A 53,514-nucleotide genomic window follows, 5' to 3' on the forward strand; every position below is an offset into this window, starting at 1 on the left:
CCTTGTTCACAGCTCGTGCTTGGAGGTCTTTGAGCAGCCAGCCGTCGCCCTTGTCACTTCCATCCATCCCAAACCAGATAGTATCATTGGAAAATATGTTGTGATCCGGCATGGCGCCAAGAGTTTTGCCATCAATTGCGAAAACGATTTTGCCATTTTCCCGTTTAAAGTTTACGATGACATCATTTTTTAAATTGACGTTGTAACTTCGTATATCCATTGGTGATGACGAGTTACCATCCCAGATACGTGCTTCAATGCGACTGGCGGATACATCAATTCGTAAACTTGGTCTTTCTTGGCGCCACTCATCGTAAATAACGGGCACCTGTCCATAAAGTTGCAAAGACGCACCATCTTCCATACCTTGCATTATTGCCTTTATTTCAAAGTCCCCGGAAATTTCCAAGTGCGGACCGCGCACGTATACTGGTGGGTTAAGCTGAGCGGCAGACCCATCCTGGTGGATAATACTTTGGTTGAGCGGTGTTATCTGTACGCCATTCGTTTTAACCGTTGCGCCAGATAAATGCGACCAGTCATAGTCAGATAACAAACTTCCAAAGCCATTACCTTTATTTGATTGACTGAAGGAAAATGCCAATACGGATAGAAGAGCTATAGTAATTAAGAATCCTAGCTTCCTCATACAAGCAGTTTCTTCCAATCATGAAAAGATGGCAAATTTTGCAGAGGTGGCGAATATGAAAAAGGACTCTGTTAGAGTCCAAAACTTTTGCTTGGTAGCGGGGGCAGGATTCGAACCTGCGACCTTGTGGTTATGAGCCACACGAGCTGCCACTGCTCCACCCCGCGCCGATACCCCAAAAATCCGCTTGACTGGGATTTGATGAGGGCCCTCAAGGAGCAAAGAAACTAATTGCTTTTTTCCTTAAAACATAACTGCTCTTTAGCAGAAATTAGGCATGTATCACGGTAGCAACCACTACATCTGTTGTCAACCGTAACCAATAAAGTCAATTGATTGGTTTATGTAGAGTGGCTGAGGTTTTTAAAGCGGTGGGTCTTAGGTGTTATGTTTTTCTAAGATTTCATATATATTTAGCATCATAGTGAGTGAAGCCTTACCGGTATTTGATAACCCAACGATAGAATCGCATAGGCGATTACCCCAAGACCTGCCAATCATGGCACTTCCTGAATATGCTACCAACTCGATCGAGTCTGGCTTTGATGGCCGTTAATAATGCGCCAGTTGTATGAACAAGGAAGGGCCGACAGCCAAACTGAGGTTTATTTAGTGGTGTTTCGTTCCAGACTGTTAGCTGGTGCCGATATACATAAGTTGCTAAAAGACGACGAGGCGGCCCATTTTGAAGCCTCGCAAGCACCAGGCTACATCACTTACTTTAAAGGCGCGGCAGACACTGACGGCAATAATCTATCCTTTTGTTTATGGCAGAGTCAGAATTCAGCCAGGGAAGCCGCTTTTGGTGAGAAACATAAGTTGGCAGCCGGAAACGTCAGCGAGGCGTATGCATATTTCAGTTTACAAAGGTACTTTGTCAGTCAAGCCCAGGACGGAGACGTTGTCTTTATTCCCGCTTAAGTTAAATAATCGGTCAAGGCTATTTTTTAGAGTTTTGCACACAAGGTATAATTAGATTGCTAAAAAGCAGGGGAGTAGTATGGCTAAGAAAATCATAGGACTGCTATTGGTAATATTGATCGCTGGCGGTGCGGCCATTTGGGTCATGGGTGATGACGATAGCGATAATAACGCAGGTGATTTATTAGACAACACTAGCCAGTCCTCACAACCTGAACCCGATGAGCAAGTAACTGAGGATGAAACTCAAGATGAATCACAGCTGGCAAATAACACCACCGAATTTATAGTCAATGCCGACGACAACGGCGCAGATGTCATGAGGGTCAAGATTACCAGGGGCAAGACCATAAAAATTACCTTTAACGTTAGTCAAAACGGTACTTATCATGGCGGGCTACAGTTTAAGAGCGATGTCGTCTCGACCGGAGCGATTGCACCCGGTGATTCCGAAACCGTTACCTTTACGGCCGACCAATCTTTTGATTTTGTCCCTTATTGGTACGCGGGGCAAGTCAAAAAAGACTACGTGATATCGATTGAGGTGGAGTAGATTTAAAATTGAGCACCCTACCTTGCCGGGAGAAGCTGCCTTTTAAAACAAAGTCGGAGGCCGAAGGGGCGGCGGTTACCGCCAGGCATCGCTACGGCGGTGACAAGGCCAAAGTTTATCATTGCCAGCATTGTAGTTATTGGCACTTGGCGAAGAACCACGATTAGCTGGTAATTGAATTAAGTCAAAAAAGCGGGTTAAATCAGGACCGATAACTATCAGGCAATTTTGGCGCAGGCCACACGGACAGCTTCCGACCAGGTCGGAAAAGCGTGGACGGTGTCAACGATAGCTTGGGCCGTTAAACCGTGCTGAATCGCTAATGCTAGCTCATGTATCATCTCTCCGGCACGGGGCGAGACAATAGCGGCGCCGAGCAAAATCCCCTGTTTGTCTGCCAAAACCTTAACGAAGCCGATATCGTTATCGGCTGTGTTGGCTCGTCCAATGACTGATACAGCAGCGGCACCGACTTGGTAATTAATTTTCCTCGACTTGAGTTCGTCTTCGGTTGCCCCCACTCCAGCTGCTTCCGGCGCGACGAACGTAACGCGCGGTATGGCGTGGTATAGGGCCTTGATCCACTCACGTTTGGGTCGAAACATGTTATAAGCCGCAATTCGGCTTTGGTAAGAAGCTACGTGGGTAAACATCATTTTGCCGGTCACATCACCGGCGGCGTAAATATGCGGCGAGCTAGTTTGCATGAAATCATTGACCTTTATACCGTGCTTATCGTATTCGACCCCGGCATTTTCCAGGCCTAGATCGGTATGGGGTACCTTACCAGTAGCGACTAAGACTTCATCGACCTTTACTGATTGGATTTTGCCACTTGTCCGAAAATAAACAGTCTTCTTGCCGGCCTTAGCCTCAATCTTTACGACTTCGGTCGAGATGTGAACGTTAATGCCGTTTTGGTGCTCAAATACCGCCTGAATCAACTCGCCCACTGCGGCGTCCTCCTTCGTGAGTAGACGCGGCGCGAAATCGGCAATAGTCACTTTGGTACCGAATGTGGCAAATAGCTCGGCAAATTCACAACCAATAGCGCCTCCGCCGATAATAAAAACACTTTTTAACGGCTTGGTCAGATCAATCGCATCGCGGTAAGTTATAAAGCCCGATTCGGACAAACCTTCGATTGGCGGAATAAAATTGCTGGTGCCAGTTGCCACTAAGAATTTTTTGGCCGTGAAGCGGCGCTGGCCAGTGCTGATCTCGTGCGGAGATATGAAATGAGCATGACCACTAATAACAGCAATTCCATCGGCGCTGTAGGCTCGTTCACCGTCGGCCGTGCCAGTTCGTTTAACGGCTAAGTCTTTCCATTTTTTTATAGCCGGATAATTAAAATTGAGAGCCGATACTTTTATGCCAAACTTTTTAGCCTCAGTGGCACTACGGTAGAGCTCGGCGGCTTGGAGCAATGCCTTGGTTGGTACACAGCCAAAATTCGGACATTCACCGCCGACGGTATCGTCCTCAACAATCGCAACTTTATGACCCGCGCGGGCAGATAAATGCGCGGCGACACCGCCGCCGGCGCCAGATCCGATGGCAATTAGATCATAGTCGTGCACCCGTTGGGCCTTGGGCATTAGCGATGCCACTCCCGGTGATTTAGGTACATATAGGCAGCGTTGGCGTTATACGGCCGGAAATGTTTAGCGGCGATTCGTCGAATATCGTGGGCCGTGACCTCGTGTTTATTTTTTAGCCAGTCATCGACATGCGCCACGACTTTTTCTGCTACTAACTCAGCTTCGCCAGTCGTAGCCCTAACCGATAAACAGGCGGCATAGACACTGGCATAAAGCTTGCGAGAATCGTACTCTTCAGTGTGGCCTTGTCTTTTGACGACGTGTTTCATAACCTACCCAAAATTAATAGTGCCGTTAGCAATTAGTATTAGTATCCAGCCGAGCGAGGCCAGCAACAGGCCCATAAACAAGCGCATCGTGCCTTTGCTTTCTTCCTTCCACTTGGCTACAGAACTGATCTTTGAGCCGCCAGCCACCATGACCAGAATTACTATTAGCGGCGCGATGAATATTAAGTTGTAAAGCACCATCAGCATTAAAGCCTGGAAATCGAAATTGATTCTTAAGATAGTGATAATGGCTAAATATGGCGCTCCGGTGCACGGCAGTTCGACCGCCGCTACGAAAGCGCCCAAAAACATGACGCCCACAATTGATTGTTTGGATTTTGAATACTCATGAATCTTATTGGCGAAATAGGTGGGAATTTGCAGCGAAAATCCTTTTCCGTACCAAAAATAATCCTTTATCTCCAACACGCCGGCCAACATCACCAGCCCGCCGACGAAAATTGACAAGTATTCCGCCCAGACAATTGGAATCTCACTAAAGAAATAAACCAACCCCAAGCCAGCCGCCAGGTAGGTGATAAAGATCGCTGTGACATAAGCTCCGCCCAACGCCAATAACCGCTTGGTTGATCCCCCGCCGCCCAGCACCACCGATATCATCAAAATCAGGACTCCAATTGCACACGGATTGATCGAGTCAATGGCGGCCGAGCCGATTACGAGACCCAGCGTTGGCAGGTCTAGCATCTAGAGTTCCTCCGAGGGTTCGACTAAGTTGGAATTCGGGTCGGTTAGCGGATAGTTTAACTGGCGGGCTTGGCAAATTGAACGTTCGTGAGGCAAAACCCCAAATTGTTCGCAGCGGTCAACATCCCTGATCCCGTATTGTTCGCAAAGTTTGTCAGTTTGATCATTGACCGGTCCGAACTCGACGATAATACAGTCGCCTGGCGGCACATTTGGCTCGCGGGCAATCGTGTAGTTCTGCGGCTCGGCCAGTTTTTGTTGAGCGTAGGTATCGGTTTCCTCGTCGTACTTATAAACATATACCTGGACTTCAGACGGAGCATCGCCGCAGGTTTGACCGTTGATAAAACGAGCGAATCGACCGTCGTTAGTGTTAAGCATAAACCTTTCGAGTTGACTTGCATTAAGGTCTGACGGGCCGTCTCCATCGGTTTCGTCTTCGTAAATCCCACCTTCATCATTTAGCGGAACTACCAAAGCCGAGCCGGTCACGGTGCCATCGATGACATGGAAGAATTTACCCAAGCTGGCATCGTTTGTTTCGTCAACTACCACGCCTTCAAGATGAACCCGCCGATCGTTATGCTCGTGCAGCGTCGACGTACCAACTTTGTTGGACAGAAACTTGTAAGGATTCTTAAGCTCAAGCTCGTTGCCACAGGCCCAAATTTCAAAATCAGCATGCCAGTGAACCGGCCCGCCGGAATCTGAGGATGCGTTAAGATAAATCGTGGCGGCTCCTAAAAAGCTGATTGAACCGATCATAATCGTGGCCATGGCGATGAAAATGGGCAACTTAAACTTTTTTTGGCGGTCTTTTATAAAGGACGCTATGACAGTGAGAACTATCAATCCCACAGCGGAATACAGCACAAGGTTGATGGAGACCGAGCCAATGCGGCCTTCCAAGTCGTCTTCTGGTACGAACAAGTTATCAATTCCCTCACGGGCAGATTGCGCGAACAAAACCAATCCACTAACTAGGTTACCCACGGCCGGTCATTCTTTTCTTAGCATTCACGTTCAATTTATCATATACTAAACATAAGCGTCAAAACAGAGGAAAATGGTGGGAAAAGTCGAATACTATCGTCAGCCAGTGCCTGATATTGCCAATGAACTTGAGGTGGATACAACCCAAGGGCTCTCACTAGCTGAAACTCGGACTCGGCTGGCGAAATTTGGCCCCAATCGACTAGAAGCAGCCAAAAAAATAAACCCACTTAGATTGTTTTTAAGCCAGTTTAACGATGTGTTAATCATCGTTTTAATAATCGCGGCGGCGGTCTCGTTCGGTCTGAGTTTTGTCGAAGACGAGGGCGGTGTGACCGAGTCGCTGTTGATTGTATTTATAGTTTTAGCGATCGCTGTAGTCGGCTTTCTAAATGAATATAAAGCCGAGCGAACGGTCGAAGCATTGATGAAATTAGTTGGTCATAAGGCCAAGGTTCGGCGTGGCGGCCAGGTTGAAGAAGTCGATTCGGCCGAGCTCGTACCGGGCGATATCGTCTTGCTGGAAGAAGGCATGAAGGTCCCGGCTGACATCCGGTTGGCACAAGTTAAAAACCTGATGGTTAACGAAGCCAGTCTGACCGGCGAATCGGTACCAGTCAGTAAAAATACTTTCGCGATTGATAAGGCCGCTACGCTAGGCGATCAAAAAGGCATGGTATTTTCCGGTACGATTATCGCGTCGGGTACGGCCGAGGGCATTGTAGTAGCCACTGGACAATCAACCGAAATTGGCAAAATCGCCGGGTTAGTCAGCGAGGTTGAAGAAGAACTAACCCCGATGCAGAAAAAACTTGATGATCTTGGCCGCAAAATCGGCGCCGTCATATTAGCAATTAGCATACTGGTTTTTATTATTATCTTCTTTTTAGATAAGGACATAGTTGATGCAAACCTGCTGCAACGATTAATACTAGCCTTTACGGCGGCAGTGGCGCTGGCGGTGGCCGCTATTCCAGAGGGCTTGGCATTTGTAGTTAGAATCTCATTGGCTTTTGGCGCTCGTCGGATGGCGTCAAAAAACGCCCTCGTCAGGAAACTCAGCGCGGTTGAAGCGCTGGGCAGCACCGATGTTATTTGTTCGGACAAGACCGGGACACTAACGCGCGGCGAAATGACAGTTCGCTCTATCTGGTTTGAAAACATGTCTTATGAAGCCGAAGGGTCGGGCTACGAGACTGAGGGCGGGTTTACGTTTAACGGCAAACCGGTCGAGCCGAAGGCGATTTTACCACTGTTAAGAATTGGTGTTCTTAATAATAATGCGCGACTTAAGGACAAAGCCATTCTGGGTGATCCGACTGAAGGGTCGTTAATCGTATCGGCCGCCAAAGCCGGACTGGATCAAGCCGAGCAAAATGCCAAGTTTCCGCGCGTTGACGAGATACCGTTCAATAGTTCTCGGAAAATTATGAGCACTATTCATAAAACCGCTCGGGGTTATTTAGTGACTACCAAAGGCGCCGTGGACGTCTTGCTTAATAAGTGCGATCGAATTTATCACGGTGGCAAAATCAAAAAGTTAGATAAAGCCATGAGAGCCGAGATCTTAGCCGCCAACTCAGATATGGCTAAGCAGGCTTTGAGGGTCTTGGGCTTTGCTTATAAAGAACAAACGGCTCAACCAAACGCAAAATCGGCCGAGACAAAATTGGTTTTTGTCGGTTTGCAGGGCATGATGGACCCGCCCCGGCTGGAGGTCAAAGAGGTTATGCACCGGGTGCATGCCGAAGCCGGTATGAGGGTAATCATGATTACCGGTGATTTTATTGATACTGCCCAAGCCGTGGCGGAAGAAATCGGTATCACAGGAGACGCTATTTCCGGTACCGAACTAGACGAGCTGACCCAGCCGGAATTTGAAACACGGGTGGAAAAAATAGCCGTCTACGCCCGAGTTAATCCGGAGCATAAGATTCGGATTATCCAGGCGCTAAAAAAACATGGCCACCAGGTTGCAATGACCGGCGATGGCGTTAATGATGCGCCAGCGATCAAGGCGGCCGATATCGGCATAGCCATGGGGATTACCGGTACTGATGCCTCGAAAGAGGCCGCCGATTTAATATTGCTCGACGATCAGTTCTTAACAATTATCAACGCTATTGAAGAAGGCCGCGGGATCTTTGACAACGTGCGGAAGTTTGTCAATTACCTGCTCAGCGCCAATATCGCCGAAGTACTGACCATCTTAGGCGGCGTTGTCTTTTTAGGCCACTTAGCCTTAACAGCCGCGCAGCTGCTGTTTATTAACATTGTGACTGATGGACTGCCGGCAATCGCCCTGGGTTCGGACCCGGCCGAACGAGGCATTATGCGGTTTAAGCCCCACCGGTTCCAAGAAGCCATTATTACTAAGCGGGTCTGGGTGGAAATGCTGGTTTTCGGAGCGCTGATGACGGTGATTTTGTTAGGCCATTTTTGGTGGATTGGCGGGCATCAGCACGAACTTGTGCGCGGCACTGCGGTAGCTTTTACGGCTATGGTTATCTACGAAATGGTCAGGCTTATTGGCATCCGATCAGATTATAAGATCCGCTGGTTTTCCAATCCTTGGTTAAGTGTCGCAATCCTTGCCTCTTTTGGACTACAGCTAGTCGTGCTGTATTTCTCGCCGCTGGCCCAAGTCTTTAAGGTTCAGCCGATTCATGGCATTGACTGGTTGATTATCGGTTTGGGATCGGTTTTTCTGATTGTGGTTATGAAACTATTAACGCCGTTGCTCAATAAAACATTTACCGAAACAAAGCCCCAGTATTCAGTCGAGCATTATGAACTGGCCTAAGATCAGTATATTGACAAATATCTAATAAAATGCTAATATTTAATAGTCAAATAAATTAAAACAAACAGGAGCAACCCTTATTATGGCCTTAGGAATAGGCAGCCTGAAGAAAAAGACTGATGCTAAAGACAAGAAGTCGTCTAAGAAAAGCTCAGCCAACGACGAAGCCGCTGATCTCTTGAAGAAAATGGATGAGAAAGCCGCTGCTGGCGATTGTCCTTTTTGCTAAATTTGAAAACCCAGGCAACCTTCCAATCAAACAAGGACATCGAATCCGGGTTTAGTCGGTTGTAAATAGCAATTCGGATAAAAGTCCGATTAGTTTAAGAGCGGGACAAAGACGAAACCGTAGTGTTCTTCGCTCTTTATTCGCCCAAATGGATCTTTGACAATTTTAAATAGACTGTTTTTTACTGGCACGACCATTTGGCCCGGCGATTTTAACTGCTTTATGAGTTCGTCAGGTATACTATCGGCCGACGCCGAAACCAAAATCCTGTCGTACGGCGCGGCTTTGACATAACCGAGGCGGCCGGGAGTATAGTGAATGGTAGCTTGTCTAAGTTTCATTTTTTCAAGGCGGTTTTGGCCCAATCTGACCAAACCGGATTTAATTTCTGTACCGACAATCCGACCATCGACACCAACGACTGTCGCTAAAAGCGCCGTTGTCCAACCCGAGCCGCTGCCGACATCCAATATATTTTGGCCGGCTTTGGGCTGAAGCAGTTCCAGCATGATGGCCACGGTTGTCGGCTGTGAAATAGTTTGACCGTGTCCAATATCGAGCGGAAAATTGCCGTATGCTTGATCTATTAGGGCTGGCGGTACGAACTGGATTCTGTCAATTGATTTGAAGGCCTTAATCAAGTGAGGGGATTTGAGTGTCCCGGCACGGACTAAGCCATCAACTAAGTCGGGATAAGATGAGTAGTGATTGGTCCAAAACGCCATAACTATATTTTAATACTCGCGTCCAGCCGGTTGCCGGTTTGTGCCGAATAACTTAAGCGTTATAATTAAAACCGACGTGGAAGAATCAAACATTCCCCCGCAACCAATTAAGCCGGAATCAATTCCGCCCGCTAAAAAGCCCCGTCCGGCAAAGCAAACGCTACTGCTGTGGCTATTAATTGTTCTGCTGGCCAGTAGCAGCGGAGTTTTTGCCTATCTTTACTTCACTAACTCTGACTCAACCGCCAATCCGGCTGATCAACCCACGGCGGAATCAGATCAACCCGGCGCGGAAATGACATCAACTGGCAGCCCTAGTCTCTACCAGGCCGAGGTCGGCAAGTTTTCACTAACTCTGCCGGTTGGGTATTACGTGATAGAGAAAATTGACGGCGGTTTTGAGGGCGGACCGGTGACCTCGATCGTTATTGGCCAGGTGGATGAAGAGGTTAATAATCTTATTCATTCCAGTGCGGCTCAAGAGTTTGAAATTATCGCTTTGCCTTTAACCTCAACCGGTGCTACTACTTTGGCTGAATATGGCGCCTCGACCAGTTTTGGCAGCAGCGAACTATCAACCCAGCTTGAGAATACGACGTTTAGCGGGGTAGACGCGTTGGTGTACCGACAGGATGGCTTATTTACTACGACCCACTTGGCCTTTATCAATGCCGCTGTGGCCTACAGCGTGTCATTTGTCGGTTCGTCACCCGCCGACAACGATCTCTACGCCGTGGTCGAGGAGGCATTTAGCTTCGACTAACGGTCTTTATTGCAATTTCTTATAAAGCGAGCCGGTAAGAATTAGTGTTATAACGCCTGTGCCAAGCAGTATGAATGGGTTGTCGGCCAGTACGTCAGCTCGGTCGATTAGGTGTTCAAAACCATAAAATGTGGCGACCAAACCGAAAGTGCCAAGCAGGGTGAAGAGCAACGGAAAACGGGTAAACGCCGCTTGGCGTTTGGTGTCAATTTTTTGAACCAATTGTTTTTCTTTGTTAAGAAAGGCCTTTTCTTTGTCGATCAGAGGATGGTTTTTAATGGGTTCCATGAATATAATTATAGCCTGAATACCGGCCAGCTTAAGCCAATTATGATTTGGTAGCAGGGGCGAGGATTGAACTCGCGACCTCAGGCTTATGAGTCCTGCGCTCTAACCAGCTGAGCTACCCTGCCTTAGCCGCGAGGTAACTATAACAAACAATCCACCCCTTTTAAATCGGTTGGGCTGCCGGGGATTGATTAGCGGCGGTTTCTACTGCAAAATAGCTGATAGTATGTCCGAGGCTAGCCCAAAACCAGACCGGCCTAATGCCCATGACAATTTCCGTGCCAGGCGGATAGACGATGAGATGCGTCGTGTGATTGGTTTTGTCGGCCCGGAGAAACTCGAAGCGTGGTTAAACGGATCGAACGATGGGGATTCGCGTGAAATAATCCGCCAGATTACACCCTCGATCCAGATTCTTAATGAGGATGGTTTTCTGGGCCCGCTGCTTTGGCACATTGACAGAACCAGATTCTACGTACTTGGTCATCATGACGACGGCAGCTGGACTTATGGTTTGGAGCCGGAGCCAGGTGAGCCGCACGAGCCAATACCGCTTCATGGCAAGCAAAAGCCTGTCGATGACTGGACGGAACGTGAAATTGCGTTATTTAAGGATTTAATCAGGAGTCTGCAAGCGTACGGAAATCAGGTACCGGCCGGAGCCGTCCACCGATCAATTGGGCCAATGCCAAAAGGCCCGGCCACTAAAGACGTTAGCTCAGATTTAGTGTGATTGTTCTACTTGGCGGCCGGGCTGATACAATCTCGTAGAATGAGATCGATAGACCTAAAGGCTAACATATACATCGTTGCCGTTTCCGGCGGCGTGGACTCGGTAGTACTGTTGGACCTTTTGAGCCGCCAAACCGAACTTGAATTAATAGTGGCTCATTTTGACCATGGTATCCGGGTCGATTCGGGCCGAGATCGGCAATTTGTGTCCAGCCTGGCGAAGAAATACAAACATAAATTTGAATCAGCCGAAGGTCAGCTTGGTCCCGACGCTTCCGAAGCCAAGGCCAGGGCGGTGCGCTATAAGTTTTTAAAACAAGTAAAGTCCAAACACCGCGCCGTCGGAATTGTTACCGCACATCACCAGGATGACATCATTGAGACCGCCATTATTAACTTGATAAGAGGAACCGGGCCGAAAGGCCTGAGTGCCTTAAAGTCTTCGCCGGCTCTTATCCGCCCGTTGCTTAATTGGACTAAGGCCGACATCATCAAATATGCTCGCCGAGGGCAACTGTCGTGGCGAGAAGACCCAACCAATCAAGACACTAGTTATTTGAGAAATTACATTAGACGGATATTGATACCCAAATTAACCCAGGCCGATGCGAATTGGCGGCCAAAATTTCTGTCGGCAATTGAGATCAACCGGGACTTAGGCCGGGAAATTGAACCGCTTATTAAAAGTATTGCGGCCGATAATATCAGGCTGGGCGCCAATCAGGCCAAGATGGCTAGATCTTGGCTAGTGGGGCTGCCAGGGCTGGTAGGACGAGAAATGATTGCTCATATGATACGCGCCGTCGATAAAAAAGTCAGAATTGATCGGCGCTCGATTACCGCCGCTTGGCAGTTTGCTAAAACGGCGCGGAGCGGCAAAACCAAACTGCTTGGCAAAACCACCGTCATGACGATTAATAATGGCGAGGTTTTAGTCGGAACCAAGGCACCGTCTTAAAAACGATGGGCTTTTTAAGTATAATTGCCTGGTCATGAATCCAATGAGCAGCGGCCGTAACGGTGGTCCGAAACGAATGAGGAATTTTGGTTTCATCGCTTTAATAGCGGTGTTTGCCCTAATAGTGATTGCGCTGGGCAACCCCAGTACGCAACTCGAACAGATTCCCTTTACGGAAGTTATCTCCAAAGCCAACAACGGTGAAATCGAGTTGATTACTCTTAAGGGCGATGAATTGACTATCACGCCTAAAGGTTCGGAAGAGCCAAAGTTCAAATCGATCAAGGAATCCGGTACCAGTTTGAATGAGCAGGGTCTGGATATCACTAAAACCAACGTCAGCATTGAACAACCCTCCGATGCCGGTTCGTTTGTTTTTCAGCTGCTGATATCATTCTTGCCGGTGTTGATTATTGTCGGCGCCTTGCTGTTCATGATGCGTCAGGCCCAGGGGCAGGGCAACCAAGCATTGTCGTTTGGAAAAAGCCGGGCCAGAATATTTGGCGGTAACGAGAAGGAGAAAATTGACTTTAATGATATCGCCGGCAACCTGGAAGCCAAGGAGGATTTGCAGGAAGTCGTGCAGTTTTTGAAATTTCCAAAAAAATTCCGTGACGTCGGCGCCAAAATCCCCAAAGGTGTGTTGTTGATTGGCCCGCCGGGAACCGGAAAAACCATGTTGGCTCGGGCGGTTGCTGGCGAGGCCCAAGTGCCGTTTTTTAGTATTTCCGGTTCAGAATTTGTAGAAATGTTTGTCGGCGTCGGTGCTAGTCGGGTGCGAGACTTATTTGCCAAAGCCAAGAAAAATGCGCCGTGCATTGTATTTATCGACGAGATTGACGCTGTCGGTCGCCGCCGTGGTTCGGGCATGGGCGGCGGACACGACGAGCGGGAGCAGACTCTAAATCAGATTCTGGTCGAGATGGATGGCTTTGAAACCGGCACGAATGTAATAGTGCTGGCCGCCACCAACCGCTCAGACGTGCTTGATCCGGCGTTGCTCCGTCCCGGACGGTTTGATCGTCGAGTAAATATCAGTTTGCCAGATAGAAAGGACCGACAGGCAATCTTGGAGGTTCATTTTAAAGACAAGCCGACTCAAAAAGACGTTAACTTAGACTCACTGGCCGGTAAAACGGCTGGCAGTAGCGGCGCGGACCTTGCTAATATCGCCAATGAAGCCGCAATCGTGGCTGCTCGGGACGACCGTAAATCGATTACTAACAAAGACGTGACGGCCGCGTTTGAAAAGGTCGCCATCGGGCCGGAGAGAAAAAACAAAGTTATGAGCGAAAAAGAAAAAGAAATCACCGCTTACCACGAAGCCGGCCATGCGATCGTTGGTCACGTGTTGCCGGACAGTGATCTGGTGCACAAGGTGACGATCATCCCCCGCGGCGGAACCGGCGGAGTCACCTGGTTTATCCCTCCGGCAGATAAAAGTTATCATTCGGTAGTTGAATACAAGGATATCTTGGCTCGGATGCTGGGTGGCCGGGTAGCGGAAAAATTGGTCTACGGCATCGATCACGTTACGACCGGAGCCGGTAATGACCTGCAAAAAGCCACCGAACTGGCGCGAGAAATGGTGATCGAGCAGGGGATGGGCAACCGACTGAGGGATCAGGTTTTTCACGACACCAACGATGGGATGATGTTTGATCGGATGGTGCACCAGCGGCCATATTCGGAGGATACCGCCAGGGAAATCGACAAAGAAGTCGAACAGATAATTAAAGAAGCGGCCCACCGGGCGGAAGAGACAATCAAGGCCAACATGGACCCGCTGAAGCGCCTAATGAGTGAACTGCTGGAAAAAGAAACCCTAGAGGATGATGAAGTTAAAAAAATATTAGTGGACACCAAACTGCCAGCCAGTGTCAAACTGTATTAAATATCTTGTCTTGAAAATTTAAGCTGGCCCTTAGCCGGCTTTGTTAGCAGCCAAGCATTTATTGCTGATAGTTTAATTATATAATTTAGGCGATTTCTCCCCAGTACTGGGCAGTAACAAGCTATTTCAAAAGGCGTTTACTCTCGTATACTAGCTTTAGGAATATGCAAACGAAAAATCCAGTTAAAAGACTACTTAACCGGGCTAACTCACAATTTTCGGTAGCTACGGCGGCGACAATCCTGGCGGCTTCGACCTTGGTCTCGAGCTTGCTTGGATTACTGAGAGAGCGCTTGTTGTTGACCAATTTCGGTATTAGTTCGGAAGTCGACGCCTATAAAGCGGCTTTTACCGTGCCGGACTTTATGTTCATGCTACTAGTGTCCGGCGCATTGAGCGTGACTTTTATCCCGGTTTTTGCCCGACGAGCAGCGGCGGGTAATTGGCGATCAGCCTGGCAGCTATCAAATAGTCTGCTTAACTTGATGGCGATTATTACCGGCTTTACCAGCATATTTATTATTATCTTTGCTGATGGGCTAGTCCGCTATGTCGTTGCGCCAGGACTCGATCCGTCGACCCAAGCCTTAGCGGTGGACATGATGCGCTTAATTGCCTTAAACCCGTTGTTGTTTGCTGTCTCCAGCGTGTTGACGAGTATCCAGCAGGCCGTTGGCCGGTTCTTTTTCTACGCGCTGGCACCATCGCTATATAACATCGGTATTATCTTTGGAATTTTATTTATTGCTCCCAACGTTGGAATTATCGGTGTAGCTATCGGCGTTTTAATCGGCTCATTCATCCAGCTGATCACAAGCATAGTTGGTATGGTTGGATCGGGTTATAGCTACTCACCGACAATAAACTGGAAGAACCTCGGATTTAAGAAAGTGCTGTCGCTTCTACCGGCTCGCTCGCTGGATCAAGGTGTCGACTATATCAACATCATGGTCGAGACTAACCTAGCTTCCCGTCTCAAGGAGGGAGCTATCACGGCCTACCAAACGGCCTTTACGCTCCACATGGTGCCGATAACCTTAATCGGCGTGGCAATTTCAACCGCTGCCTTTCCGCGCTTGAGTGAGCGACTGGCCCAAAACCGCACTGATTTATTTAAAAAAGATCTCACGGCTGTGCTTCGGGCGATAGTTTGGCTGGTGTTACCGACGGCCGTGATTGCATACTTCGGGCGGGGTTATCTCGTGAGGCTGCTGGTAGCCGATGGTAACCCGACGATTTCCGCGCTGTTAGGTATTTTGGTTATCGCCATCGCATTTAGAAGCATTTTCCACCTTTTTACCCGTAGTTACTACGCCCAGCAAGACACAAAAACTCCGCTGTATATTTCTTTAGTGGCCATCGGGCTGAATATTGCCCTAGCTATTTTCTTAGCGCGGCCTTCGGCCTACGGTATTTTTGGGTTGGCCCTAGCCCAGTCAATCGCCGCTGCTTTTGAGGCCATTCTGCTGATCGTCGTCCAGGTTCGACGGGTCAAAGGCCTGATAACCAGCGATCTGGTCGACGGTTTACTAAGGATGATATCGGCCAGTGGTCTGACGGCTTTTATTACCTACCTGACGATCGCGTACGTATTACCGCTTCGGGCCAGCGATGTCGGTTTCTTCGCCTTGGGGCCGAAGTTCGGACTTATCGTGCTGGTATCATTTAGCTTTTATGTCCTGTTTAGTCACCTGTTCGGCATCAAAGAGTCTAGGCCGGTAATTAGTCGGATTAAAGACTTTTTATTCAAACCTGTCAGAACCATTTGAGTCCTCTGATACAATTTGTCGAATGGATCAAAGGCAGATTCGCAATTTTTGTATCATCGCCCACATAGATCACGGCAAAAGTACGCTGGCGGATCGGCTACTTGAATTAACCGGGACGGTCGAACGACGGCTAATGAAAGACCAGTTGCTTGACCAGATGGACTTAGAGCGGGAAAAAGGCATCACCATCAAGCTCCAGCCGGTCCGGATGCAGCATATGGGCTACGAGCTTAATCTGATCGATACACCCGGTCACGTTGACTTTAGTTATGAGGTTTCGCGTAGTTTAGCGGCTTGCGAGGGGGCCTTGCTGGTAGTAGACGCAACCCAGGGGATCCAAGCTCAAACCTTGGCTAACGTTTATCTGGCGCTGGCGGCCGATTTGGTCATCATCCCGGTGATCAACAAAATCGATCTGCCGGCGGCGGAAAGCGCACGGGTAACGGCTGAACTTATGACATTACTTAATTGCCGTAAAGAAGATGTTTTAGAAGTTTCAGCTAAGACGGGAGCCGGTGTAGATCAGATTCTGGAAGCAGTCATTAAACGAGTGCCGCCGCCAACTGGCCAGCCGTCCCAGCCGACCCGCGGCTTGATTTTTGATTCTCAGTTTAACGAATATCGCGGTGTGATCTTGTACGTTCGGCTGGTTGACGGCGCAGTATCAAAAAATGACGAATTGAAAATGCTGGCGACTGGCGCTTTGGCCCAGGCGTTGGAAGTTGGCCGGCTAACTCCGGAATTGAGAGCGGAAGCGAAACTTTCAAGTGGTGAAATCGGCTACATCGTGACTAATTTAAGAAGCGTTGATCAAGCCAGGGTTGGCGATACCGTGACACGCAAAGCCCAACCGGCCGAGTTGGCCCTACCGGGCTATCAAGAAGTTAGGCCATTTGTCTACGCCGGACTTTTTCCTGCCAGCAGCGCTGACTACCAAGCGCTAAAAGACGCGCTGGAAAAACTGGCCCTAAACGACGCGGCCTTACAATTCTCGCTTGAAAACTCTCAAGTCTTGGGCTCTGGTTTTAGGGTCGGCTTTTTGGGTTTGTTGCACATGGAGATCGTGCAGGCGCGCCTGGAGCGAGAGTATGGTTTGGAACTGGTAATTACCAATCCATCGACCGATTATCAGTTAAAGTTGACGACTGGTGCGGAAATAACAATAAAAAACGCCGCCGACTTGCCCGATACCAGCGCCATCGAATTTATCAAGGAACCTTGGATTGAAGGCGAGATCGTTACGCCGAAAGACTACATAGGACAGGTTATCCAACTGGTTGTAAACGCCCGCGGGCAACAAAACCATATCGATTATATCGATGACCGATTGGCAATAATTAAATTTGAATCACCACTAACCGGCGTGCTAACGGATTTTTTCGATAACTTGAAGAGTGCGACTAGCGGATACGGATCATTTAGTTATGAATTAAAGGATTATCGGCGAGAGGATCTAGTCAGGCTAGACGTGTTGATAGCCGGTGAGCGCGTTGATGCGCTCAGTGTCATGGCTCACCGGTCCGAGGCCGATGCTATCGGCAAAAACATGGTCAAGCGACTCAAGGATATTATTCCGCGTCAACTATTTGAGGTTAGCTTACAAATTGCCATCGGCGGCAAAATTATTGCGAGAGAGGACATTTCGCCGTTAAAGAAAAATGTCACGGGCCACCTCTACGGCGGTGACGTCTCACGCAAGAAAAAATTGTGGGCCAAACAAGCCAAGGGTAAAGCCAGGATGAAAAAATTCGGTAAAGTCGACATTCCCCCCGAAACTTTCATGGTTATGCTCAAAAAAGACTAGTATTATATTGCAAGGGTATAAGGAACAGCCAATGTTATCCGATGAGCTGATACGAAAGGCAAAAGAATATCTACCGACTGACACGGCTAGGCAGGTCACGTCCGGCACTAAATTGTTGCTGGTAGCCGGTCCGGCTGGCTCTGGCAAAGACGCGATTATCAAAGAACTGGTCAAAGATCCCAGCTATACCTACATCGTTTCTCATACTACGAGACAACCCCGGACTGGCGAGGTTAACGGCCGTGACTACTACTTCATCGGACTTAAAGAGATGGAGAAAATGATTGATGAGCAACGTTTTGTTGAAGCTGAGGCGATTTATGGCGAGTATATATCGGCCACCAGCCTGGCTGAACTTAAGCGGATACAGGAAGAGGGCAGCATAGGCGTAACCGATATCGATGTTTACGGCGTGAAGACGTATATTGATTTAAATTCCAACACAAAAGCTGTGTTTATTTTGCCACCCAGTTATGAAGAGTGGATGCGGCGGCTGGCAGAACGTGGTTCGGGCGAAGACCAGGAAGCCTTGCACCGGCGACTAGAAGATGCCCAAACCTGGCTGGAAAAGGCGCTTAGTGCCGGCTATTTTCGATTCGTTATAAATACCGATATCAAGCAGGCCAGCGCCGACGTTAGGGATTACGCTGAATCAGATCGGATTCAGCAGGGTGGCGCCGACGACACCAGGCTGGAACACGCCTGGCATGTATTGGGCGAATTAAAACAGCAGCTGAATTCATAAGCGGTTGAAGGCGGACCAAAAAGTCGCCAGAGAGAATTGTTTAGCACTCTTGACTTGTGAGTGCCAAACCGGCTATAATTACAGTTATTAGCACTTAAGCTAGGAGAGTGATAGTTTAGTGACCGAGCGCCAAGCCGCCATCCTTGCGGCCATCGTTGAGCAGTATGCCGAAGTTATGTCTCCAGTCGGGTCCGTGACCCTGGCTAAGCTCTTTAACGCCTCTTCCGCTACAATTCGGGCCGAAATGGCCAAGCTGGAGGAAATGGGCTATGTTACCCATCCGCATACTAGCGCTGGCCGTATTCCGACCGACCAAGGCTACCGCTGGTTTGTTAACAGTTTAGGCGAACAAGACAAGGTTGGTGCCCCGACCATCAATCGCAGTGCGAGAGCGATTGATACCAGAGTTAGAAATGCTGGTGAACCGGATCAAGCTATTAGATCGGCTGTCCGTTCACTGGTTGAACTGACACAAAACGTTGGCCTGGCGACCATTGGGCCGTCGCTTTATGTTAGAGGTTTTGCCAGCTTGTTTGACCAGCCTGAACTGATGAACTTCACTTCGGCTCGAGAGGTCGCCAGCTTGCTAGATAACCTTGAGCCCTGGCTGAAAGAAGCCGGACTTAACCAGCCCCTAAGCGTTTATATCGGGCGGGAAAACCCGATTGGTAAAAACAGCGGCTGTACGCTAATCATCTCTCGGTTTAGATCACCTTACTCTGATGAAAGTTATATCGGGGTTCTAGGCCCGACCAGACAGGATTACCGGACAGTTATTAACCTGGTTAGACACACCGGTCGGATGTTAGAAACCGTTCTCAATTAGAATGAAGAAATCGACCAAACTCACCAGATCCAGTCCCGTCGCCCAGCTTGAAGCCAAGGTTGCGGAATTGACTGACGATCTCCAGCGAGCCCGCGCTGACTTCATCAACTATAAGCAAAGGGCCGAGGTCGACAAGCATCGCTCAGTTCAGTTTGGCCGGGAGTCAGCTGTCATGTCGTTATTACCGATAATTGATAATATCGAACGCGCTCTTTCGCATCTTCCACCAGAGCTTAAAAGTAACGAGTGGGCTCAGGGTGTTAAGTCGATCGCCAAGCAGTTGCAGGATTCGCTTAAGGGTGTGGGTGTTGAAAAGATTAACTCGATTGCCCAACCGTTTGATCCCAACTTGCACGAGGCCATTGAGCTAGAAGACGGTACTGGCCATAAAGAAACAGTGGTGGAGGAGCTTCAACCCGGCTATACCATGGACGGCGAGGTCATTCGTCACGCGATAGTTAAAGTTAAGAGGGGTAAGTAATGGAAAGCGCCGACCCAAGGTACTATGAGGCTATCGAGGATGTTCGCCAGACACTAGATCAACCGGTGATTGACAGATTATCAGAGCGACCAACTGATCCAGCCGATGCCCTTGAAGACACTGGTGAACTAGAAAAAATTATCATTAACGCAGCTCGTAAGAAATACGAAGGCAAGGAGAATTAGGCAATGGGTAAAGTTCTAGGAATCGATTTAGGTACGACAAACTCGGCCATGGCCGTTATGGAAGGCGGCAAGCCGGAAATCATTACCAATAAAGAAGGCAACCGCACTACCCCGAGCGTCGTCGCCATTAATAAAGGCAAGGAGCGCTTAGTGGGCGAGGTGGCCAAGCGCCAACGGGTGACCAATCCCGAAAATACTATCTTTGGGGTCAAGCGGTTGATCGGGCGCCGGTTTGAAGACAAGGAAGTTCAAAAGGATATCGATTTGATGCCGTATAAGATCGTTAAGAGCGGTAAAAGCGGCGTTAAAGTCAGACTAGGCGATAAAGACTACAGCTCGGAAGAGATCTCCGCTATGATACTTAGCAAAATCAAAGCCGACGCCGAGGCCTACCTTGGTAGCGATGTGACCGAAGCTGTCATTACGGTGCCAGCCTATTTTGACGATTCGCAGCGCCAAGCCACTAAAGACGCCGGTAAGATTGCCGGTTTGGAGGTCAAGCGCATCATAAACGAGCCTACGGCCGCCGCGCTAGCCTACGGGTTGGATAAGGCAGGCGATGAAAAAATTGCGGTTTTTGACCTCGGCGGCGGTACTTTTGACGTTTCAATTCTGGAACTCGGCGACGGCGTTTTTGAAGTTAAAAGCACTAATGGTGATACCCATCTAGGGGGCGAAGACTTTGATATGGCCGTGGTGAACCATCTGCTCGCCGAATTTAAGAAAAACAGTGGTATCGATCTTAAGGACGATAAATCGGCTATGCAACGCCTCAAGGAAGAGGCCGAAAAAGCTAAAAAAGAACTCTCGACTACAACTGAAGTTGACATTAACCTACCGTTTTTGACGGCTGACGAAAACGGTCCCAAACACTTTGAGCTCAAACTTAGCCGGGCGACACTCGAGTCGTTGGTAGCCAGTCTTATCAAAAAGGTTGAAAAGCCGGTCAAGGATGCCCTCAAAGACGCCAAACTAACCGCCAAAGACATCAACAAAGTGATTCTAGTTGGCGGTATGACCCGGATGCCGGCCGTTCAAGCCAAGGTCAAGGAACTATTTGGCCAGGACCCTGAACAAGGCGTAAATCCGGACGAAGTTGTCGCCATCGGTGCTGCCATCCAAGGTGGCGTTCTGGCGGGCGACGTTAAAGATGTGCTGCTGCTAGACGTTACTCCATTAAGTTTAGGGATTGAGACGCTAGGTGGCGTTATGACCAAGCTGATTGACCGCAATACCACTATTCCGACCAGCAAGTCCGAAGTATTTTCAACGGCAGCTGACAACCAGCCGCAAGTCGAAGTCCACGTGCTTCAAGGTGAGCGGGAAATGTCAGCTGACAACAACACGCTCGGCCGGTTTGTACTAGACGGAATCGCACCGGCCCCCAGAGGCGTGCCGCAAGTCGAAGTCAGCTTTAATATTGACGCGAATGGAATTTTAAACGTTACCGCTAAAGACAAAGCGTCAGGTAAAGAACAATCAATCACAATCAAAGACTCGGGGAACCTCGACAAAGAGGCGATTGAAAAGGCCCAAAAAGAAGCCGAAGAACACGCCGAGGAAGACAAAAGAAAACGGGCCGCGATTGACGCTAAGAACTTGCTTTCAACGGCAATCTACTCCGCTGAAAAAATGAAAGATGACTACAAAGACAAGTTAAGCGACGAAGATAAGCAAGTTATCGATGAAGCTATTGTTGAGGCCAAGAAGCACGAGTCGGCCGACGACAAGGAAGCGCTGGAGAAAGCTGCTAAGGGACTTAACGACAAAATCATGCCGATCGGCGCCAAACTGTACGAAGCAGCTGATGCCAAAAAGGACGAAGAGGCTGACAAAGCCGATGAAAAGAAGGATACTAAGTCCAAGAAAAAGGGAGACGACGCCGTCGAGGGCGAAGTAGTCGATTCGTAGTTGGTATATGGTAGCTCGTAACTTGTATGAAGAAAATCAGAAAATTTACTGACCTTGAGGCTTGGCAGGTTGTTCATCAGCTTCGGATTGCTGTATTAAAGGAAATACGATCCTTCCCCAAAGAATATGATTTCGGGTTGTCAACACAAATCCAGCGCTCGGCTGTGTCCGTTGGTTCAAACATCGCCGAAGGTTTCGGGAGAATTTCTGTAAAAGAGAAGCTTCGTTTCTATGACATAGCACGTGGGTCTCTCACTGAGTTGCAGGATAAGTTAATTACCGCCAGAGACATAGGGGTTTTGGAGAGCAGTCGGTTTAATACACTTGCTGAGATGTCAGTACGGTCGCAGAAGCTTATAAACGGGTTGATGTGGAGCTTGCGAACTACGAACTCCGAACTACGAGATACGTTACATGTCTAAACGCGATTACTACGAAGTTTTGGGAGTCGCCAAAGGCGCTAGTGCTGATGAAATCAAAAAAGCTTACCGGCGTCTGGCAGTCCAGCTTCATCCTGATAAAGAAGGTGGCTCGGAGGACAAATTTAAAGAACTGAACGAAGCCTACCAGATATTGAGCAATCCGGATAAGCGCCAGCGCTACGACCAGTTCGGTCACGCCGGAGTCGGTTCTAGCGCCGCTAGCGACGGCGGGGGTTTTGGCGGTTTTGGCGGCCAGGGTCAGAGGGTTAATTTTGATTTTGGCGATTTAGGCCTTGGCGATATTTTTGAGAGTTTTTTTGGAACCGGATTTGGCAGTCGTGATCGAGCTGGCACCAGGCGCGGGCGGGATTTGGAAGAAGAGGTAACACTCACTTTCGAAGAGGCAATTTTTGGCACAGACAAAGAGCTTTACATGTCCGTTGATGAAGCCTGCTCACATTGTCATGGCACTACAGTTGAACCGGGGCACTCGATGAAAGAATGCTCAACTTGCAGCGGCTCGGGTCAAGTCACCCAAGTCCATAACACCATATTGGGTCAAATCCGCCAAGCTCAGGTTTGCCCGACTTGCAAAGGCCGGGGCCAGATACCGGAAAAGGTTTGTACAATTTGTAAGGGTGCCGGCGTTGAACGCGAGCACAAGGATGTAAATATCAAGATTCCGCCCGGCATTGACGATGGTGCCACAATCAGGCTACGTGAGTATGGCGATGCGGTTGCCAATGGTTCTAGAGGTGATTTGTTCGTTCATATAAAGGTTAAGCCCCACAAAAAGTTTACCCGCGAGGGCGATCTTGTATTGAGCGAAGAGACAATCTCAATGGTTGACGCGACGTTAGGTACCGAACTGAAAGTTGACACCGTAGAAGGCCCTAAAACCCTTAAAGTTCCGTCTGGTACCCAACCGGGTACGGATTTTAGACTTAAAGGACTCGGCGTCCCTCACATCCGCGGGGGTGGCCGCGGCGACCAAATTGTCAGTATTAAAGTTGAAATACCCAAAAAACTCAGCAAGAAACAGCAAGAAGCTCTAAGAGGGTTTGAAAATGGCGGTCACAAACTCTGGCGATAGGACACATGTACTTGATTAATATTCTTAACGGTGCTATAATATACTTATGTCAGAACACTTTTCTGCGAGCAAAACAGATATATTACAAAATAGTGAAATACTAGAGCGTTTTGCTGCGCATCCTTTTTCTACCCTTGAAACCTATCAATATTTTAATCAAAAGGGTGAGGCTGCTAAGCTCGTAAAAGCCGATTTTATAGCCAAAGCTCTGCAAGGTAATTCACCTGAAGCTCCAGATTTTAGTTACGAGTCTATTGATCTCGACGATTTATTAATCAAGCGCGATGAGCTCACGGCTATTTTAGAAGAAGTATCTTTACTCGATATGACAAATGAGGAAAATACTCTAGCACGTGAGAATATAACGAATCGCATTCACGAAGTCGGCATACTCATCCTCACCAAATTACAGAGCCAAACTGAAGTTGGCTCAGAACAATATGCGAACATTTCATATCAACTAGGTGAAAATATGCGCGAAGTCTATGGTGTACCAGAAGTAAACCACTGGCGGGGAATACTCGGCTATAGATTATCGCTGCTCAAAGAGGTTGAACACAGGAGTGACGTGCCTGATCAAATTATATCAGCATGGCGTCGTATTTCAGATGAGTTTCCAAAAGACCTGCCAATCGAGAAACCTTATCAACCAAGACCAGAAACACTAGCTTGGTATAAGGATCGCTTGGATGAGCGGCTTACTCCAGCCCGAGAAGCAGTTACTCGTGCCATAGAAAATGGCGAAGTTGGTTTATCTGATGAGGGTAAACTTGATGCTCATAATATTGTCATTGCAACCAGGATAGCTCTTATAGCAGGGGGCGCCACTGGGTGGGGTGCTAAAATTACCACAGCGAGCAATATCGACACGTCCCAAACGGATATGATGGTTAATGTTCCCGAAACTAGCGAAATGACATTAAGCCAGTTTGACAGCGTAATAAATAGTCACGAAATTGATGAGCATGTTATACGGCGCGTAAACGGCGACAGCTCTGGCGTAGCAGTTCTTGGGGGTACTGGCTGCAACGGTTATCTTGATTGGGAAGAGGGAAATGGTAGGGCCAATGAGGGTTTGATTAAGGGGGAAATTATTAATCAGAACAGTGCTTTCTTGTATTTCCTTCACGGCGGACTTGCTCTGGGGCTTGACGGTGACAGGACTGGTCGTACATTTGGCGCAACATTTGATCTAGTGTGTTTAATGAATTTAATTGATAGTTTTTTAGAGGGCAAAATTACAGCAGACAATATAGAAACAGAACAACGCAAGGTTATGGAATCGACTTACAACAGCCTCATGCGTATATACCGAGGCACAGATGGTAAAACACCGGGGGTAATATTTACCAAAGACGTCCTGTCATATTACTTAGGCCAAGTAAAAGTGTTCAGGAAGTGGGATAATGACATGAAGTTGTCTGAAGAAAAGCGCCTGGAAGAGCATAATCTCGAAAGGCGAGCAAAAATTGACCCTACACGCCCCGATCATCGACGAGTTGCTTCAAAATATTTACATGCCACCCCGATACGTTAGTTCGGTGATTAGATTTGAAAACAGATACAACGATGTCCATGAATAGGGTGAGCAAATTGGGTTGGTTAGAGCGAGTCTGGTTCCCCGAGTTCGGCATCCCCGCCGAAGGGGTTGTTGCTAAAACGACACCGGTGCAGACAGCGGCGACCAAATTGTTAGTATCAAAGTAGAAATTCTTAAACGCTTAAGTAAAAAACAAGCCAAAATCTTAAGCGAACTCGAGCGTACCAACCAAAAATTCTGACTGAGAACTCTAGTCGTATGATGTGATTGGCGCTTAGGAAGTTTAGTTTTTTAAATACATTAGTTTAAGCTTAGTCGCATGAAGAACCGAGGCAATCCGACATTAGGCATATTCCGCGAGCGACGCAATATTGACTATTTCGAATTTAAAGCGCCGCATTATGAACTAGCCCATTTTGAGCTCTATAAAAAACTGCTGCAAAAGGGCATTCAACTGGCAATTTTGATGGGGCAGTCGACATATGTTAGCGGGAATCAGTTTTCGCGTCATTGGCAAGTAGTTTTTGAAAAACGCCTGAGCCCAAAATTTTTACCGGCTGGGGCGGTTGAGCCGAATCTCATTCTAGTCAAGGATGAGCTTAAGTTTGATGAGCGAGCTTCTACTTTAAACAACTCAGAAATTATTGAAATCGCAGCCAATAAACAAAGAACATATGAATTATTTAGCGATCTACAACCCACCACGTTTGTAGCAAAAAACAAATCCGAGTTGGCGGTCGCGTTGGATAAACTCGCAGGCGATTCGGTGGTGGTCAAGGGTTTTTATGGTAATTCAGGCCAGACAGTAGAGATCGGTCTTAAGGAGGATGTGTTAAGTAATAAATGGGTTTGGCCTGTCCAAGCTCAGGAATTTGTCGATACATCTGGGGGTATTCCTGGTCTAGTCGAGGGTCGCCATGATTTGAGAGTTATCATGGCCAACAACCAGCCTATTTTGGGTAAGATCCGTACCCCACCTCGCGGCGGTCTTAAGTCTAATACAGGCTATGGCGGCAATAACTGGCTGATAGCTGTAGACTCGTTGCCGAGAGACGTCTTATCACTCACTAAGTCAATAGATAATAGGTTGTCGTCCATCTCCCCCTGGCGCCTGTACTCAATCGATCTTGGGCTGACTAATAGAGGATATCGACTTTTTGAATTAAACGATAAACCTGGTGTAGTTAGCCTCTCCCAGGGCGAGCCAGCTACGTTTTATCAAAATGCCTATGTTGATTTTCTAGTTAATGCGACAAAATGGTATGCGGAAAGGGCTCTATGAAAAATCTTACTAAGCAAGTTTTGGGTCGAGCAGCACAAGTTAACCTGCCGGAATTCGGCGTGTCGGGCCTGCCAGCCAAAGTGGATACAGGCGCCTATAGTAGTTCGATTGACTGTTCAAAAGTAGTAGAGTTGGAGAAAAACGGTCAGAAAGTGTTGGAATTCACATTGTTTCACCCAGACAACCCACTCTATAGCGGTGCAATTCTAGCTACCAGCGACTATACCACCACCGAAGTCACTAGCTCACACGGAGTTAGCCAGCGTTTTGTACTCTATACAGATATAGAATTAAATGGTAGGGTTGTGCGATCCAGAATTACGTTGACGAATCGTAAGGGTTTACGTTACCCATTGCTGTTGGGGCGTCAGTTTTTAACCAAACAATTCTTGGTTGATGTCGATCTAGGTACCGGCTTGCCAGGTGACGAAGAGGAGCGAAATTTATGAAAATTGCGATTTTATCTCGCGGGCGGGATAATTACACTACCAAACGTCTGGTTGAAGAAATCAAAAAAGCTGGTCACACTGCCCAAGTTGTCAATCATGCCGAATGCTATGTAGAAATTGAACAAGACACGCCCGACGTAAGATATCGAGGAGAGGACATCAGCGGGATTGATGTGATTATCCCGAGAATTGGGGCCAGTATTACTACCTACGGTTCAGCTATCGTCCGCCAATTCGAGATGATGGGCGTTTACACGACGGCTAAATCAATCGCCATTCAGCGATCACGTGATAAATTACGCAGTCTGCAGCTGTTGAGCAGAACTGGCGTCGGGATTCCACGGACAATCTTTAGCCGTGAAACCAGCGAAGTAGATGACTTAGTCGAACAAATCGGCGCCCCGATGATTGTCAAGGTTGCACGAGGTACGCACGGCCGCGGTGTAGTGCTGGCCGAGACCAAAAAAGCAGCCAAATCAGTCATCCAGGCTTTTTACGTGGAGCAGGTGTCAATTTTGCTCCAGGAGTTTATCGAAGAATCGGCCGGGAGCGACATCAGGGCTCTAGTAGTTGGCGGTCGGGTGGTGGCCAGCATGCAACGGCAGAGTTTAACGGACGACTTTCGAAGCAATCTCCACCAGGGTGGTGAGGGCAAAAAGGTAAAGTTGACCGAAGAAGAGCGGAAAACAGCCCTGAAGGCTGCGCAGGCGATGGGTTTGTCAATCTGTGGTGTCGATATGGTTAGAAGTAAACGCGGTCCGTTGGTTTTGGAGGTAAACTCTTCACCTGGGCTTCAGGGAATCGAAACCGTTACTGGTCGCAACATCGCTAAAAAAATTATCGAATACATCGAGGTTAATGCTAAACGTAAGCTCAAAAAGGACAAGGTGGGTGCGTAGAAAACCAAGAAGAACTTGGCATTTATTGATTGGCCTAGCGCTAGTCTTAGCGGGCGGTTATATTATCTATAATCAATTGAAACCAATCGGATCCAATCTTAGAATTGAGGATAGTATTATCAGGCTGGATGTGGCCGATGAGCCGGAGGAAATTATCCAGGGGCTGAGTGGCCGAGAGTCTTTGCTCGGTGATGAGGGTATGTTATTTATCTTTGAACAACCAAACATTCCTCAGTTTTGGATGAAAGATATGCTCATCCCGATTGATTTCGTTTGGATTAGCGAAGATATGAAGATTGTGGCGATTACACCTTCTATCGGACCCGATAGCTACCCGATAGTGTTTTCACCTCCGTCAGAGGTTAAATACGTACTAGAAGTCTATGCCGGTGTTAGTGCTGCTAACGGCTGGCTTCCTGGTTCTGATGTAGAATTTTCTTTGTAGCATTTCCCGTTTACGGCTAAGACGGCAACCCTTATATATTGCATTCCATAGGGGCATTCTATAGAATGCCCCTATGGAACAAACTAAACTAACGTCTTATGTGAGGGTATTTAAAGCACTGGCCAACCATCGTCGACTCTCCCTGTTTAACTTCATCGCTGATTATCCTAATAAATCAGTTATGCAACTGGCAGACGAGTTAGATTTTTCGTATAAAAGTACAGCTCAGCACCTAACTAAACTGGCGAGCGCTGGTTTAATCACTAAATCCCCGGTTAATAACCAATCTATTCAATCGGTTTCACCCTTTGGTCAAAAAGTACTAACTAACTTGTCAAAGCTGATTTCGTGAGATTAATTCATAGGGGCATTCTATAGAATGCCCCTATGAATTCAAACTAAGGACGACTTGGAGTTATCGCTTTTTTTCTCCACCGGTTTGGCATATCATAGGCTGTGCATGAGCATTGACGCGGCGATTTTAGCAATAAACGGACTGGTGGTTTTAGTCGCCCTTTACTTAAGAACTAATATCGCACTGGCTACGCTGGCCTTAGGTATCGGATTTACACTGGCCGACCTCACAACTGACAGCATCGCGTCCCTACTAGTTAGGTCAGGCATAAGTACATCATGGCCTCTTAACTCAATTGCGGCCATTAGCCTAACCATGCTGCCAACTGTCCTAATTCTTTATCGGTTTCGTCGATTTCAACGCGGTCGGTTCTTTGAGCATATCTTTCCGGCAATCTTTATGAGCCTGTTAGCCACCGTATTGATTATTAGAAATTTGCCTTTCGATTTACAACAGCGACTTGATGATGAGTCCTATGTATTTTCACAGATCGAGTATTTTAGGACGTCTATTGTGGTTGGTGCCGCCGTAATTGCAATATTCGACTTGATGGTACACGAGCAAAAGTTAAGGAAAAAAGCCAAGAGGCGTAAGAATCTATCGGATTGAACTTGAGCGACAAAACTTGGAGGGCCCACTGGGACGACGCGCCTTCGCGCTATTCCGTCGCTCCAGTGCTCGAATTCAAGAATTCTGTGCCCTTCACTCCTTGCTAACCCACTTTTGCTAACGCAAAAGGATGCGCTCGAGCCCAATAGAGTCAACCACGAAAAAAGCCAACCTCAAGGATTGGCCTTTTTCGTGGAGGGCCCACTGGGACTCGAACCCAGGACACGCGGCTTAAAAGGCCGCTGCTCTAACCAGCTGAGCTATGGGCCCGCGTCGGAAGTCGCTAGTGTCACTTCCTGAATTAGTTTACAACAGTGTTCTAAACTTATTCAGTCCGTCGCAGCGCGCTTCCTCCTTTCAATCGCCCAAACGGTCGATATGCTCCTTGGGTTGGCCGATTGGTTTATTTGCGCAAACTTCAAAAGAACTCTTAAATTATGCCGATTACCCCTGTTTTGTCAACCACGATTAGCGTAGACGCTTTTGTTTATTAGATAAGTTTGTATAAAAATGTCAATATGAGGCATTATTTTCGACGGACCACAGTTATTCAAATTGGTTTGATTGGGCTGCTTGTGGGTTTATGGTTGGCAAAAACGGGATACAGCACGTCTCACAGTTTGCTGCTGTGCAGTTTTATAGCTCTTCCTTTGCTGTTAAGGCTGAAACTTTTAGCGATTATCGCGGCCTTGTTCCTGGGTCTGAATCTCGGCCTGTGGCGAGGTCAAGCAATTTACGCACGATTAATCCAATATGAGCGTTTCAGGGATCAGAGAGTTACTTTACTAGCCAGGGTAGATAATGACTCGGTATACAGCGATCGGGGCCAGTTGGAATTTCAAATCAGCCGAATTACCGAATTAAAAAGCCGCACTAAACTACCTGGAACGATCAGAGTCCGAGGATATCAGGCGCCGAGCGTACAGCGCAATGATATAGTCGAGATAAGCGGAAAATTGAGAGAGGGGTTTGGGAGCCGTCAGGGATTTATTAGCTTTGCGCAAATTAAGGTAGTGGCACGAAATTATAGTGTGCTGGAGAGCATTAGAGCCAGGTTTTTGGCTGGAGTTTTTAGCACGCTACCGGAGCCTCACGCTAGCCTGGGGCTAGGATTCTTAGTCGGTACGCGCACATTGCTACCAGAAACTTTGTTGGTGGCCTTAAGCGCTACTGGCCTGACTCATATCGTGGCTGTGTCGGGCTACAACTTGACAATTTTAGTCAGGCTGACCAGGCGGCTGTTCGCCAAGAAATCAATTTATCTATCAACCATGAGTTCATTTATGTTGATCATGGGGTTCGTATTAGTAACAGGTTTGAGCCCTTCAATCGCCAGGGCTACAGTTGTTTCCGGGCTAGCCTTGATAGGCTGGTACTATGGCCGAAACATCCAGCCGACAATTCTATTGCTGAGTGCAGCTGCTATTACTGGTATGCTTAACCCGCTTTATATTTGGTTCGACCTCGGTTGGTATTTAAGTTTTGCGGCCTTTGTCGGCGTGCTGATACTGGGGCCTTTGATCACCAAACGTTGGTTTAAAAAACGACCCAAACTACTAACTCAAATTCTAATTGAGACGACCAGCGCACAGCTACTGACACTGCCGATAATCGCTGTTATATTTGGCGAATTTTCACTCATCAGCCTGCTGGCTAATTTAATTATTTTACCGCTGATTCCGTTGGCTATGATAACCACTTTCATTGCCGGTGTGGCGGGGATGGTATTACCAACTTTGGCTGGCTGGGTAGCTTGGCCGGCGACGGTTTTGTTGACCTTTATTGTTGATGTCGTTCGACTGCTAGCTGGTGTACCGTGGGCGCTTAGGCAGGTTAAGCTTAGTTGGTTTTCACTATGGTTAATTTACTCGGCCATTATCGTTGTAATCATTGGGTTGAGACGAAACTTAAAACGCCCGCTTGACGCGACGCAAGTGATAGAATAGGCCGGATATGTCAGGACACAGTAAGTGGGCGACTATTAAGCGACAAAAGGGCGTCAATGATGCCAAGCGCGGCCAGCTTTTTACGAAGTTAGCCAATAGTATTTCTGTGGCCGCCAAAAACGGTGGTGATCCGAGCATGAACTCGACACTGGCAATGGCGATAGAAAAGGCCAAGGCCGCCAATGTTCCTAATTCGAACATCGAACGGGCAATTAAACGAGGGACAGGCGAACTAGGCGGTGAGCAAATTGAAGAGTACTTGTTTGAAGGTTATGGACCCGGCGGGGTGGGCGTGATTGTAGAAGCGGCCAGTGACAACCGAAACCGGACAAGCGCGGAGGTTAGAACGGCGTTTACTAAAAACGGCGGGAGCCTGGCAGAGACTGGCGCGGTTTCGTTTCAATTTGAACGGAAGGGTGTGATCCGGGTTGCCGCAGATGACACCGAGGAGAACCTACTCAGACTGATAGAAGCCGGTGCCGATGACGTGGTTGAAGAAGATTTGCTAGCGGTTTACGTCGAAATGAAAAAGTTGGCCGAGGTTCGAAGCAAAATAGCCGGCGATGGGTTCAAAATTGTCAGCGCTGAGCTGTCGTATGAGCCTAAAAATGTCGTGGAATTAGACGATCAAGCAAAGGCGGTCAAGGTGCAAAAATTGCTCGAAGCGCTGGAGGATCTGGAAGACGTTACCAATACCTACAGTAACTTTGATTGGGCGGAAGCCGCGAACGAATAAATGATGATTAGACTTTGGCCTCGTGCCAGATTAATTGTTGCCGCCGCCGTTATCTTGCTAGTTATAACTTATTTAGCCAGCGGCCAATCGCGATCGATCTCATTCGTCGAAGGATACCGGACCGACATAAAAGAATACGGCCTACCGTTGGTCGTCTTTAGTGAGGCAAAGAGTCTTGAGCCAAATGGAGATATCATTTTGAGTGACAGCTCGTTAGAGGTCGAGAACATATTGATTAATTTTATAATTTGGCTGGGAATTAGCGCCGCCGGGTTGTCGATTATTAAGCTATGGCTGGAGTTTATTAGACGGTGAAAATAATTGGCATTGATCCGGGTACTGGGATAACAGGCTTTGGTGTTATTGAAGCAGGAAAAGACAGTTATCGTTTGATCGACGCCGGCGTGATCAGAACGCCAGCAAACAGTCCGCTGCCAGCCCGATTAGATACCATCTTTCAGCATTTGGAGGAAATTATTGCCGAGCACGGGCCGGATGCAATGGCCGTGGAGAAAATTTTCTTTTCACAAAATGTCACGACTGCAATTTCAGTTAGCCACGCCCGCGGCGTGGTGTTACTAGTCGGTCAAAGAGCCGGGATGCCGATTTCTGAGTATACGCCTCTGCAAATCAAACAGGCCTTGACTGGCTACGGCCGAGCAGAGAAGTCACAGGTCCAGCAAATGGTAAAAACGATGCTCAAGTTGAAGGAAACTCCCAAGCCCGATGACTGTGCTGACGCTATCGCTGCAGCCATTTGCCACGCCATGACCGTCTAGTTACCCGACTGCTATACTTATCCTCATGATCGCCAGAATAAAAGGTGAGGTAGCGGCCTTAACCCATAACTCAGTTGTGATTGATGTCGGGGGAATCGGCTATGAGGTCTTAGTCCCAGCTCCGCTATTAAGCGAGCTTAGTCTGGGATCAGAAGTTCAATTGATGACGCATCATCACGTTAGAGAAAACAGCATAGACTTATTCGGCTTTGAGTCAAACGAGTCAAAATACCTATTTGAGCTGCTTTTGGGCGTATCTAGCATTGGCCCCAAAAGTGCGCTGAGCATTATGGCCTTAGGGCGCTACGATCAAATCAAACAAGCTATCGCAGCCGGTAACGCGGCGTTTATCGCCGGCGCAAGCGGAGTTGGTAAAAAATCTGCCGAGAAGGTTTGCGTTGAGCTAAAAGACAAACTAGCAACAACAGCGGAGGGAGAATTGATCGGTCTGGCCGATACTGGCGACGATGCCCTAACGGCTCTGCTCGCTCTTGGTTATAACCAGCAGCAGGCGGCCCAAGCCCTAGCCAAAGTAGACCCCAAATTGAGTAACGAGCAGCGCGTCAAACAAGCACTCAGGGGGCTTTGAAATGAGCATTGATCGTATTATTGCCCCCAGCCAAAACGATGAAAACGAGGAACTGGTCGAAGAAACTCTTCGGCCACGGGATTTTAAGAGCTATATTGGCCAGGAGCGCATAAAGAAAAATCTAAAACTGGCCATTACCGCGGCTAAAAAACGAAACGAACCAGTTGATCACGTATTGTTGCACGGACCACCCGGGCTGGGAAAAACGACCATGGCCCACGTTATCGCCAATGAAATGGGCTCCAGCATAAGGGTAACGTCCGGCCCGGCAATTGAACGAGCCGGAGATCTAGCTAGTCTGCTAACCAATCTACAAGACGGTGACATTCTGTTTATCGACGAAATTCATCGTCTTAACCGAACAGTCGAAGAAGTGCTTTATCCGGCCATGGAGGATTTTCAGCTAGATATAATTTTGGGTAAAGGGCCGTCGGCCAAGAGCATGCGGCTGGACCTGCCCAAGTTTACGGTTATCGGCGCGACTACCAGAACGGGTTCATTAGCGGCTCCGCTAAGGGATAGGTTTGGTCTTATCCACCGACTGGATTTTTACACGTCTTTGGAAATCGAAGACATTATTAAACGGGCTGCTAGAATCTTAAAAGTCAAAATAACGGATGAAGCGGCACATGAAATCGCCCTCAGGTCGAGATTAACACCCAGGATCGCCAACCGCTTGTTGCGGCGGGCCAGGGATTACGCCGATGTTAATGGGGACGGCATGATCGACAAAACCAGCGGCCTTAAGGCTTTGGAAATGATGGAAATTGATCAAATCGGATTGGACCATAACGACCGCCGGTTAATTGAAGCGATTATCGACAACTATGGCGGCGGGCCGGTGGGTATTGATACATTGGCGGCCCTGATAGCGGACGAGCGTACCACGATAGAGGATTTTTTTGAGCCGTACCTCATGCAAATCGGGTTCATCGAGCGAACACCCAGAGGCCGTAAGGTTACGGCCAAGGCTAGGCGGCACGTTAAGCGGCCGCCGGAAGAAGACAAGCAGTCAAGCTTGATATAATATGGCGCCATGAGACCAGTTCGAGAAAAAAACCTTCATTTATTTGAACACGACCCGGCCGAAAAGTTGATTACTGAAATTCATCGTCACAGTATCGGAGTTTTGCTTTTGCTGTTTAATGCGGTTTTTTTGATTCTCTTAGTGCTAGCGCTGCTGTTTTATAGCTTGCGGTATAAAGAAACGTTTACTGATAGTTATGATATCGCCGCCGGTTTTGATATCGGCGTACTGGCGGTTACGATAGCCGTTTTATTGATTATATTAATCATTGCGGGCAGCGCAATCGCGATCTATGTCTATACCAATAACTATATAATTATCACTGATCAAAAACTCATTTTAGTCAGCGCTAAAAACCTATTCGCCAGACGAGTATCCCAACTCAGTATTGGCGACGTTCAAGATATTACGGTCGACCAATTGTCGCTCCTCTCACGGATTTTTAACTACGGCACGATTAATATTGAGACCGCCGGCGAACAAGCTCACTTTACATTTACTATGGCCGAGGGTCCTCATGAGTGCGGCAAGTGCATCGTGGATGCCCACGAGCAAAACCTCAAGCTCTATGGCAACTAAGACTAAGATATAGCTTACCCCAGGCGAGGCCACTGTAAGAGTGTCCGTGACCCAGCAAAAAAATGTGTTCCGAATAATTTTGTTAAATAAATTAAGGGTTTATTAGAGTTTACTCGAAGGGATTAGTCCGGCCCGGCGCGAAAATCGAATTGACGTCAACCCGTAGATCTCTCAATCTGACAATGGTTTGAACAGCTTGTTGGTCGAACTTAACCTCGTCTATATCGCTCAAGGCTTGCTGGTAAGCTTGCTCGTCTCTTTCTGGACTCAGCTCGGAATTAACCAATGAAACACTGTAAATGCAGAGTCCGACAACCACCAGCCCGAGCAATGAGTATCGATAGTTGCTGAAGAACCTTAGTACCTGTTTTAGTTGTGGTTTAATTTTGTTTAACATTTAAGGCCTCACGTAAACATTAACTTCTAATTGTCCCTGGTAACCGACAATGCGAGTACTGTTATTAGTGCCGACAATTTCTTCTTTTATGGGGTTAATTGTCAAATTTGATATTTGAAGTTTACGGCGATTCTTTTCCAAATTCGTTAAAAAGTTAAGAAACTTAGCATAAGCATTAGTCTCATACGTTATATTTGCGCTCAGAACAAAAACACCTGAGACACCATCTAAAGGAGTTGTTTGTGTCAAATTTGGATCGGTTACCTGGCGACCGCTCGGGGTGGTGAAAGTGATTGACCGAAGGACAACGTCAGCTTGATTGCCGATTTTGTAAATCTCACCAATAAAGTTTGACTGGACCTTGGTTGGCGGCAACACGTCCTGGGCAATGGACTCGATAAAACCGAGATCCTCGTACTGCACGAGTACGGTTTGGGCTTGTTGAACTCTTATGTCGATTGCATCTACATCGGCTTTGAGCTGGCTTAAGCTTAAAGCCCGCTTTGCCAACTGGGTTTTGGCGAAATAAAATCCACTTGCCGTCAGACCTAAGACAACCAACAGAGAAGCAAGTAGAAGAATAAATGATTTTTTTGGGCTCATCTTTTTAACTCCTGCTTGGCTCCGGGGGTAAACTTGACATCAATTTGGAAGGCATACCTATCCGGGCCGCTGTCGTTTTGAATCAGCGAAATACTGACAATATCAGCCTGCTCAAATAAATCGGTCGTGTTTGCCAGGTTTTCTCGAAAAACAGTTGGTCCTAACTCGCTGTTGGACTCACCCCGGATGCTTAGATTATTGGCGACTTCATTGGTTAGTTCCAGACTACTAATCGTTGTGCCCTGGGGTACCACTCCACCAATTGCTGGGAGCAGTTTGGAAAACGATGTCTCTCGCTCTAACAGGGCTGCGATAACGTCAATTCGCTCTGCCAGAGTCTTAGCTTTTGTCAGCTCTTCAGCGTACTGATCTAGCCCTGATTGTTTATCCTTGACCAAGTCTTTTAATAAACGCTCTTCGCGCGAGGCTAATAGTAAACCGAAGTAAAGAATGCCGACTAAAACAGTACCCAATATGATGGACAATAAAGTGTAGCGAACCACTCGGACGTTATAACGACCAAATTTGACGTTGGCTTTATAGTTTCGAGGAAGCAGATTAATCATATGTCACCACTCTTTAACAGACTCAAACCGACAGCAGTGCTGTACAAAGTGCGTTCAAGTTTATGGGGTGGTTGCAGCCGGCCAAAACTAATATTTTGTAACGGATCGACTAAACGGGTTGCAATCCTTAACTTATCAGTCAAATAACCGCTCAAGCCCGGCAGATTAGCCCCGCCACCTAAGATTACGATTTGGGATATCTTGCTGTTGTCTCCTGAACGCTCTGTGTAAAATCTTGAAATTCGCCTAATTTCGTTGATGAGTTGAGTAAGTACTGGTTGGAGGGCTTTGGCGATTTGAGTTTGTTTTTTGCTGACATCTAGCCCGTAACGATTCTTGATAGTTTGCGCCTGTCGCAAGCTGACCCTTAAGACTTTGGCGATTTCTTTTGAAAGCGTTTCACCGCCCCAGTCAGCGGTCCCAGTCACTCTAATCGTGTGGTCAAATACGGCTAAGTCTGAACTGATTGATCCAAAATCAATTATCAAGGTCGGGACAGAGGTATTATCGGCGTGGCTAACTGTTCTAGCCACGGAATTAATTGTTGTTTCAAACAATACTACCTCCAGGCCAAGTACGGCAAACAGGTTCAGGTATGAGTCCACAATACTCTTGGGCGCGGCGACAACTAAAACCTCAACCGATCCATCTTTAGCATGGTATACCACCTCGTAATCCACGTACAACTCAGCCAAAGGGACCGGAATTGATTGCTCCACTTCCAGAAGAATTGCGCTCTCAACATCCTTACTTTCCATTGGTGGCAGGGTTACTATCCGGCTATATGTAAGACCGGCCGGCAAGGCAGAAGTAACGCGTTTTGTTTCAATTTTTCCAATGATGTTACTTTTGAATAATTTAACCGTTTGCTTAGCGATGGTTTCAATGTCAACCAAAACGCCCTTTTTGACGGCGATTGGATCAAAGTCAATAGTTCCATAGCCAATAACGGAAGTTTTGCGACCGTTTTTTTCAACCTGGACAACTTTAATTGAACTATGCCCTAAATCGAAACCAAAAATTGGCTTATCCTTATAAAATACTGGTGCATTCATTGATAATCATAAGCATTATTTAGCTTAAGTATAACAATAAAGAATAACCGACACTACATATCCTAATTCAGTTCAATTCATTGCGCTAGAAGTTAGTTATAGCTACTATATAGCTATAGTGCTTAAGTATAAAAATGGCTTCACGATTACCGAGTTATTGGTTGCGATTGCCTTGTTTGCAATCGTAGTTCCTTTGATGGCTGTTGGAATAAATAATCTCACCGTTCTTAATAATCGGGCGAGGGATCTAGCGCTAGCCAACACGATTGCTCAGAACAAAGTCGAGTTGCTTCGTAGCACCGGATTTAACAGTCTTATAGCCGGCACGGTCGACTTCAGCGACGAGTTGCCAGCAACTTTTTCTCAACCGCGCTCGGCCAACTACACCATTACGGACGATTCGTCCTCAGTGAAAGAAGTAACGGTTATAATAACTTATAAAGATTACGGTTCAACAAAAACCATTGAATACAAAAGTGCTATTAGTGAGCTCGGGGTAGCCCAATGACTATTAAAAACTCCGGGTACACTATCGTTGAATTAATTATTGCTATCGTGGTTGCTACCGTGCTGGCCGGTGTTTTATTTGTAATAACGATTAATTATTATGGCGCCGCTTTCCGAGCCGAAGCTACTACCCAAATGGCCCTGGAATCACAAGCCTTTTTATTGAGGTTAGTCGAAGACACAAAACTTGCCGGTTCAATTGGCAGCACAAATTTAATTGATGATTCAAACGGGCCAGCTGGCGGTTGGACGACCAACGATCCTAGCAACATACTAATTATCCGCGAACCAGCAACTGACGTTGATCGAAATATAATATATGATAGCCTGACTGGCTACCCATACTATAACGAATTCATATATTTTCTTGATGGACCTAACATGTATAAAAGAGTGTTGAAAAATGAAAACGCTAGTGGTAACACGGCTATCACGACTTGTCCGCCAGCCGTCGCTAACGCGTCTTGTCCGACCGACCGATTGTTTAGCGATAAAGTTTCGAATTTGACATTTGTGTTTTATGATCACGCCGGTACCACCACCGCCGATGCCGGCCAAGCCAAGTCGATTGATTTCTCAGTTGATATGGAAACACCAGTGTTTGGTGAAATCTTAAAACTAGCAAATTCAATTCATGTTACGTTGAGAAACCAATGACCAATAAGATATTTAATTGGTTTCGATCCACAGAGCGTGGCTTCATTTTGCCGATATTTGTAATTACGATGGTGCTCGTTAGCCTGATGATAGTTGCTATTAATAGCGGGGCAGTTTTGAATTATCGGACCGCTCGGCAGTCACAATATGATGTTAGCGCTCAGCTTGCAGCTGACTCAGGGCTGGATAGGGCGTTAGTAGAGCTTACTAACGACTCAAATTGGCCTGGTAGCGGGTCAGAAGTTGAAGTCGTTAATACTGACGACATTCGTACTACATTTGAAACTGTAGTCAGTGATGGCGCTACAGCCAGCCAAAAAACAATTGCTGTTACAGCCCGAACTTACTCGCCATCGACCGAGTCGTCACCTGACATTGTTAGAAGATTCGAAATTGATGTCGAAGCAATAACATCCGGTACTGGTCCGGCGTCAGTCGTTAGTGGTGTCGGCGGGCTGGTACTTAACAATAACGCGAAAATATCAGGCGGCGACGTATTGGTAAACGGCAAGGTGACCATTAACAACAATGCTCAAATTGGGCTGTCGACAAATCCCGTGAACGTCAGGGTGGCACACCAGAGTTGCCCTAACCCGCCAAACGGCACTTATCCACAGGTCTGCGCCAGCGGTGAAAATGGCCAGCCGATCAGTATTGGCAATAATGGGAAAATCTATGGGGATGTCCGCGCGACCAACCAAACTGACGGGGCGGAAATGTTTAATCCCGGGCTGATTCCAAATCAAACATTTGATCCGGTGGATTTGCCGGACTACGACCGTGATGCCCAAAAAGCCGCAGTTGCTACGACCCAGTCACCAGCTACGGCAACTTGTAGTAATAACGAAACCAAAACCTGGCCGGCCAATCTGAAAATAACCGGCAATGTTACCTTCGCAAACAACTGCACAATTAACGTAAGTGGCGACGTATGGATAACCGGTAATCTGAATACTGGGAACAATTCAAGACTGGTAATTTCTAGCTCTTTAGGAACAACGACGCCGACGATTATGATCGATGGTTCGAGTGGCTTTTCATTTGGCAATAACGGTCAGATTATCCCTAATAGTTCTGGTACGGGAGCCCAGGTTATTACTTACTGGAGCGCCGATACCAGTTGTTCACCAGACTGTACGGACGTAACGGGCTCGAGTTTAGCCGCCAGCCAGTCAACCACCACCATTAATCTTAGCAATAACGGTTCAGCGCAAAACAGTATATTTTATGCCCGCTGGTCGAGAGTAGTGGTGTCAAATAACGGTGGTTTGGGAGCAGTCGCCGGGCAGACTGTCCAACTAGGCAATAACGCTGTTATTAGTTTTACCGCGGCCATACCAGGCAGCGACAACCTAATCACCACCTGGGTTAAGCGGGGGTTTATGAGGGTCTACCAGTAAGTAGTTAGAACTACTCTATGATGCAATTCCAAGATTCTTTGCGTCCTATATAACTACGGATTATTAAAAACCAGCCCTCGTCGATAGGGCTGGTTTTTAAAACCTAAATAGCTTAAGAAGCAGACTTAATTCAGACTATTTTTGGTGTAGACAGAACCATCCGACTCAAGGGTCGTGCTTAGTACAAACGAGCCACACTGCCCACCCGAACAAGTCGCGCCAGTCAGATCGTAGTAATACTCTCCGTCGCCCGCGTCAGCCGAGGTGTTTACGTTTGTCTGTCCCTGATTCGGGTCGACCAAGGCATCAGCGTCTAGACCCCTCGTAGGCATAACAACTGAAATGTCACAGCTGCCGGTGCCGTCACCGCAAGTTGTAGCGGTAGAGTTGTCCGGGTAGTGGCCGAAATCAGCGTAGTACGCCTCGAGTTGTGTGGCGATTGAGTTAAGGTCGGTGCGTCGTTCTGTGTCGCGCGCTCGAGCTTGAACCCCTTGGAACGTGTTTAAGACCAATGCGGCCAAGATGCCAATGACCACAATGACGATCAAGAGCTCGACGATCGTAAAACCGGCTTGTTTTTTGCTAAATTGTTTGAGCATAGGGTGCCCACCTCCTAATTAATGTTAGTTCGATCACCCCACGGGGGTTATCTAAGCCAGTATTATAACGATAAGCGTAAGCGTGTCAACAGATGCTTATTGAATATTTTGGCTCAGTGAACTAATTGGGCCGATGACACTAGCGGCGATTAAGCCGACCATCCCGCCCATAACCACAATCATTAAGGGTTCAATAATCGAACTTAAACTATCGACCAGGGTATCGACCTCTTCTTCATAGAAGTCCGCAACCTTAACGAGTATTGTGTCGGTTTGTCCGGTTTCTTCTCCGACGGACAACATCTGGGATACAATCGGTGGGAAGATTGTGCTTTGGCTGAGCGGCTCCGATAATTGTTTACCGGCCATTACAGCCTTGCTTGCTGCCCTAAGCTCTTGTTCGATTACTTTATTACCAAGGGCGTTTGCGGTGACGTTTATTGAATCGAGCACTGATACACCAGCGCCCATCAAACTGCTAAATGTTCTGGCGAATCTAGCAATTGCAACTTTGATTACCAGGGTTTTTATGACCGGTATTTTGAGCAGTAGTTTATCTAGTGCCGCCTTTCCTGACGGGGTTTTGACAAACCGCCGGACGATAATTGTCAAACCGACTATCACGCCAAATACGATTAACCAATAACTTATCATAAAGTCACTAAACGCCAACATAACGCGCGTATACGGCGGCAGTGCCGCACGTCCGTCGCTGAGATCAGTAATGATGCGACCAATTTTAGGTATGACCACCAACATCAAAGCAAAAAAGGCGATAATAGTGATAGTTAATAACACCGCCGGATAAGTCATTGCCCCTTTTATTTTCTTTCTTATGCTGGCATCTTTTTCTTGTTGCAAAGCTAATCGTTTTAATATTTCATCCAAGATACCGCCGGCTTCTCCTGCCCGGACCATGTTTATATAGATTGGGTTAAAGACGTCTTTATGTTTTTCCAGAGCATCGGCGAAATTAATACCGCCTTCAACGTCTTTAGTTACTATTTCCAGTACCGTGTTAAGTTTTTTACTGTTGGTTTGCGAACGCAAAGTCGCTAAGCTTCTAACCAGCGGCACTCCGGCGTTGATCATAGTCGATAGCTGGCGGGTAAAGATGACAAGATCCCGGGATTTAACCTTGCTGCTGCCGGGCAGGCGGAGCTGGATATTATTCGGGTCGAACCCGCTCTTATGAGGTTTGATTAACAGCGGTTTAAAGCCTTGTTTGGCCAGCATTTCACCGGCGATATCCTTACTGCCGGCTTCAATCGTGCCGGCGACGGTTTTGTTCTGCTTATTGACGGCTGAATAGTCGAATTTTGCCATTTTGGTTACTTAGTCCCTCGTTACCCTTACGATTTCTTCAATAGTCGTCATGCCGCACAAGGCCTTAATCAACCCGTCGAGCTGCATCGTTATCATGCCCTGCTCGATTGCTTTATTTTGGATATCTTCACTGGTCGCGCCGGCCATGATCAGCTTTTGGATGTCACTGGTGTTAGCCAGTACCTCATAAATACCCATTCGACCCTTGTATTCGGTTTCGGTTGGCGGTTTGTCGGTCGCTGCGGTTTTTTTGGCCCGCCAAAACACCGGTTTGGCGGTTTTTTCGACTTTAAAACGTTCCTGGGCTTGGTTAACCAGTTGCATCAAATTCTTCCAATCGGTCTGGTTCTTAACGCCAAAAACCTTTTCTATTTGTTTATACTCCTCGTCGCTTGGTTCATATTTCTCGGCCATGTCGGGGTTAAGTTTTCTGACCAGCCGCTGGCCGACGACCACCCGGACGGTGCTGGCGATAAGAAACGGCTCGATGCGCATGTCTAACAGCCGAGGCAGACAAGTGGCGGCATTGTTGGTGTGCAAGGTAGAAAAGACCAAATGGCCGGTTAAGGCGGCCTGAACTCCCAGCCCGGCCGTCTCGCCGTCCCTGATCTCGCCGACCATTATGATGTTAGGGTCTTGGCGTAGCAGCGCCCGCAAGCCGTTGGCAAAAGTCATATTGGCTTTGGGGTTAACCTGGGTCTGATTGACACCCTGCAGACGGTACTCAACCGGGTCTTCGACGGTGCTGATATTGACGTCGGGTCCGTTTAAGATATTGAGAATACTATGGAGAGTGGTAGATTTACCCGAACCAGTCGGTCCAGTGACCAAGATCATGCCGTTCGGTTCTAAAATTGATTCATTGATTCTATCTAAGGCGCCGTCCCAAAAACCCAAATCCTCCAGACTAGCGGGATCACTTGATTCGTCTAGGATACGCATGACGACTTTTTCGCCGTCGACTGTCGGTAGGGTCGAAACCCTAAAAGCAAATATCCGGCCGTTAAGATTTATTTTGAAGCGGCCATCCTGGGGGGACCGCCGCTCGTCAATTTTGAGGTTGCTTAAGATCTTTATCCGGCTAACTAAGGCGGCGTGAACTTTTTTCGGCAGCTTGTTGGCTTCTTTTAAGACTCCGTCTACCCGGTACCTAACCTGAACCGACTCGTCCCTCGGCTCGATGTGGATGTCGCTGGAGTTTGATTTGATGGCATACTCGATGATCAAATTGACGGTTTGGGCGATCGGCGAGTCCTCGGCGACGTCGGATTCGCTGATATCATCTTCGTCCGGCACGTCCTCGTCGGATATGACTTCGGTGATCTCGCTCGATATGTTACCGCGGTACTGGTCCAGAGCCGCCAGAATATCCTGGCGGGTAGCAACGTTGATTTCGAGTTTCTTGCCGACTTGTTTTTGCAGAAAATCAATAGCCTGAACATCATCCGGGTCTTCCATCGCCAGAATTTTGGTGCCGTCCGCCTTTAGACCCAATAGGGCCACGTTGTATTTGCGGGCAATTCGTTCGGGGATTTGCTTTAAAACTTCTTCATTGATGCTTTTTGGGTCGATTTGAATAAACGGGATGTCGATCTCTTTGGCGTAAAGATCGGTCAGCTCGATTTCATTGACCAGCTCTTCCTTGATGACGATATCCTGCAGGGGTTTCTTGTGGGTCTTGACCTTTTCTAGCAGTCCTTCGACTTGGTCTTCTTTGATTTTGCCAGCGTCTAATAGCAGTTGCTGGACCATTGAATCCGGTATCCGCATATCAAGGTGTATTGTAGCGTAATCGCTCATGCTTGGATAGCAGCCTGGCTGCGCTATACTTGAATCTACAAAAGGAGCAAAACCATGGCCAAAAAGTCCGATTCGACGGCGAAGCAAACAGATGAAAAAAGTAGTGGTCGGAGTAAAGCCTTGGGGCTGGCTCTGGAACAGATTGAAAAACAATTTGGCGCCGGCGCAATTATGCGTCTGGGCGAATCCCAGAAAATCAATGTCGCCACTTTTGGTTCCGGTGCTTTAAGCCTGGACCTAGCACTCGGCGGTGGTTATCCGCACGGCCGGATTATCGAAGTCTACGGCCCGGAAAGCTCGGGCAAAACCACACTGGCCTTACACGCCGTGGCGGAAATTCAAACCGGCGGCGGTACGGCCGCTTTCGTCGACGCCGAACACGCCCTGGATCCGCAATACGCCAAACGGCTCGGTGTAAACTTAGACGAACTTTACATCGCCCAACCAGATAGCGGCGAGCAAGCGCTGGAGATTACCGAGACGCTAGTGCGGTCAAATGCAGTCGATCTAATCGTGGTCGATTCGGTCGCGGCTTTGGTGCCTCGGGCCGAGCTGGAAGGAGAGATGGGGGATGCCCATGTTGGGCTACAGGCCAGGTTGATGAGCCAAGCGCTAAGAAAACTAGCCGGAGTAATTTCCAAGTCCAAATCAACGGTCATATTTATCAATCAAATCCGCATGAAAATCGGTGTTATGTTTGGCAATCCAGAGACCACGACCGGCGGCAACGCGCTGAAATTTTACGCCTCGATTAGGCTCGATATCCGCCGTATCGGTCAAATCAAAGACGGCGAGGATTCGGTCGGCAATCGGGTACGGGTCAAAGTCGTAAAAAATAAAATCGCCCCGCCGTTTAGAAACGCCGAATTTGACATTATGTTCAACGAGGGTATATCAAAAAGCGGCGACGTGCTCGATTTGGCGACCGAGCGCGGGATCGTCGGTAAAAGCGGCGCCTGGTACGACTACAACCAACAGAAGATCGCCCAGGGCCGGGAAGCGGCCAAACAGTATTTGACCGACAACCCCAAGGTGCTGGCTGAGATCGAGCAGAAAGTTCGCGACGCCGCCAAAAAAGCCGACTAGTGGCCAAGATATCGGCGATAAAACAACAGGTTAAACGAACCGGGCGGGTATCGGTCTATCTCGACGGCAGATACAGTTTTTCCCTGGCCCGGGATCAGTTGGTGCAGTTGGGCCTGAAAGTCGGACAGGAGTTGAAGCCGCCGGAAGTAAACCGCCTCAAGACGGACATGGCCTATGGCAAACTCCGGGATCTGGTCTATAAATGGCTCAGTCTGCGGTCGCGCTCAGAATATGAAATAAATGAGTACTTGCGCAAAAAAACTGATGATGAGGACCTAAAGAAACGAATTGTCGAAGAACTAAAATTATATAATTATGTTGACGACAACAAATTTAGCGAGATGTGGATCAGAAACCGCCGGCTGCTCAAGCCCGTATCAAAATACCGGCTGAGGCAGGAACTATTGCAAAAGCGCGTGCCGCAAGAAATTATCGCCGAGAGTCTGGATTCGGCTAAACTCGATGACTTGGCGGCGGCCAAAGCCGTAATCGCACGGCGCGGGCAGCGGTATGCAGACCAACAAAAGTTGATGGCTTATTTGGCGCGCCAGGGGTTTAGTTACGATGTAATCAAGCGAGCTTTGGCGGACTAATGAGACTATATAATTTTCTAGACATAGTTATATAATTAATGAAACAGCCGCAGATATAACAGAGAAAAAACAAACTATATATCTGTTAATAAAACTATATAATTACTATAACTTAGTTATATAATTAATTTTGATTATTCATCCGTTATCGATGACGAGTCGGGATTCAGGGCCGGTTTGGCGGTGCCGAACAACAGTTTTTTAAGCGACCAGCCGCGGCTGGTTTTAACCGTCGCGCTTTTGACCACGATTTCGGTATCGCTGACCTTGACGATTTGCTGCCGGTGGATAATCAGCTCGGTGGTAGATAGGCTTTTTGTTACTGTCTGGCGGACGTTGATCCGCATTATTTTCCAGCCCAAAGTGTCAAACGCAAAACCGTTGACTTTGCCCAGGCGCCGGCCGTCTTCGGTTAAAACCGGTTTATCGATCAGTTGAAAGTCAATATCGACCACTTCTTTTAGCCGGACGAGCCCATCCGGTTCCATTAGCTGTTCGTTATGGTCAATGATCGCGCCTTGGCTGGAGAAATCGCGGATGTCAACGGTGTGGAGAATCAGCGGAGCGGGGTTGAGCCGGGTTTTGACGTAGAGCGCCATTACTTCCAGGCGGCGCGGGTCGATCAAATAACCGCTCACCTGCCCGACTTTATGCGACGCCTGGACGCTGGCGACGTCGGTACCGATCAGTTTGTTATTTAGAACTAGCATAAGTACTATTGTAGCTTAAGCACGTTATAGACAAAACATGCTTATGATTGCATAAAATTAATTGATGACATACTTTAATTTCATGGGGAAGCGAATTAAAGCTGGTATCATCGCGGCTTTGCTGGTCTTAGGTCCGGTTGTGGCCCAAAACGGCGGCTCGACGACCTTGCCGCCACTGTTGCTTATTACTGAGGTTATGACCGGCTCGCTTAGTGATGCTTCGGCAGAGTTTGTGGAACTATACAACCCGAGTCATCAGCTAATTGACAATCAACAAACGACACTAAAATTGCAATATTTGTCGGCTACTGGCACTAACTGGCTAACTAAGACGACCCTTGTTGGCGAGCTGCAACCTAGGGGCCACTACTTGATTGCCACTGATGATCTGGTCGAAAATGCCGATATTTTTACCGGTTTGGGCTTAGCGGCCAGCGGCGGTCATTTACGCTTGCTGCTGGTATCAGACAGTATTGAGTCGGTTCTGGACGAGCTGGCGTGGGGCGATGCCGCCCAGCCGCAGCAGCTGGCCGCACCGGCGCCGGACAAAGGACAGAGTCTAAAGCGCCGGCTGAATGAAGATGGCCACTTTATCGATACTAACAACGATTTTGAAGACTTTAGCATCAGCTTGGCGCCGAGCCCAGAACGGGCCGAGCCGATAGAGCTTGACGAGCCATTGCCAGACTTATCTGGTGGTAGTGGCAATCACACGAGTGGCGGAACAACTCCAAACGCCGGTTCACCGGCAGCGAAAGGCAAGTTTTTGAAGGTCGAGATTACTGAGCTGATGATTGATCCGGATAAGCCCTTAACCGACGCGGACGATGAGTTCGTGGAAATTTATAACCCCAACAAAACGGCGGTGGATTTGGAGGATTACGTCATCGAAACCGGCGCTAAGTTCAGCTATCGGTTCGCGCTGCCGAATATTAGCCTCAAAGCCGGTCAGTATCTAGCGGTCTATTCCATCGATAGCAACTTAGTGTTGAGCAACAGCACCGGTGCCGCCAGATTGCTGGATCCGGCTGGCAACGTCGTGTTTGAGACGCCAACCTACACCGACGCCAAGCCAAATATTACATGGGCGAACATCAGCGGACAGTGGCAATGGACAGGATCACCCACTCCCGGGGCGGCAAACCAACTTTTGCCAACCGGTCCGGAGTCGGCCGGCGCGTCGACCGGCGCTAACGGGCTAAGCCAGGGCAGTGTGTTTGCCGCTGGCGCCGATGGCCGGAACGAGTACGAAGATCCGGCCGAAACCGAGGCAGCCATGAACACAACGGTAGTTGCGGGAGTCGGCTCGATGGCGTTACTCTATGCGGGATATGAGTACCGCTACGACATTGGTAATCGATTCCACCAACTTAGACGCTACCTTGAGTCTAGGCGCCAAGCTCGGCCGAAATCTTAGAGGCGGCGAGCTAGTCGAGTTGATTAGTGATCTCGGTGGCGGCAAGACAACCCTAGTGCGCGGCTTGGCCCGGGGGGCCGGAGCCAAAGACGGTGTAGCCAGCCCGACCTTTACCATTAGCCGGGTGTATCAAAGCCTGATAGGTAAAATTTATCATTATGATTTCTATCGGCTGAATGAAGCCGGTATCATGGCCGACGAACTGGCGGAGAGCCTGGACGATCTAGCGGCAGTAACCGTGATTGAGTGGTCGGATATCGTTAAAAATCGGTTGCCTAAAGACCGGCTGAGGGTCAGAATAAGCGTAACCGGCGAAAACGCTCGGCGGTTTGAGTTGAGCGCCGGAGTTAGACACCAACACTTGTTACGAAACCTGTCATGAAAATTTTGACCATTAGAACCGACAAACCCGACGCCGAGATCGGCTTATTTGAGAGCCTGGAGCAAACAGACTATGAAGTCTGGCGGGCCCATCGGGAGTTGTCGTTGACGATCCTAGCTAAAATTGATGACCTGTTAAAAAGAAACGGCCTAGAATTTGCCGATATTGACGGAGTTGTAGGCTTTAAGGGACCGGGTTCGTTTACTGGTTTGAGAATTGGCTTAACGGTAGCGAATACCCTGGCATATGGCTTGAGAATTCCGGTGGTTGGCTCGGACGCTGAGGCCTGGATCCAAGACGGCATAAGACGGTTGTTAGCTGGTGAAAACGAGCAAATCGCCCTACCCCATTACGGTCGACGGCCGAACATAACAAAGCCGCGAAAATAACAAATTTATTGTTTTTAGCGAGTTAAAAAAGTACAATTTTCTTAGGACAGAGTTTTTTGAAGAGGTCCGATTCAGTCATTAATTTTTGTATCGTGGCGAAAACCAAAGCTAGCCGGGTTTGATAAATTTTGGGTCAGGAGTCAACTGGCCAGCCGCGGGTAGCTTTTGCTAGTAGCCAAGAGGAAAGGACAGATAATGGAGCCAATTACGCTCATTGTGGGCGCCGCTGCCCTGGGTGCCGGTTTTGTGGCGTCCCAATCCGCCACCAAGCGGCGGTTAGGCGACGTTGAGAACAAGGCCAAAAAAGAAGTAGAAAAAGCCAAGGGCGAGGCCAATCAGCTGGTAATCGAGGCCAAGGACGAGGCCGCAAACCTAAAAGACGAAGCCAGGCAAGAGGCCGACAACCAAAGAAAAGAAGTCAAAAAGATCGAAGAAAAAGTCCGGGAGCGGGAAGTCGCGCTAGATAAAAAATTGGACGAACTGGATAAACGGGCCGAGGGGCTGCGGGCCAGTGAGACGGAAATTGAAGAGCTGAAAAACGAAATCCGCACGATCCGGGAAAAACAACAAGAGAAACTGGAAAAGATTGCCAAATTGAAGAAGAAAGACGCGGTTGATCACCTGCTAAAAATGACCGAGCGGGACGTTAAGGAAGACTTAAAAGGGTTGATTTCCAAGCTCAAAAATGCCGCCGCTGAAAGCGCCGAAGAACAAGCCCAAATGGTGATTTTAACCGCCATGGAACGACTGGCCAGCGACGTTACGGCCGAGCGGACGGTGACGGCGGTGAAGCTGGAGGACGAAGAGATGAAGGGCCGCATTATCGGCAAAGAGGGTCGTAACATCCAAGCTTTTCAGCGAGAAACCGGAGTCGACGTGCTGGTAGATGACACGCCCGGGATGATCATCCTCTCTAGCTTTGACCCGATACGGCGGCAAATTGCCCGTCTGGCGATTGAAATGCTGCTCAAGGACGGACGGGTCCACCCCGGCCGGATTGAAGAAGTCGTGGAAAAAGCCCGCAAGCAGATCGACAAGGATATTGACATCGCTGCCGAGGACGCTTGCCGCGAAGTCGGCGTGGTCGGCATCCCCAAGGAACTGATGCGTTATTTGGGCGAGTTGAAGTTCAGAACCAGCTACGGGCAAAACGTATTGAAACACTCGACGGAAATGGCTCACCTGGCGGGTATGATCGCCGAAGAAATCGGCGCCGACGTGGCCGTCGCTAAAAAAGCCACCCTGCTGCACGATATTGGTAAAGCCCTGACCCATAAAGTCGAGGGCAAGCACCATCACATTGGTGGCGAGCTAGCTCGTAAGTACGGTTTGCCGGAAGAGGTCGCCCACGCCATTGAGGCCCATCACGATGACATCGATGCTACTACGCCTGAAGCCTTAGTAGTTAGAGTTTGCGACGCTATTTCGGCTGCTCGTCCCGGGGCTCGCAACATCAGCGCCGAAAACTTTGCCGAGCGAATGCGCGAGCTGGAAAATGTGGCGACTGGCTTTGCTGGCATCGATAAAGCCTACGCTATAAGTGCCGGTCGAGAAGTCCGGGTGATTGTCCGGCCGAGGGAGATTGACGACCTGGGTGCGATCAAAGTAGCGCGTGATATTGCGACAAAAATCGAATCGACCATGAACTACCCGGGCACCGTCAAAGTTAATGTCATTCGGGAGACCCGGGCCGAGGAATACGCCAAGTAACGCTCCGCCAATGAAAAATCTGAGCGCCGCCCCATCCGCCGTCGTCCGGCGGATGGGAATGTTCGGGTTCATGGTTTTCATCTTTTGGCAGTACTCGCTAGAATCTGAAATGAATTTAGGTTAGCTCATGGTATTTATCGTATCGGAGCAAATTAAGACAAAGGGACGAGCCGAGGCAGGTGCTGTGATAAATAGATGACAGCATGCTATAATCACCCCTGTTCGCTTGCGGATAGTACTTGTAATTTGGTTATTGGTTATTGAGTATTTTAGCGAAGCGACAGCGGGGCGTAGCGCAGTTGGCTAGCGCACCGGCTTTGGGAGCCGGGGGTCGGAGGTTCGAGTCCTCTCGCCCCGACCAAAAAATGAAAAGGCCGTGCTTTTAGTTACGACCAACTTGTTTGAAACCAGAAAGACCAAAGAGTACGAAGGTGTCGTGACCGATGAGGCCATCGCGGGTGCTGACTTAAAAAAACCTGTTTGCTAGCGCGGGCGCGATATCGTCGGCGCCGATATCGACTATAAAACCGTTGGGTATGGGCTCAATGCTGATGGTCAGCGTCGGCAGCATCACTCTACTAATTGAGGCAGTTATCTTGACCGCTTAAATCACCGAAACATCCGCCGTTAGCATCGAGAATAATTACATTTGGCGGATTGTCGCCGTTAGCCTCGATTGTCCGGTTGATTACCGCATTGACCCGGGCGTCGTCGCCGATTCCGGCTGATTCGATTTGACGGCAGAAACGAATCGTTAAATCCTCACCAACCAATCTAAGCGTAAAGTCCCCACCGCCGTCGCAGCGGGAGCCGGCAGCCAACCTAATAGGGTTAAACAAACCGGCGGCTTGCTCGTCCTCGGTGGGGCCAGCAAGCAGTTGTTCGAGGGCTGATTGATAGACATCTCCGGCTTGGACTTCACGGCTAACCGACGAGGTAAATTCAAAATCGTCATAACTCTCTGGTGATTTTGAAAAGTGAACCGTCAGCATCAGGGGGGCGGTTGGTTGGGACGTCACGGATTGGTTGTCGCGTGAGTCGTCTCGGGTTTGCAGCCAAAAAAATCCGGATATGATTCCCAAAACTACTACTGTTACAATGATAAACCACGTCAGCTTTGTCATCGGCTATTAATTATACGCTGGAACGGGTATTTGCTGATATGATACTTTTTAGGTGTTTCAGCGCAGAATTCAAACATATTTGGGCGAGTTCGTTTACGGCGGAATCGATGGTATTGTCACGACTTTTGCGGTTGTGGCGGCAGCCGTCGGCGCCGGACTTGAGAGCTCGGTCATAATTATCTTAGGTCTAGCCAATTTGCTGGCCGACGGTTTTTCAATGGGCATCAGCGCCTATCTGGCGCAAAAATCAGAACAGGCGATGGAAACGGACTTACGTTTCAAAAAAGAGCCCATAAAAGTCGGCCTGGCGACGTTCGCCGCCTTCGTGTTGGTAGGTTTCGTGCCGGTGCTGGTTTATATTTTGGATCTGATCGCTGATCTGGAGCTTGACAATCAGTTTTTATTGTCGTCGATATTAGCGGCCTTGGCGTTTGGCGGCATTGGCTGGGTTAAAAGTTATATAGCCAAGGAACCAAAATTGTTGGCTATAGCCGAAACCCTCGTTTTAGGCGCCATTGCGGCCAGCGTGGCCTATTTCGTCGGTAATCTTTTAGAGCGGGTAATCAATTAGACTGCAATGACGGAATCGAGCCGGAAAATCCTTTAAATTAATCGTTATGTGGTGTAGTATCTAACGAGTACTTTAAGTAAATAAAACGGAGTAAGCATGCTAAGCACGTTCGGCCTTTTAGGTCTCGGCCCGACAGAACTAATTGTCATTCTCGCCATCCTGTTGCTTCTTTTTGGTGGTAAAAAACTGCCCGAACTGTCCAGAAGCCTGGGTCAGTCGATGAAAGAAATGAGAAAAGGGATGTCGGAAGAAGACAAGGACGAAAAGTCCAACCAGTAGACGTTTTAAGCTAAAACAAAAACTTTAAAAAACAAAAATGCAGGAACAAACAGGTACACTAGTCGAACATTTAATTGAGTTGCGAAATCGGTTTTTTAAGGTCGGTTTGATTTTTATCGCGGCTGGTATCGGCGCTTATTTGATTAACGCTCAATTGACGACTTGGTTGATCAAACCACTAAATGACACCCTGGTTTATACTTCCCCAGCTGGCGGGCTGAATTTTACTCTTAGTCTGATTTTTCTAACCGCTTTTATTATCACCCTGCCGGTTTTACTCCGGCAAATCGTGTTATTCATCCAACCGGCAATCAGCAACAAAGCCGGCTTTTCCCTGGCCAAGCTGACACTAGTATCATCCATTTTGGCTTTCTTGGGTGTTTTGTTCGCCTATTTTATCACGTTGCCGCCGGCCTTAAGCTTCTTACGGGGCTTCAGTAGCGATCAGATAGAATCGTTGATTACAACTGATAACTACTTGTCTTTTGTTAGTATTTATCTCGGCGGTTTTGCGGTGCTGTTCCAAATACCGCTGATAGTTTGGATAATAAACAAATTTACGCCGCTCAAACCGGTCAAACTAATGAAATATCAACGGCATGTCGTACTTGTTTCATTTGTGGTGGCCGCCATATTAACGCCCACCCCAGATCCGCTTAACCAGTCAGCGATGGCCGTACCGATGGTTTTGCTGTATCAGACGGGCGTCGGCCTAGTCTGGGTTAATAACCGCAACCGATTTGATAAATTCACGCCGGCCGTTAAATCGAGCCGAGCCGAGCCCACCATCGCTTTTGACGAGGTCCTGGCCGAAATCAGTGACGGTAACCGGCCCAAACCAAGCGCCCAGACACCACCAGTGAGAACCAGCGGGCCAGCGATTGATGGTTTTATGCCTCTTGAAACTGACAACCGGCCGACCCGTCAAGAATTTAGCCGGCGACAGGCCGGGCTTCGGGCGTCGATTCGGAAACCATCGCGTCAACCGACGTCAAGTACGGTGTTTCGCGACCGGATAATGGACATCGTGTGCTGAGCTTGACTAGCATAAGTATTTTATGCATACTACCACTTAAGCATTAGAGAGACTAAAGATGAGACAAAAAAGACAAAAAAATCTAAAGAAAAATATTTTGCAAGCCAAAATGTCCCGCAAAGAATTTTTGCAATACTCCGGCACGGCGTTAGTCGGTATAGCCGGCGTCACTGGAGCGATTGATTCAATCGGCAAATCCTTTGGTAAAAAAGGTGGCGATGATTCTTACGGCTCATCAGCGTATGGTGGCAAGAAGCGGAACGCCTAAACATGGCCAGACTACCAACTCCAGGTGGCGACCAAGGACAGTGGGGTGACATTCTCAATGATTTTTTAAGCCAACAACACAGCGCAGACGGTACTCACGATTTATCCCTTGATGATTTAAGCGACACCAGCGTAGCCGGAGCCAGTTCTGGGCAATTTTTGAGTTATAACGGAACCGCTTGGGTACCTGGTACCCCGGCGGGAGCCGGCGATTGGTTAGCCGACGGTAGTGTTACCGCTACCGGTAACTTCAACCTCGGTACTAATCGGATTACCAATGTGGCCGAGCCGATCGGCATGCAGGACGCCGCCACCCGAAACTACGTTGACACCAATCTGGTAACCGACCACGGCGCCCTCGGCGGTCTTAGTGACGACGACCACAGCCAATACCACACCGATGCTCGAGCCGACACTTGGCTAGCGACCAAAGACTCAGACGACGTGGTTGAAGGAGCTACGAACCTTTATCTCACCACC

At 48.2% G+C, this 53,514-nt stretch carries 61 protein-coding genes and 4 tRNA genes; 46 read left to right on the forward strand and 19 right to left on the reverse strand.

The window, feature by feature from the left end; genetic code table 11:
* Both VGA08_02780 and VGA08_02785 read right to left on the reverse strand, forming a co-directional pair.
* Positions 1-649, reverse strand: a 649-nt coding sequence (locus VGA08_02780; GenBank protein ID HEX9679520.1) for a hypothetical protein, incomplete at its 3' end; no start/stop codon positions are given.
* Positions 650-741: 92 nt separating this feature from the next.
* Positions 742-816: transfer RNA gene (locus VGA08_02785), tRNA-Met, on the reverse strand.
* 391 nt (positions 817-1,207) lie between these two features.
* Between VGA08_02785 and VGA08_02790 the strand changes: the two genes are divergently transcribed.
* Both VGA08_02790 and VGA08_02795 read left to right on the forward strand, forming a co-directional pair.
* Positions 1,208-1,570, forward strand: a complete 363-nt coding sequence (locus VGA08_02790) for a hypothetical protein (protein ID HEX9679521.1) — start codon at positions 1,208-1,210, stop codon at positions 1,568-1,570.
* 79 nt (positions 1,571-1,649) lie between these two features.
* Entirely contained in the window at positions 1,650-2,123 is a 474-nt protein-coding gene (locus tag VGA08_02795; protein ID HEX9679522.1) for a hypothetical protein, read from the forward strand.
* 218 nt (positions 2,124-2,341) lie between these two features.
* Here VGA08_02795 and VGA08_02800 read toward each other — a convergent pair whose 3' ends face one another.
* From VGA08_02800 to VGA08_02815, 4 genes are read right to left on the reverse strand one after another with little or no spacing between them, the layout of a single operon-like run.
* Positions 2,342-3,736, reverse strand: coding sequence for an NAD(P)/FAD-dependent oxidoreductase (locus tag VGA08_02800; protein ID HEX9679523.1), 1,395 nt, complete (start codon positions 3,734-3,736; stop codon positions 2,342-2,344).
* Complete coding sequence (locus tag VGA08_02805) at positions 3,724-3,996, reverse strand: ATP cone domain-containing protein (GenBank protein HEX9679524.1); 273 nt, start codon at positions 3,994-3,996, stop codon at positions 3,724-3,726. The genes VGA08_02800 and VGA08_02805 overlap by 13 nt, the downstream gene beginning before the upstream one ends.
* Before the next feature lie 3 nt (positions 3,997-3,999).
* Entirely contained in the window at positions 4,000-4,704 is a 705-nt protein-coding gene (locus VGA08_02810; GenBank protein ID HEX9679525.1) for a hypothetical protein, read from the reverse strand.
* Positions 4,705-5,697 carry a hypothetical protein gene (locus VGA08_02815; protein ID HEX9679526.1) on the reverse strand — a complete coding sequence of 331 codons (993 nt, stop codon included), beginning with the start codon at positions 5,695-5,697 and terminating at the stop codon, positions 4,705-4,707.
* 73 nt (positions 5,698-5,770) lie between these two features.
* On the opposite strand from VGA08_02815, the gene VGA08_02820 reads away from it, so the two are divergent.
* The gene (locus VGA08_02820) at positions 5,771-8,500 is read left to right on the forward strand and encodes a cation-translocating P-type ATPase (protein ID HEX9679527.1); all 2,730 of its coding nucleotides are present in this window, start codon (positions 5,771-5,773) and stop codon (positions 8,498-8,500) included.
* An 82-nt stretch (positions 8,501-8,582) separates the two neighbouring features.
* Positions 8,583-8,729, forward strand: coding sequence for a hypothetical protein (locus VGA08_02825; GenBank protein HEX9679528.1), 147 nt, complete (start codon positions 8,583-8,585; stop codon positions 8,727-8,729).
* Between the two features lie 89 nt (positions 8,730-8,818).
* On the opposite strand, the gene pcm is transcribed toward VGA08_02825, so the two are convergent.
* Positions 8,819-9,454: a protein-L-isoaspartate O-methyltransferase gene (pcm, locus tag VGA08_02830; protein ID HEX9679529.1), complete on the reverse strand. Its 636-nt coding sequence runs from the start codon at positions 9,452-9,454 to the stop codon at positions 8,819-8,821.
* Between the two features lie 76 nt (positions 9,455-9,530).
* On the opposite strand from pcm, the gene VGA08_02835 reads away from it, so the two are divergent.
* Entirely contained in the window at positions 9,531-10,217 is a 687-nt protein-coding gene (locus VGA08_02835) for a hypothetical protein (GenBank protein HEX9679530.1), read from the forward strand.
* 6 nt (positions 10,218-10,223) lie between these two features.
* Here VGA08_02835 and VGA08_02840 read toward each other — a convergent pair whose 3' ends face one another.
* Positions 10,224-10,505, reverse strand: a complete 282-nt coding sequence (locus VGA08_02840) for a hypothetical protein (protein HEX9679531.1) — start codon at positions 10,503-10,505, stop codon at positions 10,224-10,226.
* Positions 10,506-10,553: 48 nt separating this feature from the next.
* Positions 10,554-10,630: transfer RNA gene (locus tag VGA08_02845), tRNA-Met, on the reverse strand.
* Between the two features lie 101 nt (positions 10,631-10,731).
* On the opposite strand from VGA08_02845, the gene VGA08_02850 reads away from it, so the two are divergent.
* The 19 genes from VGA08_02850 (at position 10,732) to VGA08_02940 (ending at position 28,904) form a co-directional block, all read left to right on the forward strand.
* A complete protein-coding gene (locus VGA08_02850; GenBank protein ID HEX9679532.1) occupies positions 10,732-11,238 on the forward strand; it encodes a hypothetical protein in 507 nt (168 codons plus the stop codon).
* 39 nt (positions 11,239-11,277) lie between these two features.
* Positions 11,278-12,195: a tRNA lysidine(34) synthetase TilS gene (gene tilS, locus VGA08_02855; GenBank protein ID HEX9679533.1), complete on the forward strand. Its 918-nt coding sequence runs from the start codon at positions 11,278-11,280 to the stop codon at positions 12,193-12,195.
* Between the two features lie 34 nt (positions 12,196-12,229).
* The gene (ftsH, locus tag VGA08_02860) at positions 12,230-14,089 is read left to right on the forward strand and encodes an ATP-dependent zinc metalloprotease FtsH (GenBank protein HEX9679534.1); all 1,860 of its coding nucleotides are present in this window, start codon (positions 12,230-12,232) and stop codon (positions 14,087-14,089) included.
* A gap of 164 nt (positions 14,090-14,253) precedes the next feature.
* On the forward strand, positions 14,254-15,858 hold the full coding sequence (gene murJ / locus VGA08_02865) for a murein biosynthesis integral membrane protein MurJ (GenBank protein HEX9679535.1): 1,605 nt from the start codon (positions 14,254-14,256) through the stop codon (positions 15,856-15,858).
* A 22-nt stretch (positions 15,859-15,880) separates the two neighbouring features.
* A complete protein-coding gene (gene lepA / locus VGA08_02870) occupies positions 15,881-17,662 on the forward strand; it encodes a translation elongation factor 4 (protein HEX9679536.1) in 1,782 nt (593 codons plus the stop codon).
* 31 nt (positions 17,663-17,693) lie between these two features.
* A complete protein-coding gene (locus tag VGA08_02875) occupies positions 17,694-18,407 on the forward strand; it encodes a hypothetical protein (protein HEX9679537.1) in 714 nt (237 codons plus the stop codon).
* Between the two features lie 118 nt (positions 18,408-18,525).
* Positions 18,526-19,233 (forward strand): transcriptional regulator, encoded by a 708-nt coding sequence (locus VGA08_02880; protein HEX9679538.1) that lies wholly within the window; start codon positions 18,526-18,528, stop codon positions 19,231-19,233.
* Position 19,234: 1 nt separating this feature from the next.
* A complete protein-coding gene (locus tag VGA08_02885) occupies positions 19,235-19,714 on the forward strand; it encodes a nucleotide exchange factor GrpE (protein ID HEX9679539.1) in 480 nt (159 codons plus the stop codon).
* Positions 19,714-19,899: a hypothetical protein gene (locus VGA08_02890; protein HEX9679540.1), complete on the forward strand. Its 186-nt coding sequence runs from the start codon at positions 19,714-19,716 to the stop codon at positions 19,897-19,899. The genes VGA08_02885 and VGA08_02890 overlap by 1 nt, the downstream gene beginning before the upstream one ends.
* 3 nt (positions 19,900-19,902) lie before the next feature.
* On the forward strand, positions 19,903-21,810 hold the full coding sequence (gene dnaK / locus VGA08_02895) for a molecular chaperone DnaK (GenBank protein HEX9679541.1): 1,908 nt from the start codon (positions 19,903-19,905) through the stop codon (positions 21,808-21,810).
* Positions 21,811-21,836: 26 nt separating this feature from the next.
* Entirely contained in the window at positions 21,837-22,232 is a 396-nt protein-coding gene (locus tag VGA08_02900; protein ID HEX9679542.1) for a four helix bundle protein, read from the forward strand.
* A complete protein-coding gene (dnaJ, locus tag VGA08_02905) occupies positions 22,225-23,325 on the forward strand; it encodes a molecular chaperone DnaJ (GenBank protein HEX9679543.1) in 1,101 nt (366 codons plus the stop codon). The genes VGA08_02900 and dnaJ overlap by 8 nt, the downstream gene beginning before the upstream one ends.
* 46 nt (positions 23,326-23,371) lie before the next feature.
* Positions 23,372-24,862 (forward strand): hypothetical protein, encoded by a 1,491-nt coding sequence (locus VGA08_02910; GenBank protein ID HEX9679544.1) that lies wholly within the window; start codon positions 23,372-23,374, stop codon positions 24,860-24,862.
* Positions 24,863-25,184: 322 nt separating this feature from the next.
* Positions 25,185-26,147 (forward strand): hypothetical protein, encoded by a 963-nt coding sequence (locus VGA08_02915; GenBank protein ID HEX9679545.1) that lies wholly within the window; start codon positions 25,185-25,187, stop codon positions 26,145-26,147.
* A complete protein-coding gene (locus tag VGA08_02920; GenBank protein ID HEX9679546.1) occupies positions 26,144-26,596 on the forward strand; it encodes a RimK/LysX family protein in 453 nt (150 codons plus the stop codon). The genes VGA08_02915 and VGA08_02920 overlap by 4 nt, the downstream gene beginning before the upstream one ends.
* Positions 26,593-27,495, forward strand: a complete 903-nt coding sequence (gene rimK / locus VGA08_02925) for a 30S ribosomal protein S6--L-glutamate ligase (GenBank protein HEX9679547.1) — start codon at positions 26,593-26,595, stop codon at positions 27,493-27,495. The genes VGA08_02920 and rimK overlap by 4 nt, the downstream gene beginning before the upstream one ends.
* Complete coding sequence (locus VGA08_02930) at positions 27,488-27,940, forward strand: DUF192 domain-containing protein (GenBank protein HEX9679548.1); 453 nt, start codon at positions 27,488-27,490, stop codon at positions 27,938-27,940. Before rimK ends, VGA08_02930 begins: the two co-directional genes overlap by 8 nt.
* A gap of 73 nt (positions 27,941-28,013) precedes the next feature.
* Positions 28,014-28,292 (forward strand): winged helix-turn-helix domain-containing protein, encoded by a 279-nt coding sequence (locus VGA08_02935; protein HEX9679549.1) that lies wholly within the window; start codon positions 28,014-28,016, stop codon positions 28,290-28,292.
* Positions 28,293-28,400: 108 nt separating this feature from the next.
* The gene (locus VGA08_02940) at positions 28,401-28,904 is read left to right on the forward strand and encodes a hypothetical protein (GenBank protein HEX9679550.1); all 504 of its coding nucleotides are present in this window, start codon (positions 28,401-28,403) and stop codon (positions 28,902-28,904) included.
* A gap of 193 nt (positions 28,905-29,097) precedes the next feature.
* Here VGA08_02940 and VGA08_02945 read toward each other — a convergent pair.
* Positions 29,098-29,174: transfer RNA gene (locus VGA08_02945), tRNA-Lys, on the reverse strand.
* A 248-nt stretch (positions 29,175-29,422) separates the two neighbouring features.
* Between VGA08_02945 and VGA08_02950 the strand changes: the two genes are divergently transcribed.
* The 7 genes from VGA08_02950 to VGA08_02980 are packed head-to-tail and all read left to right on the forward strand — an operon-like array spanning position 29,423 to position 34,560.
* Positions 29,423-30,850 carry a ComEC/Rec2 family competence protein gene (locus VGA08_02950; protein HEX9679551.1) on the forward strand — a complete coding sequence of 476 codons (1,428 nt, stop codon included), beginning with the start codon at positions 29,423-29,425 and terminating at the stop codon, positions 30,848-30,850.
* 7 nt (positions 30,851-30,857) lie between these two features.
* Positions 30,858-31,586, forward strand: coding sequence for a YebC/PmpR family DNA-binding transcriptional regulator (locus tag VGA08_02955; GenBank protein HEX9679552.1), 729 nt, complete (start codon positions 30,858-30,860; stop codon positions 31,584-31,586).
* Entirely contained in the window at positions 31,587-31,901 is a 315-nt protein-coding gene (locus VGA08_02960) for a hypothetical protein (GenBank protein ID HEX9679553.1), read from the forward strand. It abuts the gene before it with no gap.
* Positions 31,898-32,365, forward strand: a complete 468-nt coding sequence (gene ruvC, locus VGA08_02965) for a crossover junction endodeoxyribonuclease RuvC (protein HEX9679554.1) — start codon at positions 31,898-31,900, stop codon at positions 32,363-32,365. Before VGA08_02960 ends, ruvC begins: the two co-directional genes overlap by 4 nt.
* Positions 32,366-32,390: 25 nt before the next feature.
* Positions 32,391-32,954: a Holliday junction branch migration protein RuvA gene (gene ruvA, locus VGA08_02970; protein HEX9679555.1), complete on the forward strand. Its 564-nt coding sequence runs from the start codon at positions 32,391-32,393 to the stop codon at positions 32,952-32,954.
* A gap of 1 nt (position 32,955) precedes the next feature.
* The gene (gene ruvB, locus VGA08_02975; GenBank protein ID HEX9679556.1) at positions 32,956-33,981 is read left to right on the forward strand and encodes a Holliday junction branch migration DNA helicase RuvB; all 1,026 of its coding nucleotides are present in this window, start codon (positions 32,956-32,958) and stop codon (positions 33,979-33,981) included.
* A gap of 9 nt (positions 33,982-33,990) precedes the next feature.
* On the forward strand, positions 33,991-34,560 hold the full coding sequence (locus VGA08_02980) for a PH domain-containing protein (protein ID HEX9679557.1): 570 nt from the start codon (positions 33,991-33,993) through the stop codon (positions 34,558-34,560).
* A 109-nt stretch (positions 34,561-34,669) separates the two neighbouring features.
* On the opposite strand, the gene VGA08_02985 is transcribed toward VGA08_02980, so the two are convergent.
* Genes VGA08_02985 through pilM form a run of 4 tightly spaced genes read right to left on the reverse strand, consistent with a single transcriptional unit; the run spans position 34,670 to position 37,181 of the window.
* Complete coding sequence (locus tag VGA08_02985) at positions 34,670-34,957, reverse strand: hypothetical protein (GenBank protein HEX9679558.1); 288 nt, start codon at positions 34,955-34,957, stop codon at positions 34,670-34,672.
* A complete protein-coding gene (locus tag VGA08_02990) occupies positions 34,958-35,560 on the reverse strand; it encodes a hypothetical protein (GenBank protein HEX9679559.1) in 603 nt (200 codons plus the stop codon).
* Complete coding sequence (locus VGA08_02995) at positions 35,557-36,126, reverse strand: PilN domain-containing protein (protein HEX9679560.1); 570 nt, start codon at positions 36,124-36,126, stop codon at positions 35,557-35,559. Before VGA08_02995 ends, VGA08_02990 begins: the two co-directional genes overlap by 4 nt.
* Positions 36,123-37,181: a type IV pilus assembly protein PilM gene (pilM, locus tag VGA08_03000; protein ID HEX9679561.1), complete on the reverse strand. Its 1,059-nt coding sequence runs from the start codon at positions 37,179-37,181 to the stop codon at positions 36,123-36,125. Before pilM ends, VGA08_02995 begins: the two co-directional genes overlap by 4 nt.
* A gap of 118 nt (positions 37,182-37,299) precedes the next feature.
* Between pilM and VGA08_03005 the strand changes: the two genes are divergently transcribed.
* From VGA08_03005 to VGA08_03015, 3 genes are read left to right on the forward strand one after another with little or no spacing between them, the layout of a single operon-like run.
* Entirely contained in the window at positions 37,300-37,689 is a 390-nt protein-coding gene (locus VGA08_03005; GenBank protein ID HEX9679562.1) for a prepilin-type N-terminal cleavage/methylation domain-containing protein, read from the forward strand.
* Entirely contained in the window at positions 37,686-38,345 is a 660-nt protein-coding gene (locus VGA08_03010) for a type II secretion system protein (protein ID HEX9679563.1), read from the forward strand. The genes VGA08_03005 and VGA08_03010 overlap by 4 nt, the downstream gene beginning before the upstream one ends.
* Positions 38,342-39,745 (forward strand): hypothetical protein, encoded by a 1,404-nt coding sequence (locus VGA08_03015; protein ID HEX9679564.1) that lies wholly within the window; start codon positions 38,342-38,344, stop codon positions 39,743-39,745. The genes VGA08_03010 and VGA08_03015 overlap by 4 nt, the downstream gene beginning before the upstream one ends.
* A 125-nt stretch (positions 39,746-39,870) precedes the next feature.
* On the opposite strand, the gene VGA08_03020 is transcribed toward VGA08_03015, so the two are convergent.
* From VGA08_03020 to VGA08_03030, 3 genes are all read right to left on the reverse strand, one after another.
* A complete protein-coding gene (locus VGA08_03020) occupies positions 39,871-40,344 on the reverse strand; it encodes a type II secretion system protein (GenBank protein ID HEX9679565.1) in 474 nt (157 codons plus the stop codon).
* Between the two features lie 96 nt (positions 40,345-40,440).
* The gene (locus VGA08_03025) at positions 40,441-41,670 is read right to left on the reverse strand and encodes a type II secretion system F family protein (GenBank protein ID HEX9679566.1); all 1,230 of its coding nucleotides are present in this window, start codon (positions 41,668-41,670) and stop codon (positions 40,441-40,443) included.
* A gap of 9 nt (positions 41,671-41,679) precedes the next feature.
* Positions 41,680-43,470 carry a GspE/PulE family protein gene (locus VGA08_03030; protein ID HEX9679567.1) on the reverse strand — a complete coding sequence of 597 codons (1,791 nt, stop codon included), beginning with the start codon at positions 43,468-43,470 and terminating at the stop codon, positions 41,680-41,682.
* A 54-nt stretch (positions 43,471-43,524) separates the two neighbouring features.
* Here VGA08_03030 and recA point away from each other — a divergent pair, with 54 nt between their 5' ends.
* Both recA and VGA08_03040 read left to right on the forward strand, forming a co-directional pair.
* Positions 43,525-44,556 (forward strand): recombinase RecA, encoded by a 1,032-nt coding sequence (recA, locus tag VGA08_03035; protein ID HEX9679568.1) that lies wholly within the window; start codon positions 43,525-43,527, stop codon positions 44,554-44,556.
* The gene (locus VGA08_03040; GenBank protein ID HEX9679569.1) at positions 44,556-45,149 is read left to right on the forward strand and encodes a RecX family transcriptional regulator; all 594 of its coding nucleotides are present in this window, start codon (positions 44,556-44,558) and stop codon (positions 45,147-45,149) included. The genes recA and VGA08_03040 overlap by 1 nt, the downstream gene beginning before the upstream one ends.
* 134 nt (positions 45,150-45,283) lie before the next feature.
* Here VGA08_03040 and VGA08_03045 read toward each other — a convergent pair whose 3' ends face one another.
* On the reverse strand, positions 45,284-45,859 hold the full coding sequence (locus tag VGA08_03045) for a hypothetical protein (GenBank protein ID HEX9679570.1): 576 nt from the start codon (positions 45,857-45,859) through the stop codon (positions 45,284-45,286).
* An 82-nt stretch (positions 45,860-45,941) separates the two neighbouring features.
* Here VGA08_03045 and VGA08_03050 point away from each other — a divergent pair, with 82 nt between their 5' ends.
* From VGA08_03050 to VGA08_03070, 5 genes are all read left to right on the forward strand, one after another.
* Positions 45,942-47,276 (forward strand): lamin tail domain-containing protein, encoded by a 1,335-nt coding sequence (locus VGA08_03050; GenBank protein ID HEX9679571.1) that lies wholly within the window; start codon positions 45,942-45,944, stop codon positions 47,274-47,276.
* Positions 47,191-47,658 carry a tRNA (adenosine(37)-N6)-threonylcarbamoyltransferase complex ATPase subunit type 1 TsaE gene (gene tsaE / locus VGA08_03055; GenBank protein HEX9679572.1) on the forward strand — a complete coding sequence of 156 codons (468 nt, stop codon included), beginning with the start codon at positions 47,191-47,193 and terminating at the stop codon, positions 47,656-47,658. The genes VGA08_03050 and tsaE overlap by 86 nt, the downstream gene beginning before the upstream one ends.
* Positions 47,655-48,047 carry a tRNA (adenosine(37)-N6)-threonylcarbamoyltransferase complex dimerization subunit type 1 TsaB gene (gene tsaB, locus VGA08_03060; GenBank protein ID HEX9679573.1) on the forward strand — a complete coding sequence of 131 codons (393 nt, stop codon included), beginning with the start codon at positions 47,655-47,657 and terminating at the stop codon, positions 48,045-48,047. The genes tsaE and tsaB overlap by 4 nt, the downstream gene beginning before the upstream one ends.
* Before the next feature lie 195 nt (positions 48,048-48,242).
* Entirely contained in the window at positions 48,243-49,757 is a 1,515-nt protein-coding gene (rny, locus tag VGA08_03065; protein HEX9679574.1) for a ribonuclease Y, read from the forward strand.
* Positions 49,758-50,041: 284 nt separating this feature from the next.
* A tRNA-Pro gene (locus tag VGA08_03070) sits at positions 50,042-50,118 on the forward strand.
* A gap of 217 nt (positions 50,119-50,335) precedes the next feature.
* Here the strand turns inward: VGA08_03070 and VGA08_03075 are convergent.
* The gene (locus VGA08_03075; GenBank protein ID HEX9679575.1) at positions 50,336-50,881 is read right to left on the reverse strand and encodes a hypothetical protein; all 546 of its coding nucleotides are present in this window, start codon (positions 50,879-50,881) and stop codon (positions 50,336-50,338) included.
* Between the two features lie 52 nt (positions 50,882-50,933).
* Here VGA08_03075 and VGA08_03080 point away from each other — a divergent pair, with 52 nt between their 5' ends.
* The 5 genes from VGA08_03080 to VGA08_03100 all read left to right on the forward strand — a co-directional run.
* Positions 50,934-51,452 carry a VIT1/CCC1 transporter family protein gene (locus VGA08_03080; GenBank protein ID HEX9679576.1) on the forward strand — a complete coding sequence of 173 codons (519 nt, stop codon included), beginning with the start codon at positions 50,934-50,936 and terminating at the stop codon, positions 51,450-51,452.
* Positions 51,453-51,548: 96 nt separating this feature from the next.
* The gene (gene tatA / locus VGA08_03085; GenBank protein HEX9679577.1) at positions 51,549-51,731 is read left to right on the forward strand and encodes a twin-arginine translocase TatA/TatE family subunit; all 183 of its coding nucleotides are present in this window, start codon (positions 51,549-51,551) and stop codon (positions 51,729-51,731) included.
* Positions 51,732-51,768: 37 nt separating this feature from the next.
* Positions 51,769-52,767 (forward strand): twin-arginine translocase subunit TatC, encoded by a 999-nt coding sequence (tatC, locus tag VGA08_03090; protein HEX9679578.1) that lies wholly within the window; start codon positions 51,769-51,771, stop codon positions 52,765-52,767.
* Between the two features lie 58 nt (positions 52,768-52,825).
* On the forward strand, positions 52,826-53,035 hold the full coding sequence (locus VGA08_03095) for a hypothetical protein (GenBank protein ID HEX9679579.1): 210 nt from the start codon (positions 52,826-52,828) through the stop codon (positions 53,033-53,035).
* A gap of 2 nt (positions 53,036-53,037) precedes the next feature.
* A partial coding sequence (locus tag VGA08_03100) for a hypothetical protein (protein HEX9679580.1) occupies positions 53,038-53,514 on the forward strand: 477 nt, incomplete at its 3' end.

This window comes from Candidatus Saccharimonadales bacterium (assembly GCA_036397795.1).
Taxonomy (GTDB): domain Bacteria; phylum Patescibacteriota; class Saccharimonadia; order Saccharimonadales; family DASWIF01; genus DASWIF01.

What these genes read in the sequence shown, in the direction of transcription:
- VGA08_03020 (HEX9679565.1), bottom strand. Translation starts at nt 40,344, where the DNA reads ATGCTCAAACAATTTAGCAAAAAACAAGCCGGTTTTACGATCGTCGAG.
- rimK (HEX9679547.1), top strand. Translation starts at nt 26,593, where the DNA reads ATGAAAATTGCGATTTTATCTCGCGGGCGGGATAATTACACTACCAAA.
- VGA08_02985 (HEX9679558.1), bottom strand. Translation starts at nt 34,957, where the DNA reads ATGTTAAACAAAATTAAACCACAACTAAAACAGGTACTAAGGTTCTTC.
- tatA (HEX9679577.1), top strand. Translation starts at nt 51,549, where the DNA reads ATGCTAAGCACGTTCGGCCTTTTAGGTCTCGGCCCGACAGAACTAATT.
- VGA08_03015 (HEX9679564.1), top strand. Translation starts at nt 38,342, where the DNA reads ATGACCAATAAGATATTTAATTGGTTTCGATCCACAGAGCGTGGCTTC.
- VGA08_02950 (HEX9679551.1), top strand. Translation starts at nt 29,423, where the DNA reads ATGAGGCATTATTTTCGACGGACCACAGTTATTCAAATTGGTTTGATT.
- VGA08_02900 (HEX9679542.1), top strand. Translation starts at nt 21,837, where the DNA reads ATGAAGAAAATCAGAAAATTTACTGACCTTGAGGCTTGGCAGGTTGTT.
- VGA08_02910 (HEX9679544.1), top strand. Translation starts at nt 23,372, where the DNA reads ATGTCAGAACACTTTTCTGCGAGCAAAACAGATATATTACAAAATAGT.
- VGA08_02795 (HEX9679522.1), top strand. Translation starts at nt 1,650, where the DNA reads ATGGCTAAGAAAATCATAGGACTGCTATTGGTAATATTGATCGCTGGC.
- VGA08_02960 (HEX9679553.1), top strand. Translation starts at nt 31,587, where the DNA reads ATGATGATTAGACTTTGGCCTCGTGCCAGATTAATTGTTGCCGCCGCC.
- VGA08_02850 (HEX9679532.1), top strand. Translation starts at nt 10,732, where the DNA reads ATGTCCGAGGCTAGCCCAAAACCAGACCGGCCTAATGCCCATGACAAT.
- VGA08_02935 (HEX9679549.1), top strand. Translation starts at nt 28,014, where the DNA reads ATGGAACAAACTAAACTAACGTCTTATGTGAGGGTATTTAAAGCACTG.
- pilM (HEX9679561.1), bottom strand. Translation starts at nt 37,181, where the DNA reads ATGAATGCACCAGTATTTTATAAGGATAAGCCAATTTTTGGTTTCGAT.
- tsaB (HEX9679573.1), top strand. Translation starts at nt 47,655, where the DNA reads ATGAAAATTTTGACCATTAGAACCGACAAACCCGACGCCGAGATCGGC.
- pcm (HEX9679529.1), bottom strand. Translation starts at nt 9,454, where the DNA reads ATGGCGTTTTGGACCAATCACTACTCATCTTATCCCGACTTAGTTGAT.
- dnaJ (HEX9679543.1), top strand. Translation starts at nt 22,225, where the DNA reads ATGTCTAAACGCGATTACTACGAAGTTTTGGGAGTCGCCAAAGGCGCT.
- murJ (HEX9679535.1), top strand. Translation starts at nt 14,254, where the DNA reads ATGCAAACGAAAAATCCAGTTAAAAGACTACTTAACCGGGCTAACTCA.
- VGA08_02840 (HEX9679531.1), bottom strand. Translation starts at nt 10,505, where the DNA reads ATGGAACCCATTAAAAACCATCCTCTGATCGACAAAGAAAAGGCCTTT.
- VGA08_03025 (HEX9679566.1), bottom strand. Translation starts at nt 41,670, where the DNA reads ATGGCAAAATTCGACTATTCAGCCGTCAATAAGCAGAACAAAACCGTC.
- VGA08_03050 (HEX9679571.1), top strand. Translation starts at nt 45,942, where the DNA reads ATGGGGAAGCGAATTAAAGCTGGTATCATCGCGGCTTTGCTGGTCTTA.
- dnaK (HEX9679541.1), top strand. Translation starts at nt 19,903, where the DNA reads ATGGGTAAAGTTCTAGGAATCGATTTAGGTACGACAAACTCGGCCATG.
- VGA08_02805 (HEX9679524.1), bottom strand. Translation starts at nt 3,996, where the DNA reads ATGAAACACGTCGTCAAAAGACAAGGCCACACTGAAGAGTACGATTCT.
- VGA08_02915 (HEX9679545.1), top strand. Translation starts at nt 25,185, where the DNA reads ATGAAGAACCGAGGCAATCCGACATTAGGCATATTCCGCGAGCGACGC.
- recA (HEX9679568.1), top strand. Translation starts at nt 43,525, where the DNA reads ATGGCCAAAAAGTCCGATTCGACGGCGAAGCAAACAGATGAAAAAAGT.
- tilS (HEX9679533.1), top strand. Translation starts at nt 11,278, where the DNA reads ATGAGATCGATAGACCTAAAGGCTAACATATACATCGTTGCCGTTTCC.
- VGA08_02920 (HEX9679546.1), top strand. Translation starts at nt 26,144, where the DNA reads ATGAAAAATCTTACTAAGCAAGTTTTGGGTCGAGCAGCACAAGTTAAC.
- VGA08_02790 (HEX9679521.1), top strand. Translation starts at nt 1,208, where the DNA reads ATGCGCCAGTTGTATGAACAAGGAAGGGCCGACAGCCAAACTGAGGTT.
- VGA08_03095 (HEX9679579.1), top strand. Translation starts at nt 52,826, where the DNA reads ATGAGACAAAAAAGACAAAAAAATCTAAAGAAAAATATTTTGCAAGCC.
- tatC (HEX9679578.1), top strand. Translation starts at nt 51,769, where the DNA reads ATGCAGGAACAAACAGGTACACTAGTCGAACATTTAATTGAGTTGCGA.
- VGA08_03010 (HEX9679563.1), top strand. Translation starts at nt 37,686, where the DNA reads ATGACTATTAAAAACTCCGGGTACACTATCGTTGAATTAATTATTGCT.
- VGA08_02990 (HEX9679559.1), bottom strand. Translation starts at nt 35,560, where the DNA reads ATGAGCCCAAAAAAATCATTTATTCTTCTACTTGCTTCTCTGTTGGTT.
- VGA08_02955 (HEX9679552.1), top strand. Translation starts at nt 30,858, where the DNA reads ATGTCAGGACACAGTAAGTGGGCGACTATTAAGCGACAAAAGGGCGTC.
- ruvB (HEX9679556.1), top strand. Translation starts at nt 32,956, where the DNA reads ATGAGCATTGATCGTATTATTGCCCCCAGCCAAAACGATGAAAACGAG.
- VGA08_02890 (HEX9679540.1), top strand. Translation starts at nt 19,714, where the DNA reads ATGGAAAGCGCCGACCCAAGGTACTATGAGGCTATCGAGGATGTTCGC.
- VGA08_02875 (HEX9679537.1), top strand. Translation starts at nt 17,694, where the DNA reads ATGTTATCCGATGAGCTGATACGAAAGGCAAAAGAATATCTACCGACT.
- VGA08_02810 (HEX9679525.1), bottom strand. Translation starts at nt 4,704, where the DNA reads ATGCTAGACCTGCCAACGCTGGGTCTCGTAATCGGCTCGGCCGCCATT.
- lepA (HEX9679536.1), top strand. Translation starts at nt 15,881, where the DNA reads ATGGATCAAAGGCAGATTCGCAATTTTTGTATCATCGCCCACATAGAT.
- VGA08_03075 (HEX9679575.1), bottom strand. Translation starts at nt 50,881, where the DNA reads ATGACAAAGCTGACGTGGTTTATCATTGTAACAGTAGTAGTTTTGGGA.
- VGA08_03045 (HEX9679570.1), bottom strand. Translation starts at nt 45,859, where the DNA reads ATGCTAGTTCTAAATAACAAACTGATCGGTACCGACGTCGCCAGCGTC.
- ftsH (HEX9679534.1), top strand. Translation starts at nt 12,230, where the DNA reads ATGAATCCAATGAGCAGCGGCCGTAACGGTGGTCCGAAACGAATGAGG.
- VGA08_02980 (HEX9679557.1), top strand. Translation starts at nt 33,991, where the DNA reads ATGAGACCAGTTCGAGAAAAAAACCTTCATTTATTTGAACACGACCCG.
- VGA08_02885 (HEX9679539.1), top strand. Translation starts at nt 19,235, where the DNA reads ATGAAGAAATCGACCAAACTCACCAGATCCAGTCCCGTCGCCCAGCTT.
- rny (HEX9679574.1), top strand. Translation starts at nt 48,243, where the DNA reads ATGGAGCCAATTACGCTCATTGTGGGCGCCGCTGCCCTGGGTGCCGGT.
- VGA08_02825 (HEX9679528.1), top strand. Translation starts at nt 8,583, where the DNA reads ATGGCCTTAGGAATAGGCAGCCTGAAGAAAAAGACTGATGCTAAAGAC.
- VGA08_02995 (HEX9679560.1), bottom strand. Translation starts at nt 36,126, where the DNA reads ATGATTAATCTGCTTCCTCGAAACTATAAAGCCAACGTCAAATTTGGT.
- ruvA (HEX9679555.1), top strand. Translation starts at nt 32,391, where the DNA reads ATGATCGCCAGAATAAAAGGTGAGGTAGCGGCCTTAACCCATAACTCA.
- VGA08_02820 (HEX9679527.1), top strand. Translation starts at nt 5,771, where the DNA reads ATGGTGGGAAAAGTCGAATACTATCGTCAGCCAGTGCCTGATATTGCC.
- VGA08_02940 (HEX9679550.1), top strand. Translation starts at nt 28,401, where the DNA reads ATGAGCATTGACGCGGCGATTTTAGCAATAAACGGACTGGTGGTTTTA.
- tsaE (HEX9679572.1), top strand. Translation starts at nt 47,191, where the DNA reads ATGAGTACCGCTACGACATTGGTAATCGATTCCACCAACTTAGACGCT.
- VGA08_03030 (HEX9679567.1), bottom strand. Translation starts at nt 43,470, where the DNA reads ATGAGCGATTACGCTACAATACACCTTGATATGCGGATACCGGATTCA.